49 protein-coding genes and 3 pseudogenes (2 of these 52 cut by a window edge) are annotated in these 56,291 nt (G+C 73.5%); 18 read left to right on the top strand and 34 right to left on the bottom strand.

The window, feature by feature from the left end; genetic code table 11:
• Positions 1-2,230 carry the 3' portion of a pyruvate carboxylase gene (locus AQJ11_RS08640; protein ID WP_059262461.1) on the top strand. Its footprint begins 1,145 nt before the window's first position, so the window shows 2,230 of its 3,375 coding nt (coding positions 1,146-3,375); its start codon lies off the left edge, out of view; the stop codon is at positions 2,228-2,230.
• 232 nt (positions 2,231-2,462) lie between these two features.
• On the opposite strand, the gene AQJ11_RS08635 is transcribed toward AQJ11_RS08640, so the two are convergent.
• The 5 genes from AQJ11_RS08635 to AQJ11_RS08615 all read right to left on the bottom strand — a co-directional run bounded on the left by AQJ11_RS08635 (position 2,463) and on the right by AQJ11_RS08615 (position 6,712).
• Positions 2,463-3,437 carry an SMP-30/gluconolactonase/LRE family protein gene (locus tag AQJ11_RS08635; protein WP_059262460.1) on the bottom strand — a complete coding sequence of 325 codons (975 nt, stop codon included), beginning with the start codon at positions 3,435-3,437 and terminating at the stop codon, positions 2,463-2,465.
• 217 nt (positions 3,438-3,654) lie between these two features.
• On the bottom strand, positions 3,655-4,137 hold the full coding sequence (locus AQJ11_RS08630; protein ID WP_059262459.1) for a hypothetical protein: 483 nt from the start codon (positions 4,135-4,137) through the stop codon (positions 3,655-3,657).
• Between the two features lie 94 nt (positions 4,138-4,231).
• On the bottom strand, positions 4,232-5,014 hold the full coding sequence (locus AQJ11_RS08625) for a polysaccharide lyase family 7 protein (RefSeq protein ID WP_059262458.1): 783 nt from the start codon (positions 5,012-5,014) through the stop codon (positions 4,232-4,234).
• Between the two features lie 175 nt (positions 5,015-5,189).
• Positions 5,190-5,522 carry a hypothetical protein gene (locus tag AQJ11_RS08620; RefSeq protein WP_058083280.1) on the bottom strand — a complete coding sequence of 111 codons (333 nt, stop codon included), beginning with the start codon at positions 5,520-5,522 and terminating at the stop codon, positions 5,190-5,192.
• 185 nt (positions 5,523-5,707) lie between these two features.
• Positions 5,708-6,712: a Ppx/GppA family phosphatase gene (locus AQJ11_RS08615; protein ID WP_208616464.1), complete on the bottom strand. Its 1,005-nt coding sequence runs from the start codon at positions 6,710-6,712 to the stop codon at positions 5,708-5,710.
• A gap of 427 nt (positions 6,713-7,139) precedes the next feature.
• On the opposite strand from AQJ11_RS08615, the pseudogene AQJ11_RS08610 reads away from it, so the two are divergent.
• A pseudogene (locus tag AQJ11_RS08610) lies at positions 7,140-8,305 on the top strand (FAD-dependent oxidoreductase).
• Positions 8,306-8,488: 183 nt separating this feature from the next.
• Positions 8,489-11,029: a discoidin domain-containing protein gene (locus tag AQJ11_RS08605; protein WP_014676791.1), complete on the top strand. Its 2,541-nt coding sequence runs from the start codon at positions 8,489-8,491 to the stop codon at positions 11,027-11,029.
• Positions 11,030-11,048: 19 nt separating this feature from the next.
• Here the strand turns inward: AQJ11_RS08605 and AQJ11_RS08600 are convergent, their stop codons facing one another.
• Positions 11,049-11,993 carry a helix-turn-helix transcriptional regulator gene (locus AQJ11_RS08600; RefSeq protein WP_059262456.1) on the bottom strand — a complete coding sequence of 315 codons (945 nt, stop codon included), beginning with the start codon at positions 11,991-11,993 and terminating at the stop codon, positions 11,049-11,051.
• A gap of 131 nt (positions 11,994-12,124) precedes the next feature.
• Between AQJ11_RS08600 and AQJ11_RS08595 the strand changes: the two genes are divergently transcribed.
• Positions 12,125-12,475: an ANTAR domain-containing protein gene (locus AQJ11_RS08595; protein ID WP_014676793.1), complete on the top strand. Its 351-nt coding sequence runs from the start codon at positions 12,125-12,127 to the stop codon at positions 12,473-12,475.
• Positions 12,476-12,534: 59 nt separating this feature from the next.
• On the opposite strand, the gene AQJ11_RS08590 is transcribed toward AQJ11_RS08595, so the two are convergent.
• Entirely contained in the window at positions 12,535-13,701 is a 1,167-nt protein-coding gene (locus AQJ11_RS08590) for an amidohydrolase (RefSeq protein ID WP_058083285.1), read from the bottom strand.
• Positions 13,702-13,841: 140 nt separating this feature from the next.
• Between AQJ11_RS08590 and AQJ11_RS08585 the strand changes: the two genes are divergently transcribed.
• Together AQJ11_RS08585 and AQJ11_RS08580 are read left to right on the top strand one after the other, a co-directional pair.
• Entirely contained in the window at positions 13,842-15,305 is a 1,464-nt protein-coding gene (locus AQJ11_RS08585) for an aminotransferase class I/II-fold pyridoxal phosphate-dependent enzyme (RefSeq protein WP_014676795.1), read from the top strand.
• A gap of 480 nt (positions 15,306-15,785) precedes the next feature.
• Positions 15,786-18,068 (top strand): catalase, encoded by a 2,283-nt coding sequence (locus AQJ11_RS08580; RefSeq protein WP_059262455.1) that lies wholly within the window; start codon positions 15,786-15,788, stop codon positions 18,066-18,068.
• A gap of 66 nt (positions 18,069-18,134) precedes the next feature.
• Here the strand turns inward: AQJ11_RS08580 and AQJ11_RS08575 are convergent, their stop codons facing one another.
• From AQJ11_RS08575 to AQJ11_RS08550, 6 genes are all read right to left on the bottom strand, one after another.
• Positions 18,135-19,802, bottom strand: a complete 1,668-nt coding sequence (locus AQJ11_RS08575) for a PP2C family protein-serine/threonine phosphatase (protein WP_059262454.1) — start codon at positions 19,800-19,802, stop codon at positions 18,135-18,137.
• Positions 19,786-20,841: an ATP-binding SpoIIE family protein phosphatase gene (locus tag AQJ11_RS08570; protein ID WP_014676798.1), complete on the bottom strand. Its 1,056-nt coding sequence runs from the start codon at positions 20,839-20,841 to the stop codon at positions 19,786-19,788. The genes AQJ11_RS08575 and AQJ11_RS08570 overlap by 17 nt, the downstream gene beginning before the upstream one ends.
• Positions 20,842-20,846: 5 nt before the next feature.
• Positions 20,847-21,293, bottom strand: a complete 447-nt coding sequence (locus tag AQJ11_RS08565; protein ID WP_058083290.1) for an ATP-binding protein — start codon at positions 21,291-21,293, stop codon at positions 20,847-20,849.
• Positions 21,293-21,673 (bottom strand): STAS domain-containing protein, encoded by a 381-nt coding sequence (locus tag AQJ11_RS08560; RefSeq protein ID WP_058083291.1) that lies wholly within the window; start codon positions 21,671-21,673, stop codon positions 21,293-21,295. The genes AQJ11_RS08565 and AQJ11_RS08560 overlap by 1 nt, the downstream gene beginning before the upstream one ends.
• A complete protein-coding gene (locus tag AQJ11_RS08555; RefSeq protein WP_059262453.1) occupies positions 21,670-22,563 on the bottom strand; it encodes an STAS domain-containing protein in 894 nt (297 codons plus the stop codon). Before AQJ11_RS08555 ends, AQJ11_RS08560 begins: the two co-directional genes overlap by 4 nt.
• A gap of 906 nt (positions 22,564-23,469) precedes the next feature.
• Positions 23,470-24,645 (bottom strand): acyltransferase family protein, encoded by a 1,176-nt coding sequence (locus AQJ11_RS08550; RefSeq protein ID WP_059262452.1) that lies wholly within the window; start codon positions 24,643-24,645, stop codon positions 23,470-23,472.
• A gap of 367 nt (positions 24,646-25,012) precedes the next feature.
• On the opposite strand from AQJ11_RS08550, the gene AQJ11_RS08545 reads away from it, so the two are divergent.
• On the top strand, positions 25,013-25,210 hold the full coding sequence (locus tag AQJ11_RS08545) for a hypothetical protein (RefSeq protein WP_059262451.1): 198 nt from the start codon (positions 25,013-25,015) through the stop codon (positions 25,208-25,210).
• Positions 25,207-26,352, top strand: a complete 1,146-nt coding sequence (locus AQJ11_RS08540) for a PP2C family protein-serine/threonine phosphatase (RefSeq protein WP_059262450.1) — start codon at positions 25,207-25,209, stop codon at positions 26,350-26,352. The genes AQJ11_RS08545 and AQJ11_RS08540 overlap by 4 nt, the downstream gene beginning before the upstream one ends.
• Before the next feature lie 34 nt (positions 26,353-26,386).
• Here the strand turns inward: AQJ11_RS08540 and AQJ11_RS08535 are convergent.
• A pseudogene (locus tag AQJ11_RS08535) lies at positions 26,387-26,500 on the bottom strand (xanthine dehydrogenase); the annotation flags it as partial.
• Between the two features lie 79 nt (positions 26,501-26,579).
• Entirely contained in the window at positions 26,580-27,542 is a 963-nt protein-coding gene (locus tag AQJ11_RS08530) for a coiled-coil domain-containing protein (RefSeq protein ID WP_059262448.1), read from the bottom strand.
• 367 nt (positions 27,543-27,909) lie between these two features.
• Between AQJ11_RS08530 and AQJ11_RS08525 the strand changes: the two genes are divergently transcribed.
• Together AQJ11_RS08525 and katG are read left to right on the top strand one after the other, a co-directional pair.
• On the top strand, positions 27,910-28,347 hold the full coding sequence (locus AQJ11_RS08525) for a Fur family transcriptional regulator (RefSeq protein WP_014676807.1): 438 nt from the start codon (positions 27,910-27,912) through the stop codon (positions 28,345-28,347).
• 34 nt (positions 28,348-28,381) lie between these two features.
• Positions 28,382-30,607, top strand: coding sequence for a catalase/peroxidase HPI (gene katG, locus AQJ11_RS08520; RefSeq protein ID WP_014676808.1), 2,226 nt, complete (start codon positions 28,382-28,384; stop codon positions 30,605-30,607).
• A 98-nt stretch (positions 30,608-30,705) separates the two neighbouring features.
• Here katG and AQJ11_RS08515 read toward each other — a convergent pair whose 3' ends face one another.
• Positions 30,706-31,272 (bottom strand): GlcG/HbpS family heme-binding protein, encoded by a 567-nt coding sequence (locus AQJ11_RS08515; RefSeq protein ID WP_014676809.1) that lies wholly within the window; start codon positions 31,270-31,272, stop codon positions 30,706-30,708.
• A gap of 241 nt (positions 31,273-31,513) precedes the next feature.
• On the opposite strand from AQJ11_RS08515, the gene AQJ11_RS08510 reads away from it, so the two are divergent.
• Positions 31,514-32,665 carry a sensor histidine kinase gene (locus AQJ11_RS08510; RefSeq protein WP_244218181.1) on the top strand — a complete coding sequence of 384 codons (1,152 nt, stop codon included), beginning with the start codon at positions 31,514-31,516 and terminating at the stop codon, positions 32,663-32,665.
• Entirely contained in the window at positions 32,662-33,315 is a 654-nt protein-coding gene (locus AQJ11_RS08505) for a response regulator (RefSeq protein WP_014676811.1), read from the top strand. The genes AQJ11_RS08510 and AQJ11_RS08505 overlap by 4 nt, the downstream gene beginning before the upstream one ends.
• A 28-nt stretch (positions 33,316-33,343) precedes the next feature.
• Here AQJ11_RS08505 and AQJ11_RS08500 read toward each other — a convergent pair whose 3' ends face one another.
• Positions 33,344-34,303 carry a serine hydrolase gene (locus tag AQJ11_RS08500; protein ID WP_244218160.1) on the bottom strand — a complete coding sequence of 320 codons (960 nt, stop codon included), beginning with the start codon at positions 34,301-34,303 and terminating at the stop codon, positions 33,344-33,346.
• Positions 34,304-34,541: 238 nt separating this feature from the next.
• Positions 34,542-35,519: a LysR family transcriptional regulator gene (locus AQJ11_RS08495; RefSeq protein ID WP_059262445.1), complete on the bottom strand. Its 978-nt coding sequence runs from the start codon at positions 35,517-35,519 to the stop codon at positions 34,542-34,544.
• Positions 35,520-35,644: 125 nt separating this feature from the next.
• Between AQJ11_RS08495 and bla the strand changes: the two genes are divergently transcribed.
• Complete coding sequence (gene bla, locus AQJ11_RS08490; protein WP_014676814.1) at positions 35,645-36,574, top strand: class A beta-lactamase; 930 nt, start codon at positions 35,645-35,647, stop codon at positions 36,572-36,574.
• Positions 36,575-36,641: 67 nt separating this feature from the next.
• Here bla and AQJ11_RS08485 read toward each other — a convergent pair whose 3' ends face one another.
• From AQJ11_RS08485 to AQJ11_RS08470, 4 genes are all read right to left on the bottom strand, one after another.
• Positions 36,642-37,364, bottom strand: a complete 723-nt coding sequence (locus tag AQJ11_RS08485) for a hypothetical protein (RefSeq protein WP_244218159.1) — start codon at positions 37,362-37,364, stop codon at positions 36,642-36,644.
• A 78-nt stretch (positions 37,365-37,442) separates the two neighbouring features.
• A complete protein-coding gene (locus AQJ11_RS08480) occupies positions 37,443-37,844 on the bottom strand; it encodes a VOC family protein (protein ID WP_041665617.1) in 402 nt (133 codons plus the stop codon).
• Positions 37,845-37,929: 85 nt separating this feature from the next.
• Positions 37,930-39,516, bottom strand: coding sequence for an amidohydrolase (locus tag AQJ11_RS08475; RefSeq protein WP_014676817.1), 1,587 nt, complete (start codon positions 39,514-39,516; stop codon positions 37,930-37,932).
• A 17-nt stretch (positions 39,517-39,533) separates the two neighbouring features.
• On the bottom strand, positions 39,534-41,003 hold the full coding sequence (locus tag AQJ11_RS08470) for an APC family permease (protein WP_059262444.1): 1,470 nt from the start codon (positions 41,001-41,003) through the stop codon (positions 39,534-39,536).
• Positions 41,004-41,271: 268 nt separating this feature from the next.
• Between AQJ11_RS08470 and AQJ11_RS08465 the strand changes: the two genes are divergently transcribed.
• The 3 genes from AQJ11_RS08465 to AQJ11_RS08455 all read left to right on the top strand — a co-directional run bounded on the left by AQJ11_RS08465 (position 41,272) and on the right by AQJ11_RS08455 (position 43,243).
• Complete coding sequence (locus AQJ11_RS08465) at positions 41,272-41,892, top strand: TetR/AcrR family transcriptional regulator (RefSeq protein ID WP_014676819.1); 621 nt, start codon at positions 41,272-41,274, stop codon at positions 41,890-41,892.
• A 198-nt stretch (positions 41,893-42,090) separates the two neighbouring features.
• Positions 42,091-42,273 carry a hypothetical protein gene (locus AQJ11_RS08460; protein ID WP_014676820.1) on the top strand — a complete coding sequence of 61 codons (183 nt, stop codon included), beginning with the start codon at positions 42,091-42,093 and terminating at the stop codon, positions 42,271-42,273.
• A 79-nt stretch (positions 42,274-42,352) separates the two neighbouring features.
• Positions 42,353-43,243: an SDR family oxidoreductase gene (locus tag AQJ11_RS08455; protein WP_059262443.1), complete on the top strand. Its 891-nt coding sequence runs from the start codon at positions 42,353-42,355 to the stop codon at positions 43,241-43,243.
• A 25-nt stretch (positions 43,244-43,268) separates the two neighbouring features.
• On the opposite strand, the gene AQJ11_RS08450 is transcribed toward AQJ11_RS08455, so the two are convergent.
• The 9 genes from AQJ11_RS08450 to AQJ11_RS08410 form a co-directional block, all read right to left on the bottom strand.
• Positions 43,269-44,318, bottom strand: coding sequence for an aminoglycoside phosphotransferase family protein (locus AQJ11_RS08450; RefSeq protein ID WP_208616463.1), 1,050 nt, complete (start codon positions 44,316-44,318; stop codon positions 43,269-43,271).
• Between the two features lie 144 nt (positions 44,319-44,462).
• Positions 44,463-45,062 (bottom strand): 2'-5' RNA ligase family protein, encoded by a 600-nt coding sequence (locus tag AQJ11_RS08445; RefSeq protein ID WP_059262442.1) that lies wholly within the window; start codon positions 45,060-45,062, stop codon positions 44,463-44,465.
• Entirely contained in the window at positions 45,059-46,345 is a 1,287-nt protein-coding gene (locus tag AQJ11_RS08440) for a PP2C family protein-serine/threonine phosphatase (RefSeq protein ID WP_059262441.1), read from the bottom strand. The genes AQJ11_RS08445 and AQJ11_RS08440 overlap by 4 nt, the downstream gene beginning before the upstream one ends.
• A complete protein-coding gene (locus AQJ11_RS08435) occupies positions 46,342-47,145 on the bottom strand; it encodes an alpha/beta fold hydrolase (RefSeq protein WP_014676825.1) in 804 nt (267 codons plus the stop codon). Before AQJ11_RS08435 ends, AQJ11_RS08440 begins: the two co-directional genes overlap by 4 nt.
• A 121-nt stretch (positions 47,146-47,266) precedes the next feature.
• The gene (locus AQJ11_RS08430) at positions 47,267-47,563 is read right to left on the bottom strand and encodes a hypothetical protein (protein WP_014676826.1); all 297 of its coding nucleotides are present in this window, start codon (positions 47,561-47,563) and stop codon (positions 47,267-47,269) included.
• Positions 47,564-47,703: 140 nt separating this feature from the next.
• Entirely contained in the window at positions 47,704-48,552 is an 849-nt protein-coding gene (locus tag AQJ11_RS08425) for a carbohydrate ABC transporter permease (protein WP_059262440.1), read from the bottom strand.
• Entirely contained in the window at positions 48,549-49,490 is a 942-nt protein-coding gene (locus AQJ11_RS08420; RefSeq protein ID WP_059262439.1) for a carbohydrate ABC transporter permease, read from the bottom strand. Before AQJ11_RS08420 ends, AQJ11_RS08425 begins: the two co-directional genes overlap by 4 nt.
• Before the next feature lie 47 nt (positions 49,491-49,537).
• On the bottom strand, positions 49,538-50,836 hold the full coding sequence (locus AQJ11_RS08415) for an extracellular solute-binding protein (RefSeq protein ID WP_059262438.1): 1,299 nt from the start codon (positions 50,834-50,836) through the stop codon (positions 49,538-49,540).
• A 209-nt stretch (positions 50,837-51,045) separates the two neighbouring features.
• Positions 51,046-51,816 carry a polysaccharide deacetylase family protein gene (locus AQJ11_RS08410; protein WP_059262437.1) on the bottom strand — a complete coding sequence of 257 codons (771 nt, stop codon included), beginning with the start codon at positions 51,814-51,816 and terminating at the stop codon, positions 51,046-51,048.
• Positions 51,817-52,043: 227 nt separating this feature from the next.
• On the opposite strand from AQJ11_RS08410, the pseudogene AQJ11_RS45505 reads away from it, so the two are divergent.
• Positions 52,044-52,592 (top strand): annotated as a pseudogene (locus tag AQJ11_RS45505) (alpha/beta hydrolase family protein); the annotation flags it as partial.
• A 142-nt stretch (positions 52,593-52,734) separates the two neighbouring features.
• On the opposite strand, the gene AQJ11_RS49740 reads toward AQJ11_RS45505, so the two are convergent.
• A complete protein-coding gene (locus AQJ11_RS49740) occupies positions 52,735-52,890 on the bottom strand; it encodes a DUF6131 family protein (RefSeq protein WP_014676832.1) in 156 nt (51 codons plus the stop codon).
• 376 nt (positions 52,891-53,266) lie between these two features.
• On the opposite strand from AQJ11_RS49740, the gene AQJ11_RS08405 reads away from it, so the two are divergent.
• Positions 53,267-54,139 (top strand): SGNH/GDSL hydrolase family protein, encoded by an 873-nt coding sequence (locus AQJ11_RS08405; RefSeq protein ID WP_059262436.1) that lies wholly within the window; start codon positions 53,267-53,269, stop codon positions 54,137-54,139.
• A 27-nt stretch (positions 54,140-54,166) separates the two neighbouring features.
• On the opposite strand, the gene AQJ11_RS08400 is transcribed toward AQJ11_RS08405, so the two are convergent.
• Both AQJ11_RS08400 and uppS read right to left on the bottom strand, forming a co-directional pair.
• A complete protein-coding gene (locus tag AQJ11_RS08400; RefSeq protein ID WP_059262435.1) occupies positions 54,167-55,639 on the bottom strand; it encodes an oxygenase MpaB family protein in 1,473 nt (490 codons plus the stop codon).
• Positions 55,636-56,291, bottom strand: the 3' portion of a protein-coding gene (gene uppS, locus AQJ11_RS08395; RefSeq protein WP_279616940.1) for a polyprenyl diphosphate synthase. Its footprint extends 91 nt past the window's final position; the window shows 656 of its 747 coding nt (coding positions 92-747); its start codon lies off the right edge, out of view — the gene reads right to left on this strand; its stop codon occupies positions 55,636-55,638. Before uppS ends, AQJ11_RS08400 begins: the two co-directional genes overlap by 4 nt.

The following is a 56,291-nucleotide window of genomic DNA, read 5'->3' as shown; positions in this document are numbered from 1 at the left end:
CAGCGCGCACTTCGATTCGATGCTGGTCAAGCTCACCTGCCGGGGCCGTGACTTCCAGGCCGCGATCGGCCGGGCCCGGCGCGCGGTCGCCGAGTTCCGCATCCGGGGCGTGGCCACCAACATCCCCTTCCTCCAGGCGGTCCTGGACGACCCCGACTTCCAGGCCGGCCGGGTCACCACCTCCTTCATCGAGCAGCGCCCGCACCTGCTCACCGCCCGCTCGTCCGCCGACCGCGGCACCAAGCTGCTCACCTACCTCGCCGACGTGACGGTCAACCAGCCGCACGGCCGGCGGCCCGACCTGCTCGACCCGCTGACCAAGCTGCCGCCGCTGCCCGCGGGCGAGCCGCCCGCCGGCTCCCGCCGGCTCCTCGTGGACCTCGGCCCCGAGGGCTTCGCCCGGCACCTGCGCGAGTCGCCGACCATCGGCGTCACCGACACCACCTTCCGCGACGCCCACCAGTCCCTGCTCGCCACCCGGGTGCGCACCAAGGACCTCCTCGCCGTCGCCCCGGTCGTCGCCCGCACCCTGCCGCAACTGCTCTCCCTGGAGTGCTGGGGCGGCGCCACCTACGACGTCGCGCTGCGCTTCCTCGCCGAGGACCCCTGGGAGCGGCTGGCCGCCCTGCGCGAGGCCGTCCCCAACATCTGCCTCCAGATGCTGCTGCGCGGCCGCAACACCGTCGGCTACACCCCGTACCCGACCGAGGTGACCGACGCCTTCGTGCAGGAGGCCGCCGCCACCGGCATCGACATCTTCCGCATCTTCGACGCCCTCAACGACGTCGGCCAGATGCGGCCCGCCATCGACGCCGTACGCGAGACGGGCACCGCGATCGCCGAGGTCGCCCTCTGCTACACCGCGGACCTCAACGACCCGTCGGAGCGCCTCTACACCCTCGACTACTACCTGCGCCTCGCCGAGCAGATCGTCGAGGCCGGCGCCCACGTCCTCGCCATCAAGGACATGGCCGGCCTGCTGCGCGCCCCGGCCGCCGCCAGGCTCGTCTCGGCGCTGCGCCGCGAGTTCGACCTGCCCGTGCACCTGCACACTCACGACACCGCCGGCGGCCAGCTCGCCACGTACCTCGCCGCGATCCAGGCCGGGGCCGACGCGGTCGACGGCGCGGTGGCCTCCATGGCCGGTACGACCTCCCAGCCGTCGCTGTCCGCGATCGTCGCCGCCACCGACCACTCCGAGCGGCCCACCGGCCTGGACCTCCAGGCGGTCGGCGACCTGGAGCCGTACTGGGAGGGCGTCCGGAAGGTCTACGCCCCGTTCGAAGCCGGCCTCGCCTCCCCGACCGGGCGCGTCTACCACCACGAGATCCCCGGCGGCCAGCTGTCCAACCTGCGCACCCAGGCCGTCGCCCTCGGTCTCGGCGACCGCTTCGAGGACATCGAGGCGATGTACGCCGCCGCCGACCGCATCCTCGGCCGGCTGGTGAAGGTCACCCCGTCCTCCAAGGTCGTCGGCGACCTGGCCCTGCACCTGGTGGGCGCCGGGGTCTCCCCGGACGCGTTCGAGGCGACCCCCGACAAGTTCGACATCCCGGACTCGGTGATCGGGTTCCTGCGCGGCGAGCTGGGCACCCCGCCCGGGGGCTGGCCTGAGCCGTTCCGCACCAAGGCGCTCCAGGGGAGGGCGGCGCCCAAGCCCGTGCCCGAGCTGTCCGCCGAGGACCGCGAGGGGCTGGCGAAGGACCGCCGGGCCACCCTCAACCGGCTGCTGTTCCCCGGCCCCACCCGCGAGTTCGAGACGCACCGCCAGTCCTTCGGCGACACCAGCGTCCTCGACAGCAAGGCGTTCTTCTACGGCCTGCGCCCGGCCAAGGAGTACGCCGTCGACCTGGAGCCCGGCGTCCGGCTGCTGATCGAGCTCCAGGCGATCGGCGAGGCCGACGAGCGCGGTATGCGAACCGTGATGTCCACGCTCAACGGCCAGCTGCGGCCCATCCAGGTCCGTGACCGGGCGGCGGCCTCCGACATCCCGGTCACGGAGAAGGCCGACCGCTCCGACCCCGGCCATGTCGCGGCACCCTTCGCCGGTGTGGTGACCCTGGCCGTCGCCGAGGGCGACGAGGTGGCGGCGGGCGCGACGATCGCCACCATCGAGGCCATGAAGATGGAAGCCACGATCACGGCCCCCAAGGCGGGCCGCGTCTCCCGCCTCGCCATCAACCGCATCCAGCAGGTGGAGGGCGGCGACCTCCTGGCGGAACTGGCCTGACACTGCTGCCCCCGCCGCCGGGGGGGCGACGCGTGGTCGGACCGGTGCCGGATGCCGGGCACTCGACGGGAGCGCGGTGCCCCACGGGCGCAACCGGCGACAGCAGGCTTCCCGCGTCCGGGCCGGTGCCGCTGATCGCCCGGCGGCGCGCTGTGGCCCGTCGGCCCCGTCCGGCTCGGCCCGGCGCACGTTCGGGGGAGCCGAGCCCCGAGCTGCTGGCCGGCGGGCCTGGTTACCGGCCGATGAGGTGGCGCAGGCGGGCCAGGAGGAGGTTCGGGTCGCGGCGGGTGGTGGACGCGGCACTCGGGACGTACACGGTCCGGCCGCGGACCGCCACGGAGGTCGGGTTGGACAAGCCGTCCTGCGCGGTCAGCACGGTCGTGACGGTGCCGTCCGCGCGGACCAGGACGACCCTGTTGCCGGTGTTCAGCGCGGCGAGCACGCTCCTGCCGTGGCCGGGAAACGCGAAGTCGTCGATGCCGGCGAGTCCGCCGGCCCGGGTCTCGACGGGTCCGGCGGCCCCGTCCGGGCGGACGGGGATGCGCAGCAGCGTGCCCCGGTCGGTGTTGGACACCCACACGGAATCCCGGCGGACCTTGACGCCGTTGGCGCCGAGGCCGCGCGCCGGGGCCGCCGGGAGCGGAGCGAGCGCCGCGCCCTTCGCCCACGCCGTGGCCGTGCCGCCCGCCTGCGGGACGCGCCAGACGGTGCCGCGCACCGAGTCGGCGACGTAGAGCACGCCCCGCCGCTCGTCGAGGGCCAGCCCGTTGGGCAGCCCGTCGGCCGGCAGCGCGGCGATCTGCTCCGGCGCGTCGCCGGGGGAGAGGCGCCAGACGCCGGTCGCGCTGGTGCCGGTGGCGTAGTCGACGTACAGCGTGCCGTCGTGGGCGCGGGCGATGCCGGTGACCACGGCGCTGTGCAGGAGGGGCGTGGCGGCGTGCGCGACGGCGGGCAGGGTGGCGCGGGTCCGGACGCGGCCGTCGTCGGTGACATGGGCGATCTGCCGGGCGAAGGCGAAGGTCACGTCGGCGGAGCCGTCGAGGTCGAGCGCGATGTTCTCGGGCGTCTGCCCGGCGGCAAGGTCGAGGTGGGCGAGCACGCGCGCGTCGGTGACGAGGGGCTCATGGGCGGTGGCGGGCGCGGCGGCGACGAGGCCGAGCGCGAGCGTGGCCGCGGCGGCTCCGGCCGGACGGGGCAGTCGGGGCATGTGACCTCTTCTCGGTCGGCGCGCGGCGGCGCCGGCGTGCGGGGTCACACCACCATGACGGGGAGCGGGCCGCCGGTGGCGGGAGCCGGGGCCGCGGCATCGCCCGCGCGGACCACCGGCACGCGCCGTACGAGGCACGGCCGGGGGGCGTACCGCCCGGCCGCGTGGTCCGCCCAGGTGCGCGGTCCGCCCGGCCGCGCGGTCCGCGCGGGCCCCGTCAGTCCCAGAGCGGATACGTCATGACCTGCTTGTAGCCCTCCGGACGGCCCTCTGAGTAGGTGAGGCTCATCCGGCTGTAGCGCTGCACGTCAGGGTGCTTCTTCCAGGGCTGGGGGCCGTCGAGCCGGACGGTCACCGGGTACGCGTGGAAGGAGCCGGCCGCGCAGTACGGCTTGCAGTCGTTGACCATGTTCGTGCCGACGGCGGTCGCCCCCTCCGGACCCCACTTGGTCCAGTGGAGTCCGGTGAGGCGGCTGTTTCCGTCGCCGCAGGCCAGGATGAAGTCGCCGGGGCGGACGGTGCGGTTCCACAGGCAGTCGACCAGGACCGGCTGCGAGGGACCGGTGTGGGACGGCGACGTGCCGGCGCGGGGCTGTGCCGTGGCGGTGGTCGGCGGACTGGCCGTCGCCGTGGTCATGGCCGCCGTCAGCAGGGCTCCCGCCGCGAGGACGATCGCCGTTCCCGTCACTGGTCCGCGCATGGCCGCTCCCACCCGTCGTGCTGTGTCCGACCGCGTGCACCCGACGCTACGACCGTCCCGCCGTTCGCACCAGTCGCGCAGGTCGGGCCGCGTGTCAGCCGTGCGAGACGGTCAGCCCGTAGAAGGCCACGCGGGCACCGTTGGTGGTGCTGTCCGAAGAGGACTGGTTGTAGGAGCCGGCCTTGAAGTACTGCTTGTACGGCTTGAAGGAGGACGGGATGGCGTAGTGCGTGGTCGTGCCGTTCACGGTCAGGTCGATGGTGTTCCCGCCGGAGACGGCGATGGTGTAGCTCCAGGTCTTGCCGATGGACACGTGCCCGACGGGATGCTGGGTCTGGCCGCCGTCCGGCGAGTCCTCGGTGCCGAGGACGATGTCCCCGTTGGCGCGGTAGTACAGCTCCACCAGCGGTTTGGTGGAGGAACCGCCCGAGCCGAGGTGGATCTGGCCGACGCAGACGTTCTTGGTCACGGACACCACGCGCAGGGTCGCGCTCATCCGGTGGCTGCCGCCGAGCGCCCAGTCGGCGGCGGAGCCGTCGCGGTTCATCTCGCGCAGTTCGGAGCGGGCGTACTTGGAGTTCGGCGTGGTGACGCCCTTCTCGGGCGCCCAGAACGTCATGGCGCCGTCGCGGGTGTCGGTGTAGAAGTACGCGTCCTGGTAGCCGTTCGCGCCCTGGAGCCGGGACGACGGGATGGTGGTGGGCTTGCCGGGGGAGCCGACGGGCTCCTGGAGCTGCCACACGGACAGGTCGAAGTTGCCGCCGGGTGCGACACGCGGGTCGGCCGCCTCCGCGCCGCCGGTGGAGAGGGCGGTGAGGGCGAGGGCGAGGGCGAGGACGGCGGTGGCCGTCGCCGTGGGTATCCGGGATCGGGTCATGTGGGGGTCCCTTCGTCGGACCGGTTGCGGACCGGTACGGGCGGGTGTGAACCCAGGAAGCGTTCAGCATGGTGAACGCTGAACTCATCCTTGTTCTCCGGTGACCCGAGAAGCTAAAGGTCTGAACCAGACACGTCAAGAGGGTGCGGCCGACTTGCACGCCGTCGCCGGTCCCTCACCAAGAGCCCTTCTCCACCGCCCGGCACCCGTGGCCCCTGACCGCGCTGGTGCCGACGTCGTCGATCCGGTCGCAGTGCCAGTCGGTCCGGCCGGCCCGGTCCTCGATGTAGACGCCCTCGCCCCCGGTCGGCTCGGAGACCTTGGCGCACTCCTCGCCCACGAGCGTGCCGGAGCCCTGGTCCTCGGAGGTGCTCGCGCAGTCGTAGTAGTAGGGCGGCGGCGCGGATGCGGCGAGGGCGGCCGGGGCCGACAGGGTCCCGCCGCCTGCTGCCAACAGGCCGGCGCAGAGGGCCGTCACGGTCCGGCGGCGCGTGGTGCGAGCGCGCATGCGGCGTTCCTTCCGGTGCTCGGCCGGGTGAGCGGGCGGGTGCTGATCCGGACCCGGCCTCACGCGGGAGCGTTCCACCCTTCGGACCGCCCTGAAGCACCGCTCACCCGAACGAGGGCAGCGGGTGGTCCCGCTGTGCGCCGCGTACCGTCAGGTGAACCGCGGGACAGCCCGCTGACCGTCCGTCACGGGGTCGGGGTCGCGATGCGGAGCGGTGCCGCGGGGGCCGGAGCGGTGTCGGTCCCGCCGGTGGCGTCCGCCCACCAGTCGGCGCCGTCCTCGGCGTAGCGCAGCAGCACGCCCTCGCGGATCGCCCAGGGGCAGACGACGGCCCGGGGCAGGCCCATCAGCTTCAGCGCCGTGTGCCCGACGACCGCTCCGGCCAGGCTCTGGGCGGCGCGCGGCGCGGAGATCCCGGGCAGTTGGGCGCGTTCGACGGCGGGCAGCCCGGCGAGGGCGTGCACCGCCGCACGCAGGTCCCGGCAGGCCAGCTCCCGGTCCACGAAGGGGCCGAACCGCCCCGGCGCGGCCCCGCACAGCCGGGCCAGCTGCTGGAAGGTACGGGACGTGACGGCGGCGGTGCGCGGACGCTCCCAGCGGATCCGCGAGGCCACGTCCCGCAGTTCATGGCGGATGCGGCGGCGCAGCTCCTTCAACTCGCCCGGACCGGGGGGATCCTGGAGGCCCAGGTACTCCCGGGTCAGCCGGTTCGCGCCGAGCGGCAGGGACGCGGCGAAGTCGGGCAGCCGGCCCCGGCCGAAGGCCACCTCCAGCGAGCCGCCGCCGATGTCGAGCAGGGCCAGGGGCCCCGCCTTCCAGCCCAGCCAGCGGCGCGCCGCCAGGAAGGTCAGCTCGGCCTCCGTCTCACCGGGCAGGGTGCACATGCGGATACCGGTGCCGGACGCCACCCGTTGCAGCACTTCGTGGCGGTTGGGGGCGCCGCGCACCACCGCGGTCGCGAAGGCCAGCGGGCCCGCCGCGTGCCACCGCCGGGCCGTGGCGCCCGCCGCGGCCACCGCCTTCACCAGCCGCTCCACCGCCTCGTCGGCGATGGTGCCGTCCGGGCCGACCTGTTCGGACAGGCGGAGCTTCCACTTGACGGTGTGCACCGGCAGCGGAACGCCACCCTCCACATCTGCGATCACCAATCGGACCGTGTTCGACCCCGCATCCACCACGCTCACCCGCATGGCCGGGGAGTACCCAGTTCACCGGCGACCACCCTTCGCACGGGGGGCGTGCCGGTGCACAGGGCACCCGCCGCGTGCCCCAGGAGCGGCTCGTAGGGCGGTCGGAGGCGGACAACGGCGTGAGGCGCACGGGCCAAAGGCCGGTGGACGCCCTCCGCGCGGCAGCGTGCGCGCACGCCCTCCGCGCACCGCCTCCACGTCGGCTCCGGCCCCGCGCAGCCGCGCCGCGGCCCGGCCGGCCGCCTCGCACCGGGTTCCGTCGACGGCCGGCACGGAGCGGCGGCCGTCACCCGTGCGCTCCGCCGGACGATCGGGCGGGCCGGCCTGTCCGAATCGCGGCCCCAGGGGTTCCGGCGGACCCGCCGCTGCCCTTGGATGGTCATGCCCACGGTCGGCGCGCACTGCGGCAGGTGACGGAGCGGATGCGATGAGGGTACTGGTGATCGGCGGCGGCATCGCGGGGACCGCGACCGCCCTGGGCCTGCACAAGGCCGGTGTCGACGTCACCGTCTTCGAGGCGCACCCGGACACGGCCGAGGACATCGGCGCCTTCCTCACCCTGGCGAGCAACGGCATGCGCGCCCTGGCCGAGCTGGACGCCACGCACGCCGTCACGGCCGTCGGTTTTCCGCTGACTTCGCTGCGGCTGCTGGACAGCCAGGGCACCGAGGTCGCGCACGCACCGCTCGGCGCGGCGGACGACCCCGCCCTGCGCTACCGCTGTCTGCGCCGCGGCGAGCTGAACGCGGCCCTCCAGGGCGAGGCGGTCCGGCGCGGCATCCGGCTGCGCCACGGCGCCCGGCTGGTGGCCGTGACGGACGGCCCGCACTGCGTCACCGCCCACTTCGCCGACGGCTCCACGGCCGGCGGCGACCTGCTCGTCGGCGCCGACGGCCTGAACTCCACCGTGCGCGGGCTGCTCCTGCCCGAGGTCCGGCCCGGGTACGCCGGCCAGCGGGTCTACTACGGCTGCACCGCGACCGCGTCCGGGCCCGGCCCGGACGGCGCCATCACCATGGTGCGGGGCGGCGCGACCGCCTTCGGGTACGCGGTGTCGCCGGCGGGGGAGACGTACTGGTTCGCCCGCGTCGGCGGTGATCCGCTGCCCGCCGGGGCCCTCGCCGCGCCGCCCGCCGTGCTGCGCGCACAGCTGCTGCCGCTGCTGAGGAAGGAGACACCCCGGCCGCCGCACTGGTCGAGGCGTCCGCCGACGCCCTCATGGTCACCAACGCCACGGAGCTGCCGCTCGGCACCGCCTGGCACACCGGGCGGGTCCTGCTGGTGGGGGACGCGGCCCACGCGGCCTCCCCGGCGACCGGCCAGGGTGCCTCGATGGCCCTGGAGGACGCCGTCGTCCTGGCCAAGGCCCTGCGCGACGCGCCCGATCGGCGGGCCGCCTGCGGCGAGTACGAGCGCCACCGGCGCCCGCGGGCGGAGCACAACATCACCGTCAGCGGCGGCCTCACCCGCGGCACCCGTGCGCCGTCCCGCCCCGCACCGGGCACGCCCCCTCCCACCGGGCCGGACGAGCGGCTCATCCGCCAACTCGCCTGGGACACGCCGCTGTCCGCCACCCCGCCCGAGCCGCGCTGATCCGCTCCCGGCCGCGTGCGCGCAGCGGGCGAGCCGACCGCCGTGTGACCGGGGGGCCGGCAGCGGCAGTTGAAGGATCTGGTGTCCGAAGACTTGTGGCCCGGTTGGTTCATCTCTTAAATCAAAGCATGAACTAAGCCGTGGGTCATACGCCTTGGACCCCCACACGTCTGGAGCCGCCGCATGAGACTGAGATCCCTGGGAGCAGCGCTGGCCGCCACGGCCGCGCTGCTCGCCCTGCCCGCCACGCACCCCTCGGCCACCGCCGCCGAAACCCCCTTGTCCCAGGGGAAGTCCGCCACCGCGTCGTCCGAGGAGAGCGGCGGCACCGCCGCCGCCAAGGCCGTCGACGGCGACACCGGCACCCGCTGGTCCTCGGCCGCGAGCGACGACCAGTGGGTCCGGGTCGACCTCGGGAGCACCGCCACCGTCACCCGGGTCGTCCTGAACTGGGAAGCCGCCTACGGCAAGGACTACAAGCTCCAGATATCCGGGGACGGGAGCACCTGGACCGATCTGAAGTCCGTCACCGGCTCCGACGGCGGCACCGACACGCTCGACGTGTCCGGCCGGGGCCGCTACGTACGGATGCTCGGCGTGCACCGGGCCACCGCCTGGGGCTACTCCCTGTGGGAGTTCCAGGTGTTCGGCACGGCGGACGGCGCCCAGGCGGGCTGCGGCACCGCGAACGCGGCCCAGGGCAAGGCCGCCACGGCCTCCTCCACCGAGAACGCCGGCACCCCCGCCTCCGCCGCCGTCGACGGCGACACCGGGACCCGGTGGTCCAGCCAGGCCGCCGACCCGCAGTGGCTCCGCGTCGACCTCGGCTCCGTCCAAGACCTGTGCCGGGTGGACCTGAACTGGGAGGCCGCCTACGGCAAGGACTTCCAGATCCAGGCCTCCGCCGACGGGCAGAGCTGGAACACCCTCAAGACCGTCACCGGGGCGACCGGAGGCACGGCGTCCTACGACGTCAGCGGCTCCGGCCGGTACGTCCGGATCTACGGCACCGCCCGCGGCACCGGCTACGGCTACTCCCTGTGGGAGCTCGCCGTGCACACCGGCACCACCGGCGTCCCGCCCGTCCAGGGCGGCGGCGACCTGGGACCGAACGTCATCGTCGTCGACCCCTCGACCCCGGGCCTCCAGCAGAAGTTCGACGACGTCTTCGCCAAGCAGGAGTCGGCCCAGTTCGGCGCCGGCCGCTACCAGTTCCTGCTCAAGCCCGGCACCTACAACAACATCAACGCCCAACTCGGCTTCTACACCTCGATCTCCGGCCTCGGCCTGAACCCCGACGACACCCAGATCAACGGGGACGTCACGGTCGACGCGGGCTGGTTCAACGGCAACGCCACCCAGAACTTCTGGCGTTCGGCGGAGAACCTCGCCCTCAAGCCGGTCAACGGCACCGACCGCTGGGCCGTCGCCCAGGCCGCGCCCTTCCGCCGCATCCACGTCCAGGGCGGCCTCAACCTCGCCCCCAACGGCTACGGCTGGGCCTCCGGCGGCTACATCGCGGACTCGAAGATCGACGGTACGGTCGGCCCGTACTCCCAGCAGCAGTGGTACACCCGGGACAGCTCGGTCGGCGGCTGGACCAACGGCGTGTGGAACATGACCTTCTCCGGCGTCCAGGGCGCCCCCGCCACCAACTTCGACAGCGGCCCGTACACCACCCTGGACACCACCCCGGTCTCCCGCGAGAAGCCGTTCCTCTACCTCGACGGCTCCGCCTACAAGGTGTTCGTCCCGGCCAAGCGCACGAACGCCCGGGGCGTGTCGTGGCCCGCGAACGCCGGCACCTCGATCCCGCTCGACCAGTTCTACGTCGTCAAGCCCGGCGCGACGGCCGCCACCATCAACCAGGCCCTCGCCCAGGGCCTCAACCTCCTGTTCACCCCCGGCGTCTACCACCTCGACCAGACCATCGACGTCACCCGGCCGAACACCGTCGTCCTCGGACTCGGCCTCGCCACCCTCGTCCCCGACAACGGCATCGACGCGATGCACGTCGCCGACGTCGACGGCGTGCGGCTCGCCGGATTCCTGATCGACGCGGGCCCGGTCAACTCCGACACGCTGCTGCGCATCGGCACCCCCGGCGCCACCGCCGACCACTCCGCCAACCCCACCACCATGCAGGACGTGTTCATCCGCATCGGCGGCGCCGGCCCCGGGCTCGCCACCAACTCCGTGGTGGTCAACAGCGACGACGTCATCATCGACCACACCTGGATCTGGCGCGCCGACCACGGCAGCGGCGTCGGCTGGGACACCAACCGCGCCGACTACGGCCTGCGCGTGAACGGCGACGACGTCCTGGCCACCGGCCTGTTCGTGGAGCACTTCAACAAGTACGACGTCTACTGGAACGGAGAACGCGGCCGGACGATCTTCTTCCAGAACGAGAAGGCCTACGACGCCCCGAACGCCGCCGCCATCACCCACGACGGCATCACCGGCTACGCGGCCTACAAGGTCGCCGACTCCGTCACCACCCACGAGGCGTGGGGCCTGGGCAGCTACTGCAACTACACGGCCGATCCCTCGATCGTCCAGGCGCACGGCTTCCAGGTGCCCGCCACCTCGGGGATCAGGATGCACGACCTGCTGGTGATCTCCCTCGGCGGCAAGGGCCAGTACGCGCACGTCGTCAACAGCACCGGCGCACCCACCTCGGGCACCGACACGGTCCCGTCCAAGGTGACGTCCTTCCCCTAAGGACACCCGCAGCCGCGGGTCAGCCGCCGGCCAGGGTCTCGTGCGGGGCCTTGCGGTAGGTGTCCCGGTACAGGGAGGCGAAGCGGCCCGGATGGTGGAAACCCCACCGGGCCGCGATCTCCGTGACCGTGCGCCCGCTGCCGGGGTCGGCGGCCACCAACTCGTGGTGGGCGTGCGCGAGCCGCACCCGGCGCAGCTGGGCCAGCGGAGTGGTGTCCAGATGACGGCGGAAGGCGTACTGGAGCGCCCGTACCGTCACATGGGCCGCGGCGGCGATGTCCGCGACCGTGACGGGCTGGTCCGCATGGTCGTCGATGTAGGCGAGCGCGCGGCGCAGCACCGCCGGGTGCGCCTCGGTGCCGTGGGCGGCGGGCTCGTCCAGCGCCGTGTTGGGGAACGCGGCCAGGACGCTCGCCGCCAGGTGCTGGGCGGCCGTGCTGGCGATCAGCGGCTGGTCCGCGATCTCGGCGTCGGACAGCACGTCGTCCCGCAGATGGACGATCGTACGGCTGAGGTGGCGCGCCGCGGCGGCCGAGCGCGGCCGGTGCCCGGTCAGCCGTACCGGTCGCGAGCCGTCCCCGGCCACCTGGGCGAGCAGCGCGGGATCCAGCATGGTGATGTTGTAGCGGGCGTTGCAGATGCGGCCCGTGTACGGCAGGTCCGGTGGCGCGAACAGCACCACGTCACCGGGGCCGAAGGAGTCCTCGACGCCCTGGAAGCCGTGGTCCCGCACGGTTCCCTCGTGCACGACGCACAGGCAGATCCGGCCCAGCGGCGACACCGAGTAGGCCATCTCGAAGTCCAGCGCGAGTTCGTCGACGCTCACCGTGGGGATGCCGGCGCGGTGGATCTGGGCACGGTTCGAGCCGGGCGTCCCGCTGGCGATGCGCATCTTGGCGTAGGCCCGGCTGAGGAAATCCTCCGTCACGTCCAGGTCGCGGCTGTCGAAGGTGAGGGTGTCCATGTCACCCCGCTGCCCCCGAAACCCGCTTCCACGACCCGTCGACCTGCGATTTTTCGTTTTCTGTACGGCCTCTTGCCCTGTTGTTCGCCTGGCGGCTGGCGTGGGGCGGCCGGGCTGCGGAGGGTGAGCGCATGATCGGACGCGACGAGCAGACGGACCAGGTGGAAGCACTTCAGGAGGAGGTGGAGCAGCTGCGTCGTGCCCTTGGCTCCCACGCCCTGGTCGATCAGGCGATCGGCGTGGTGATCACCGTGGGCGGGCTGCGTCCGGAGCAGGGCTGGGAGGTCCTGCGGCACATCTCGCAGCACACCAACATCAAACTTCGGGAGGTCGCGCGCTGCCTGGTGGACTGGCCGACGCGCCGACGGCTGCCCGAGGCGGTCCGCGGGGCCCTGCCCGCCGCCCTGGAGTACGCACGCACCCAGGCCGAGGCCGCCGACCGGGGCGACGAACGCGAGGTCCGCTGCGGCCGGCCGGGCTGAACCGCCGCCCGGCGGCCCGGCCGCCGGGCCGAACGGGCGTACGGCGGCCGGTGCGCCCGTCAGTCCGCCGTCAGGAGCAGATCCGCCCACGCGCGGCCGCGCAGGTCCGCGTCCCGCAGGATGTCCACCGCCGTGCAGGCCAGCGCCTCCACCACCGCCGTCAGCACCCCGCGGGCCCGCTGTGAGGCCGCGGCCTCGGCGAACTCCGGCGTGTGGTCGGAGCCGTCGGCGCCCATGATCGCGACGAACGGGTGGATGGCGGGCACCCGGCCGCTGACGTTGCCGATGTCGGAGGAGCCCAGGTAGACGCCGGGCGTGGGCGCGGTGAGCGGGATCCCGGCGCGGTCCAGGTGTCCGGCGAACCGCTCGGACAGCACCGAGCTGTCCCGGAAGTGCTCGTACCGCACGCTCGCGCGTTCCACCGTGACGGCCGTGCCGGTCGCCAGCGCCACCCCCTCCGCGGCGGTGCGCAGCTGTTCCGCCAGCTCGTCCAGGGCCGCCGTCGTGACCGCGCGCAGCCCGAAGCGGCCCTCGGCGTACTCCGGGACGATGTTCGTGGCCGTACCGCCCTGGGTGATGATCCCCTGGACATGGGATCCCTCCGGCAGCCGCCGCCCGAGCGCCGACAGGACGTTGAACAGCTCGATCAGCGCGGCGAGCGCGTCGACGCCCTCCGTCGGATTGCCCGTCGGGTGCGCGGCCCGGCCCCGGAAGCCGACCCGGTACTGCTCCTGCGCGGTCAGCGGTGCCCGGACCCAGTCGTACACCCCGGGGTGGAACATCAGGGCGGCGTCCACCCCGTCGAAGACCCCGGCCTCCACCTCCAGGGCCTTGCCGCCACCGCCCTCCTCGGCGGGCGTGCCCACCGCGAGGACCGTGCCCTCGGCGCCGTCCCGCACGGCCTCCGTGACGAGGGCCGCGCCCAGGCCCGCCGCCGCGATCAGGTTGTGCCCGCAGGCGTGCCCCAGTCCGGGCAGGGCGTCGTACTCCAGGGGGAAGGCCACCACCGGCCGGCCCTCGCCCGCACGGGCCGTGAACGCGGTCGGCAGACCCGCCGCCTCCCGCCGCACCGCGAACCCGGCGCGTTCCAGCTCGTCCGTGAGCAGCTTCGCCGCGCGGTGCTCGGAGAACGCGGTCTCCGGGTCCGCGTGCAGGGCGGTCGCCACGGTCCACAGCGCGTCGGCGCGGCGCTCGGTCTCCTCCCGGATCCGCTGGTACAGCGACACGAGACCTCCTGGGGTTCGGCGGGCGTGTTCCGTGCCGGCCCGGGTTCCACCGAACGGCCCCCTGACACCGGCCGCGTGTTTGGGGAGTCCGGCCGGTGCAACACGGTGGATGCGGCACCGACCAGCTCAGGAGGACAGCCATGGATCACTCACGCGTACCCGTCCTGGAGGCTTTGCAGGAGTTCCGGCGGCGAGGAGACGTGGCGTACGGGCCCCCCGGGCACAAGCAGGGCCGCGGCACCGATCCGCGGGTGGCCGAGATCCTGGGGCTGGACGTCTTCCGCTCCGATGTGCTCAGCCTCAACGGCCTGGACGACCGCCGCCAGTCCCAGGGCGTGCTGGAGCAGGCCCAGGAGCTGATGGCGGACGCGGTCGGCGCCGAGCACGCGTTCTTCTCCACCTGCGGCAGCTCCCTGTCCGTGAAGACCGCGATGTGCTCGGTCGCCGGACCGGGGGAGAAGCTGCTGCTGTCCCGCAACGCCCACAAGTCGGTCATCGCGGCGGTGATCATCAACGGTGTGGAGCCGGTCTGGGTCCACCCCAAGTTCGACGCCGAACGGCACATGGCCCATCCGCCCGAGGCCGACGACGTGCGCAACCGGCTGCGCGAACACCCCGACGCCAAGGGCATGCTGCTGATCACCCCCACCGACTGGGGCACCTGCGCCGACGTGCGCGCGGTGGCCGACGCCTGCCACGCCTCCGACGTCCCGCTCATCGTGGACGAGGCATGGGGCGCCCACCTGCCCTTCCACCCGGAGCTGCCCGTCTGGGGCATGAACGCGGACGCCGACCTGGTCGTCACCAGCGTCCACAAGATGGGCGGCGCGATCGAGCAGAGTTCCGTCTTCCACCTCCAGCACGACCGGGTCTCGCCCACGGTGCTCAAACAGCGCGAGGACCTGCTCGGCACCACCAGCGCCTCCAGCCTGGTCTACGCGGCCCTCGACGGCTGGCGGCGGCAGATGGTGGAACAGGGGCACGACCTCCTGGACGCGGCGCTGCACCGGGCCGAGCGCGTCCGGGCCCTGCTGCGCGAGCTGCCGGGGCTGCGGGTGATGGGCGGTGAGGTGGTTCAGGAGGACCTGGCCGCCGAGTTCGACCCCCTGAAGATCGTCGTCGACGTACGCGACCTCGGCATCAGCGGCATGCAGGCGGCCGAGTGGCTGCGGGCCAACTGCCACGTCGACGTGGGCGGCTCGGACACCTGCCGGATCAGTGCCTCCATCACCCACGCCGACGACGACGCGACCGAGAAACTGCTGGTGGAGTCCGTGCGCTCGCTGGTGGAACGCGCGGACACCATCGAGCGGCGGCCCGCCGTGCACCTGCCCGAGCCCCGCGCCCTGGAACTGGAGCAGGCGGTGCTGCCCCGCGATGCCTTCTTCGGTCCCGCCGAGGACGTGCCCGCCGAGCGGGCCGTGGGCCGGATCGCCGCGGAGACGATCAGCCCGTACCCGCCGGGCGTGCCGGTCGTGGCGCCCGGCGAGGTGATCACCGCGGAGATCGTCGACTACCTGCGCAGCGGTATCGCCCACGGCTTCCTCATTCCGGACGCGGCGGACTCCTCCCTGGAGACCCTGCGGGTCGTGGCGCGCCCGTGACCGGCGGCCGAGGGGCCGTACCCCAGGCCGTACTCCGCTGCCCGTCCCGAACTGCGCCCGACGGGGTCAGCGCCTAGGGTGGCCTGTGCGGGCGGCCACCGGGTGACCGCCCGCCCCGGGTCAAGAAGCCGGCCCTGCTGACCAACACGTCCTCGGCAGGGGGCACTTGGCCCTGCCGGTGGTCCCCGGGCCCGGACCAGCGTCCGGCGGGCCATCCGCCCCGGCAACGCGACAGGAGACGGCCCGACTTCACCCCGACCGGAAATCCCCGTGGTTCCCGGTTTCGGACGCCCCGGCCCGGGGACCTCGGTACGGACCCTGACGTACCCCTTTTGCTTCGACTTTCATTCGACTTTCCATTCGACGTTCGCCCGGTACGTCCCTGGTGCCGGCCATGCCCCGGCGGGCCCGGCCGCGCCTCGGGCACCCGCCTCGCCCCAGCCGGGCCCGCCCCCGTGACCAGCGAAGGAATTGGAACTGATGAGCGAGACGAACCCTCTGAAGCGAGCGGCGGACAAGGTGGCGGACGCCTTGCAGGGCGGGCCGGCGGGCCCCGAGGACGGCATCCCGGGCAAGCCGGGACCCAAGTCGCCGCCGGTCGCCGAGCCGACCGACCCCCATGAGCCGTACCCGCCCAAGCCCGACCAGAGCGGCCCGGCCACCGTCTCGCCGACCGGGCAGCCGACCGGCGCCGACCAGGCGCGGATGGCACAGAGCGGCAGCTACCTGACCAACGCCCAGGGCACCCGGCTCTACGACACCGACCACTCGCTCAAGGCGGGCCCCCGCGGACCGGTGCTCCTCCAGGACCACCACCTGCGCGAGAAGGTCATGCACTTCGACCACGAGCGCATCCCCGAGCGCGTGGTCCACGCCCGCGGCGCCGGCGCGCACGGCGTCTTCCGCAGCTACGGCACCGCCGCCAACGTGACCAAGGCGGCCTTCCTCGCCGAGGACGTCGAGACACCGGTGTTCGTCCGCTTCTCCACCGTGCTCGGCTCCCGTGGCTCCTCCGACACCGTCCGCGACACCCGCGGCTTCGCGACGAAGTTCTACACCAGCGAGGGCGTCTTCGACCTCGTCGGCAACAACATCCCGGTGTTCTTCATCCAGGACGCCATCAAGTTCCCGGACGTCATCCACGCCGGCAAGCCGCACCCGGACCGGGAGATCCCGCAGGCGCAGAGCGCCCACGACACCTTCTGGGACTTCGTCACCCTGCACACCGAGGCCACCCACCACACCCTGTGGAACATGTCCGACCGGGGCATCCCCCGCTCCTACCGCACGATGGAGGGCTTCGGCGTCCACACCTTCCGCCTGGTGAACGCCGAGGGCGGGACCACCCTCGTGAAGTTCCACTGGAAGCCGAAGCTGGGCGTGCACTCCCTGGTGTGGGAGGAGGCCCAGATCATCAACGGCGTCGACCCCGACTTCCACCGCCGCGACCTCTACGACGCCATCGAGGCGGGCGCCTACCCGCAGTGGGAGTTCGGCATCCAGACCTTCCCCGACACCCCCGACCAGACCTTCGAGGGCATCGACCTGCTGGACCCGACGAACATCGTCCCCGAGGAACTGGCCCCCGTGCAGCCGATCGGGCTGCTCACCCTCGACCGCAACCCGTCGAACTTCTTCGCCGAGACCGAGCAGGTCGCCTTCCACGTCGGCCACCTCGTCCCCGGCATCGACATCACCGACGACCCGCTGCTCGCCGGCCGGCTCTTCTCCTACCTGGACACCCAGATCACCCGGCTCGGCGGCCCCAACTTCCCGCAGATCCCGATCAACAGGCCGCACTCACCCGTCAACGACATGCTGCGCGACGGCTTCCACCAGACAGCCGTCCACCGCGGTGTGGCCCCCTACCGCCCCAACTCCCTCGACGGCGGCTGCCCGTTCACCCCCGGGGCGGACCTCGAAGGCGCGTACGTCGAGACCCCCGTCCGCGTCCCCGAGGCGACCAAGGTCCGCGACGCGCCCGAGTCGTTCCAGGACCACTTCAGTCAGCCCCGCAGGTTCTGGCTGAGCATGAGCCCGCCCGAGCGCGAGCACATCATCGGCGCCTACACCTTCGAACTCGCCAAGTGCTACGAACAGGCCATCCGGGAACGGGCCCTGAAGGTCCTGGCCAACATCGACCCGGAGCTGTGCGAGGGCGTCGCCGCCGGCCTCGGCCTGCCCGCCCCCGCGCCGACGGTGCCGCTCGCCGACGTCGAGCCCAGCCCCGCCCTCTCCCAGGTCGGGCAGACCTGGCCCACCGACGGCCGGATCATCGGCATCGTCACCGGCCCCGACGGCGACCTGGACGGCGTACGGGCCGTACGCCAGCAGGTGCTCGACGGCGGCATGGTCCCGCTGATCGTCGCACCGGCCGGCGGCACCCTCGGCGACGGCGCGGACGCCCTGACCGTGCAGCGGACCTACGCCACCGCGCGTTCCGTGGAGTTCGACGCGCTGCTGGTGGCCGGCACCCCCGGCGTGGGCGCCGACGCCTACGGAGCCCGGGACGCCAAGGCGGGTCAGCCCAACGGCCACCAGGCCACCCCCGACCCGCGGGTGGGGCTGCTGCTGGCGGAAGCCTTCCGGCACGGAAAGGCCATCGGCGCCGCCAAGCGCGGGCAGAGCGCCCTGGAGGCGGCCGGCATCCCGCTGGAGGCACCCGGTGTCGTCGCCGACGACACCGCCACCGCCGCGCTCCAGCAGCTCACCCAGCTGCTCGGCACCCACCGGGTCTGGGAACGCTTCCCGTCCGCCGCCTGACGGCCCCGGACATCCGTCCGGACCCGCGCCGGCTCCCCATGACACCGGGAGCCGGCGCGGGGCCGCTCACTCAAGGGTGGTGCGGCACAGCAACAGGCAGATGTCGTCGTCGTGTTCGGAGTCGTGCAGCATCGGCTTGAGCAGCGCGTCGGCCGCCCCGTCCAGATCCGCCAGATCCGACCGGCCGAGCGCCCCCATGGCCTGGGCGAGGCGGTCGATGCCCGCGTCGATCCCGGCCGACCGCCGCTCCACCAGCCCGTCCGTGTACAGCGCGAGCGTCGAGCCCACCGGAAGCTCCAGGGTGTGCTCCTCGTACGAGAACGCCATCGGAACCCCCAGCATGATCCCCGGTCTGGCCTCCAGCACCCGCACCTCGCCGTGCGGGCCGCGCGCGATGGCCGGCGGATGCCCGGCCGCCGCCCACACCACACCGGGCTCCCCGGGCGTGAACCGGGCGATCGCACAGGTCGCGTACAGCTCCGGCTGCTGATGGCGGAGCATCCGGTGCAGCAGGGTGAGGATGCGTGCCGGGCCGTTGCCCTCGACGGCGTAGGCGCGCAGCGCGGTCCGCAGCTGGCCCATGATCACCGCCGCGCGCAGCCCGTGCCCCGTGACGTCCCCTATCACCGCCAGCACACTGCCGTCCGGCTGCGGGAACGCGTCGTACCAGTCGCCGCCGATGTTCAGACCGTGCGTCGCCGGCAGATAGCGCGCGGCCAGGTCGAGGCCCGGGGTGGCGGGCAGCTCGGTCAGCTGGGCCCGTTGCAGGGCCTCGGCCACGTCCCGGTGCTGCTCGTACTGGCGGGCGTTGTCCAGGGCGATGCCCGCCCGCCGGGCCAGTTCCAGCAGCATCACGGTGGTGTCCGGGTCGAAACGCTCGCCGGGCGCCGCCAGGGTCAGCACCCCCTGCACGGTGCGCGCGCCGAGCGGCAGGCACAGCAGCGGCCGGTCCGGGAAGAGCGCGGAGGCCGGCAGGTCGTCCACGCCGGGGAGGTCACCGGGGTGCGGGCCCGCGTGCTGCGGACGCCCGGTGCGCGCCGCCGTCACCGTGGCCGCCGTCCGCTCGGCCGGCGGGATCCGCTCGTCGTCCACGAACCAGACGTCGACGTGCCGCGCGTACTCCGGGACCAGCAGCTCGGGCAGCCGGCGCAGGATGTCCTCGTGATCGAGGGAGGCGTTCAGCACCGCGCTCGCGTTGGCCAGGAAGGTCAGCAGCCGGCGGGCCTTCTCCGCCTCCGCGCGCGCCGCCCGCTCCGCGTCGAGGAGCTCGCGCTGCGCCAGCGCCGCCGCCTCCAGCTCGGCGTGCAGCGCCAGCACGCCCTGGTTGGTCTGGTGCAGCTCCTCCCGGTGGAACCGCAGCAGCTTCTCCCGCTCCGCCAGGTGCGCCAGCAGGGCGGCGGTGTCCTCGTCGGCGCCCAGCACCGCCTCGGCGAGCGGGGCGTCGTCCAGGCCGGGCAGCGGGCCGGCCACGGGGGAGGGGCAGACGAGCGTGTCCTGCCAGGGCTCCGGCCCGTCCAGGGCGACCCGCAGCTTCCCGTCCGCCTCGGCGGCGACCGCGAGGTCCGCGCCGCCGGCGTCGACGGCGCGGCGCAGCCGGGCGCCGAGCGCGCTCAGGAAGCGGGCCCGGTCGAGCGCGGGCACCCCGGCGTCCGTGGTGAGCCGGGCCAGCAGGGCACGGGCGCGGGCCGCGTCGACGGCGGAGGCGATGGTCCAGTTCTCAGAGGCGGCTGTCATGGGCGCTGGTCCGGCGGTCGGGGGCCAGTACGGCCACGCTGGTGTCGTCGCGTGCGGGGCGGGCCGGACTGCCCGCGTCGCGCAGGATGGCCCCGGCCACCACCGACGGGTCGTGGGCCAGCAACCGGGGGTCCTCCGGCGGACGCCACCGGCTGGGCAGTCCGTCACTGTGCACGACGAGCAGGCTGTCCCGGTGCCACGGCACCCGGCGCACGGGCACGTGCGCCGGGAAGTACGCGCCGACGATCCCCGGATGGGAGACGAGGGACGTCCAGGAGTCCCCGGTGCGCACCCGGGCGCCCACGTTGCCGACGCCCGCGAAGCTGAGTTCCCCCCGGTCCGTGTCCACCTGGGCGACCGTGACCGCGGCGCCCCGGGTGGGCCGCAGCGCGATGTGCAGCCGGCGCAGGATGTCGGCCGGCGGCAGATGGGCGGCGTGGCGCAGCTCCGCCACCGCCGCGGTGGAGGCGTGCGCGGCCTTCGGACCGTGCCCCAGGCCGTCCGCGAGCAGCAGCGTCACCAGACTCCCGGAGCGCACCCAGCTCCACGCGTCACCGCTCTGCTCGGCCTGCGCGAGGGCGGTGGTGATCCCGCCCGCCGGCACCGGTGCCGCCGGTGTCCCGCGTCTGCCGGGCTCGGGGTCGATCCGCGCCGCCGCGACCGTCCCCCGGCCCGGCAGGCTGTACAGGTGGAAGGCGTTGGCGCTGCGCTGACAACTGCCCAGACCCGCGCCGAGCGAGCCGGCGGCGGTGGACCAGCCGTCCCGCAGCGCGGCACCGACGTCGGCGATGCCCGGGCCGTGGTCGAGCGTGAAGAGCTGTACCGACACGGCCTCCCCGCCGACGGCCGGCGCCGCCACCAGGTTGACCACCATGTGGCCCCCGCCGGCGTGTTTGAGCAGGTTGGTGGCCAGCTCGGTGGCGACCAGCTCCGCGGCCGACGTGCGCGCGACGGCGAGGCCCGCCTGTCCGCACGCCTCACGGGCCGCGATCCGGGCGTCCCGGACACGCGTGGAGTCGTGCACCGGGATCTCCCACACCCGGCTCATCCCACCCCCGGACGCGACGAGGGCACCTGGGCCACCCAGGCGACGGCGGTGACGGTCGTGCCCCGTCCGGGCTCGGTGTCCACGCTGAACTCGTGCACCAGCCGCTTCGCTCCGCTCAACCCGAGTCCGAGGCCGCCGCCGGTGGTGTAGCCGTCGGTCATGGCCAGTTCCAGGTCGCGGATGCCCGGACCGCTGTCGATGAAACACATGCGCAGCCCCCGGCTGCGGCCGTTGTCCAGCGGCGTGATCTCCGCCCGCCCGCCGCCGCCGTGCACCAGCGTGTTGCGGGCCAGCTCGCTCGCCGCCGTGACCAGTTTGGTCTGCTGCACCAGACCGAAGCCGAGTTGCGCCGCGCACTGCCGCACCTGCTGCCGGACCCAGGCCAGATCCGCGTCCGAGCCGATGGGCAGGCTCGTGGCGGAGACCTGGCCGGACGACCGCATCAGCTCCCCCTCTGCGACAGCAGTTCCATGGCACGGTCGACGTCCAGCGCGGTGACCAGGCCGGGCAGGGTGAGCCCCAGCTCGACGAGGGTGATCGCGACGGCGGGCCGCATACCGGCCAGGACCGTACGGGCGGCCAGCAGGCCGGCCGTGGAGGCGATCTCCGCGAGGACCCGGCCGAGGAACGAGTCGACGATGTCCACGCCGGAGATGTCGAGGACCACACCGGTCACCCGGCTGGTGGCGATGCGGTTGGTGATGTCATGTTGGAGCTGCTCGGCCATGCCGTCGTGCAGCTCGCCCTGCAAGGAGACCAGCAGGACGTCGCCCAGGGCGAGCACCGGGACCTGGGACGGCTGGGCGGGAGTGGGCTGGTTCACCGGGCGCTCGCACCCGCGTCCGCACGGGACACCTCGATGCCCTGCTTGCCCAGCGCGTAGGCCAGCGCGTCGGACAGCGAGGCGCGGGTGAGCACCGAGCCCAGGTCGATGCCGAGCTGCACGATGGTCTGCGCGATGGCCGGGCGGATCCCGGACACGATGCACTCCGCGCCCATCAGACGTGCCGCGGCCACCGTCTTCATCAGGTGCTGCGCGACGAGCGAGTCGACCGTCGGCACGCCGGTGATGTCCAGGATGGCGTAGCGGGCCCGCTGGTCGACGATGGCCTCCAGCAGCGACTCCATCACGACCTGGCTGCGCGCGCTGTCCAGCGTCCCGATCAGGGGTACGGCGACCGTGCCCTCCCACAACTTGATGACGGGGGTGGCCACTTCGAGCAGTTGCTGGCGCTGCCGCTCGATCAGCTCGGCGTTCGCGTCCAGCGCCGTCTCCATCACCACCAGGCGCAGCGTGCCGAGCAGCAGCGTCAGCGCCATCACGCTCTCCTGGGCCTGCGGGGTGGCGGGGTCGGCGAACTCCTCGCGCAGCAGGTCGACCGCGGGCACGCGCAGACCGGCCACCTCGTCGGCGATCTGGGCCGGGGTGGATCCGGCGCGGGTCCGGGTCTGGGTCATCCGCCCCAACTGGTCACGCACCGGCGCGAAGCCGGGCGCCGTGATGTCCTCCAGCCGTCCGCCGACGGCCACGTCGGACAGCGCCTCCACCACGGCCTTGCACGCCTCGACCGCCTCGTCACGGGAGACGGTGAAGACCGAGCGGAACAGGGGGGCGTCGGCCCAGCGCTGGGCGATCTGCTCCTTGCGCCGTTCCAGGAAGGCACTCACCACCTGCGGGGCCGATGCGGCCGCGTCCTGCTCGGGCACTCTCATCCTCTCCTCTCGCACAGCCAGGTCCGCCGGTCGGCCGGCTCCCCGTACCGATCATTGCCGACCGCCCACCGTAGCCTCCGCAGTCTGGCCGCTCCAAACCCGGTCCCGGCAACTTTCCCCAGGTCAGGGTCGTTTGACCAGGGACCCCGTGCGGACCCCGCCGACAGCGGGGGCGCAGCCGGCCGCCGCGTCCTCCGGCGGGCCGGGGCCGCGACCCCGGGCGCCGACACGGCCGGACGGCCACGACGCCGGGTGCCGTCCCGAACGGGGCGGCCGACGCGACCGGGGCACGGGGGTGCCGGGCGGGCGGGGGCGTACGCCGCTGTGCCGTGGCGCGGGTCCGCGGCTCGGCCAGGGGCCGCCGTGCCGTGGTGCGGGGCCGGTGCCGGGCGGTGGCCCGCGGTGTCGCGGTGTGGCGTACGGGCGTGGCCGGGAGCCGCCGTGCCGGTGTGCCGCGTACGGGTCGGGCCGTGGGCCGCCACGCCGTGATCCGGAGCGTGGGCCGTGCCGCAGGACCTCGTGCCGGGGTCCGGAGTGGGGGCCGGGACGTAGGGCTTCGGACCGTGGTCCAGAGTGCCGGCCGTGCCGTAGGACCTGGTGCCGCCGTGCGGAGCGTGGGCCGCGCCGCAGGATTCCGTGCCGCGGTGTGGAGCGTGGGGTTGCGCCATCGTGCGGACCAGTCGGCGGGCAGGGGTGGGCGACGGCCCGGCCGTGCTCGGCCGCCGGCTCGTCCCGGTCTGCTTCCCGCGCACGTCGATTCGGCTCCTTCGGTGCGTTCACGTGGTGCCGGCCCGCCGGTGTGTGCCGCCGGGCCGGTGTCGGTGAGCCGCCTACCCCGAAACCCGCGCGACTCTCCTCGCTGTTGCGGACGTCACCCGTGCGTGCGACCGGCCGCGACCGCGGGGGTCAGTCACGCGCCGGTGCCGGGGCCTCGGAGCGGACCGGTGCGGGGTCCGGCTGCGCAGAAGGGCGGCGACGGCGCAGCAGCAGGCGCCGTGCCGGGCGCTCCACCCCCTCGTACAGGACCCAGGACAGGGCGAGCGACACGGTGAACGCGGCGGCGGTGACCGCCAGCCCCGCCAGGGCGCCGAAGTGCGGCTTCTTGCCCAGGAACTCCGTCGCGGCGCGCAGGACCAGCAGGTGGACCATGTAGAAGGCGAACGACAGCTCCCCCAGCCGTACCATCCGCCGGCGCCGCCACAGGGACGGCAGCCCGTGCAGGTCGGCGACCGCCGCCGCCGGGATGAGCAGGGCGAAGCCGGCGAGGGTGCACACGGTGGCGGAGTAGCCGGGCGTGACCTGCGGGACCATGAAATAGCCGATGACGGCCAGGGCGAGCGAGGCCTCCAGGCCGGGTCCGCGCCAGCGGCCGAGCAGCACCAGCCGCGCGGTGACCGCGCCGAGCACGAACTCGGGCAGCCGCGCGGCGGGGAACGAGTAGACCGAGTAGGTCCACCAGTGGTGGGCGTCCGCCCAGGCCAGCAGCAGGACCGCCGCCACCGACAGTCCGCCCAGCGCGGCCGAGCCGCGCGCCCCGAGCCGGCGCAGCAGCAGGATCAGCAGCGGGAAGGCGGCGTAGAAGAACGCCTCGCAGGCCAGCGACCAGCTCACCGGGTTCAGCGTCTGCCACCACGGCCGCCACCAGGAGTGCAGCAGCAGCGCGTTCCCCAGCGTCTGCTTCGCCGTCGGCCGTGCCTGGTGCGTCAGCGTGCACGCCATGACGAGGGCGACGACGAGGGTGGCCAGGTGCACCGGGTAGATCCGGGCGACGCGCCGCCGCCAGAAGGCGAGCGCCCGGTCGCGGGGCCGCGCCGACCAGGTCAGCACGAATCCGGACAGGACGAAGAAGAACGACACTCCGGTGGCGCCGGCGCCGAAGGCCCAGGACACGAGGCGGCCACCGGTGCCGCCGAACCAGCCGAAGTTGTGCACGTGCAGTCCGAACACCAGCAGCGCCGCCATCCAGCGCAGCCCGGTGAGAGACGGCAGGGAGGGCAGGGCGGCCGGCGCGCCGGACCCGGCGGTCGCCGCGCCGGCCCGGGCGGCTGGCGTCCGGAGCGCGGGAGTCGTCGCCGTGGTCATCACATCACCTGCCGCAGGGGGTTCGCGTGGGGCATGAAGGGGTACGTTGCCCGCCGACCCCCGGTCCCTCACGCCGCACGGGAAACATCACACTGCTGCCGAACGACGGACCGCCGTCCGTGCCACGGACGGCGGGACCCGGTGCACCCGCCCGGGTGAGCACGCTCACCGCGGTGCCCCGGAGAGGTGGAAGGAGCGCGGGCGCAGTAGAGGGCGGAGCTGGGTCCCAAGCTGGTGGTCCGCAGGACGACCGGGCCGCCGCCGGCCTGACCCGGTTCGGGCCGGCGGCGGCCATGAACCCCTCCCGGCGAATCCGGAAATTCGTAAGTATGTTCCGATTAAATAGGCCCTTGGTATCGTTGATAACGTGAGCAATAGATCGCTGATCCTTGAGGGGATCTCGGCGAACACCGGTGTCGCGTTCACCCTGCTGACCCGGCCCGGCGTACGGCCCGGCACCGACCTGTCGGCGCGGCTCGGGGACGTGGTTCCGGCCGGGGGCCCGGCCGCCCCACGCGGATCCCGCGCCGACGGAACCCGCACCACGGACCGGAGCACGACGTGACGGCTGCGACGACGAAGACACGCACCACCGAGGCCCCGCCGGCCTGGAACCGGGGATCACCCCACCCGCTCTGGCTGGCCGTTCCGCTGCTGCTGGTCGTCGCCATCCCGACGGCCGACGCGTTCCTGCCGTCGGACATCCATCTCGCCCACCTCCTGGTCGTCGCCACCGCCTGCACCGCCATGGCCTACGGCCCGCGGGCCACGGCGCTGGTCGGCGTGCTCTCCGTCCTCGCGCTGATCGCCGCCGGCACGGAGCGCAGGACCCTCGCCACCGAGAGCGTCCTCGTCGAACTGTGCACGCTCGCGGTGCTCTGCGCGCTGCTGGTCGCCTCCACCCGCCTGCGGGACCGGCGCGGGCGGGAACTGCTCAGAGCACGTGCCGTCTCCGACACCGCACAACGCGTCGTCCTGCGTCCGCTCCCCACGCGCGCCGGACCGCTGTCCCTCGCCAGCGAGTACCACAGCGCCGAGGCCGACACCTACATCGGCGGCGACCTCTACGCCGCGGCCCGGACCGCCCGCTCCACCCGCCTGGTCATCGGGGACGTCCGCGGCAAGGGACTCGCCTCCATCAGCGACACCGCCATCGTGCTGGGCGCCTTCCGGGCCGCCGCCCACCGCCCGATCCCGCTGCCGGAACTCGTCGCCTACGTGGAGGACGCCGTCCACTGGGGCCTCAACGAGTTCTCGGACGTCGATCCGTACGTCGGGGAACGCTTCGTGACCGCCGTCGTGCTCGACATCCCGGACGACCAGCCGGTGATGCACATGATCAGCTGCGGGCATCCGCCGCCCCTCCTGCTGCGCCGCTCCTCCGGGACCGCGACCGCGCTCCACGTCACCGACCCGGCTCCGCCGCTCGGTCTGGGCGCCCTGTCCCACAGCACCTACACGGCGGCCACCTTCCCCTTCCACGACGGGGACAGGATCCTGCTCTACACCGACGGCGTCACCGAGACCCGCGACGGCGACGGCAGGTTCTACCCGCTCGCCGAACGCCTGGCGAAGTGGTCCCGCCTCGACCCCGGCCCCCTCCTGCGGGAGATCGTCGCCGACCTGCGCGACCACGCGGGCGGACTGGTCCGGGACGACATGGCCATGATGGTCGTCCAACGCGACGGGGCGCCCGCCGCCGGCTGACGGACGCAGCAGCGCGGCCCGATCCGGCCGGACGTCACAGCAGGTCTTCGACGCTGATCGGGACCCGCCGCACCCGGCGGCCGGTCGCGTGGTGCACTGCGTTCGCGATCGCGGCGGCGGCACCGACCTGACCGATCTCCCCGACGCCCAGCGGGTACACCACGCTGTCGTCGGGTGCATGTGGTTGGCCTCCAGCAGCGCCTGGCCGAGACCCGGGGAGCGCTCCGTCAGCCGCGAGGACCCGCACCCGTCGCGGGCCGCTCCAGTCGCGCAACGGCCTTCTCGGCCCGGCGCCGGGCCTCCCGGACGGCGCGGCCGGCCTGCCGCTCCCGGTCCCGCGCGTCCCGCTCGGCGGCCCGGGCCCGCTGCTGCTCCTGCTCGGCGTCCCGCAGCCGCTCCCGCAGCACACGGACCCGCTCCTCCACGTCGGCCAGCCGTGCGCCGGCCGCCTCCACCGCCCGCGCGGCGCTGTCGGCCTCCTCCTCGCGTGCGCGCAGGTCCCGCCCGGCCTCGCGGGCCTCGGCGACGCGTCGTCGTTGTTCCTCAGCCTCCCGGGCCTTGTCCTCGTCCTCTTTCCGGGCCTTCTCCTTCCGGGCCGCCTCCTCCCGAGCCTTGTCCTCCTGCCGGCCCTCGTCCTCCTCTTCCTCGCGGCCCCCGCCCCGGGCGGGGGCCTTCGGTTCGGGAGCGGGTCGGCGGCCGAGCAGGGACTCGTCGGCCGCCGGGAACCCGATCACCGAGCTGAGCGGCTTCACCAGCCGGCCCGCCGCCCACTCCCGCGCGGCCTCCGGATCGGCGAGCGCGGCGTGCAGGGTCCCCTCGACCTCGCGCTGGACGCCCTCGCCCACCGGATGCCCCGCCTGTGCGGCCAGCCGCCGGGCCTGCCGTCCCAGCGCGCCGATCACCTCGTTCTGCCGGCGGGCCAGCCTGCGCAACTGTGATCCGTTCAGCTCGCGGTGCGCGCGGCGCAGCTCCTCGCCGAGGCCGAGCAGCGGCTGGACCTCTTCCGGCTGCCGGCGCACCAGCAGATTGCTGACCCAGGCGGCCAGGCTCGGCCGCCGCAACGCGCCGATCTCCTTGGCGAGGGCCTGGTCACCGGCCTCGCGGGCATCCCGGACCCGGCGGTCGCGGGCGGCCACGAACTCCTCCGGCCGCAGCCCGTACAGCTCGTCGACGACGGCGTCCAGGTCCATGAGCGTCCCTCTCGACGGCCACCTCGATGACGGGCTCCGGGTTTCTCGCTCGGGCGGGTCCATGTGCTCTGCGGGCTCCCGTGCTGTGCGGCCCGCACCGGAGGGTGCGCGGCGCGCGCACCGAGTCACCGGTTCGCAGGACCGTTCGGCTCGCCGCGCGGATCGCGCCCATCCGGGGGACCATGAAGCGGGAACGCCCGGGACCGGCCTTCGGCCGACCGGGGATGTATGCGTGCGTAAACGCCTGGCGAGCGGTGCGGCGGGTGGAAGGTGGGCGGGGAAGTGGACGCGGGGCGACGAGAGACGGCCAAAATTGCACCGTTCGTTTTCTTGAATCCCTCGTGTTTATGAGGATAGGTTCGGCCGCATGACCGCGTCCCCGACCCCGACCACCGCCGAGGAGCTCCGCGGTGCCGGCCTGCGCGTGACGGCAGCCCGCGTCGCGCTGCTGGAGACCGTCCGGGACGGCGACCACCTCGGCGTTGAGGCGATCGCCTCCGGAGTCCGCGATCGCGTAGGCCACATCTCCCTGCAAGCCGTCTACGAGGCTCTTCACGCGCTCACCGCGGCGGGTCTCGTCCGCCGTATCGAGCCGGCCGGCCACCCGGCCCGCTACGAGGGGCGCGTGGGCGACAACCACCACCACGTCGTGTGCCGGTCCTGCGGCGCCGTCGCCGACGTCGACTGTGCCGTCGGCGACGCGCCCTGCCTGACCGCCGCGGACGACCACGGCTTCACCATCGACGAGGCCGAGGTCGTGTACTGGGGCCTGTGCCCCGACTGTTCCACCGGCCGCAGTTCCTGAGCACCGAGTTCCGCACAGTTCGGAAGGATTTTCCATGACTGAGAACCATGACGCGATCGTCACAGACGCGAAGTCGGAGGAGGGGAGCGGCGGTTGCCCCGTCGCGCACGACCGGGCCCTGTACCCGGCCCAGGGTGGTGGCAACCGCCAGTGGTGGCCGGAGCGGCTCAACCTGAAGATCCTGGCGAAGAACCCGGCCGTGGCGAACCCGCTCGACGAGGACTTCGACTACGCCGAGGCCTTCAAGTCGCTTGACCTCGCGGCCGTGAAACGTGACATCGCCGAGGTGCTCACGACGTCGCAGGACTGGTGGCCCGCCGACTTCGGCAACTACGGCCCGCTGATGATCCGTATGGCCTGGCACAGCGCCGGCACCTACCGCATCAGCGACGGCCGCGGTGGCGCCGGGGCCGGCCAGCAGCGCTTCGCCCCGCTCAACAGCTGGCCGGACAACGGCAACCTCGACAAGGCCCGCCGTCTGCTGTGGCCGGTCAAGAAGAAGTACGGGCAGAGCATCTCCTGGGCCGACCTGCTGATCCTCACCGGCAACGTCGCCCTGGAGACCATGGGCTTCAAGACCTTCGGCTTCGGCGGTGGCCGCGCCGACGTCTGGGAGGCGGAGGAGGACGTCTACTGGGGTCCCGAGACCACCTGGCTGGACGACAAGCGCTACACCGGCGACCGCGAGCTGGAGAACCCGCTCGCCGCCGTGCAGATGGGCCTGATCTACGTCAACCCCGAGGGCCCGAACGGCAACCCGGACCCGATCGCCGCGGCCCGCGACATCCGTGAGACGTTCCGCCGCATGGCGATGAACGACGAGGAGACCGTCGCCCTGATCGCCGGCGGTCACACCTTCGGCAAGACCCACGGCGCCGGTCCCGCCGACAACGTCGGCCCCGACCCCGAGGCCGCCTCGCTGGAGGACCAGGGCCTGGGCTGGAAGAGCACCTACGGCACCGGCAAGGGCGGGGACGCCATCACCTCCGGCCTGGAGGTCACCTGGACCAGCACCCCGACCCAGTGGAGCAACGGGTTCTTCAAGAACCTGTTCGAGTTCGAGTACGAGCTGGAGCAGAGCCCGGCCGGCGCCAACCAGTGGGTGGCCAAGAACGCTCCCGAGATCATCCCGGACGCGCACGACCCGTCGAAGAAGCACCGCCCGCGGATGCTGACCACCGACCTGGCGCTGCGCTTCGACCCGATCTACGAGCCGATCTCCCGCCGGTTCTACGAGAACCCGGAGGAGTTCGCGGACGCCTTCGCCCGCGCCTGGTTCAAGCTCACCCACCGCGACATGGGCCCGAAGTCGCTGTACCTCGGCCCGGAGGTCCCGGAGGAGACGCTGCTGTGGCAGGACCCGCTGCCGGAGCGCGAGGGCGAGCTGATCGACGACGCGGACATCGCCACCCTGAAGACCAAGCTGCTCGAATCGGGCCTGTCCGTGTCCCAGCTGGTCACCACCGCATGGGCGTCCGCCTCGACGTTCCGCGCCAGCGACAAGCGCGGCGGCGCCAACGGCGCCCGCATCCGCCTCGCCCCGCAGCGCGGCTGGGAGGTCAACGACCCCGACCAGCTCGCGCAGGTGCTGCGCACCCTGGAGAACGTGCAGCAGGAGTTCAACGCCTCCTCCGGCGCCAAGAAGGTCTCCCTGGCCGACCTCATCGTCCTCGGCGGTGCCGCCGCCGTGGAGAAGGCCGCCAAGGAAGCCGGCCACGAGATCCAGGTGCCGTTCACACCCGGCCGTGTCGACGCGACCGAGGAGCAGACCGACGTCGAGTCCTTCGAGGCGCTGGAGCCGACCGCGGACGGCTTCCGCAACTACCTGGGCAAGGGCAACCGCCTGCCGGCCGAGTACCTGCTCCTCGACAGGGCGAACCTGCTGGGCCTGAGCGCCCCGGAGATGACCGTCCTGGTCGGCGGCCTGCGCGTCCTCGGCGCCAACCACCAGCAGTCGCAGCTCGGCGTCCTCACCACGACGCCCGGCGTCCTCACCAACGACTTTTTCGTCAACCTGCTCGACATGGGTACGGCGTGGAAGGCGACCTCCGAGGACCAGACCACGTTCGAGGGCCGCGACGCCGCCACCGGCGAGGTGAAGTGGGCCGGCAGCCGTGCCGACCTCGTCTTCGGCTCCAACTCCGAGCTGCGCGCGCTCGCCGAGGTCTACGCCAGCGACGACGCGAAGGAGAAGTTCGTCAAGGACTTCGTCGCCGCCTGGAACAAGGTCATGGACGCGGACCGCTTCGACCTCGTCTGACCGACCGGTTCCACCACGCCTGACCCGTTGAACAGCACGTCCGGGTCCGCCCCGCTGGGCGGACCCGGACGTCCTGCTTTCCGGCGGTACCGGGCGTGTCAGTGGCCCAGCGCCGCCGCGCCCGCGCGCGCGTACCGCTCGTCCAGGTCGCCCGACGGGGCGCCCGCGACGCCGATGCCCGCGACCGGGGCGCCCTTGGCGGTCACCGGCGTACCGCCCGCGAGGAACAGCGTGCCCGGGATGTCCTTCAGGGTCGGGGCCTGGGCCAGCCGCCCGGTCAGCTCGGAGGTCGGCGCGTTCCAGGACACCGCGGTGAAGGCCTTGCGCTCGGCGGACACGTACGACTGCGGGCCCGCCCCGTCTCCGCGCAGCGTGACCAGCGTGTTGCCGTTGCGGTCGACGACGGCCACGGACACGTGCCGGCCGTCCTTCTCGGCCGCCTCGATCGCGGCGCGCGCCGCCTTCGTCGCGGCGTCCAGGGTGAGGTGGGTGCTCTGGGTCAGCTCTCCGCCGCGGGCCGCGACGGGAGCGGCGGCGGGCGTGGCGTCCGTGGAGTCGGCGGCGTTGGCGGCCACCGTGCCGACCACACCGGCGCCGGCGACGGCCAGGGCGGCGCCGCCGACGAGAACGCGGGCACGCAGGGACGGCTTCTTGCGGCTGGGCATGCTGAGGAACCTTCCGGTAGGGGCTGGGCCGGGGGCGGAGTCGCTCCCGGAACCGATCCTCGACCCGGTGCGGGCCGGGTTCCGTCGCCGGACCGGATGCCCCGGGTGTCATCCGATCGGATGACCCCGGAGGTCCCGGGCGTGGGCACAATGGAGGGTGTTTGCCCAGTTCAGCGCGGAGAGGGAGGTGCTCGCGGTGGCCGTACCCGAGCGCGACGACACCCGTGCCCTCACCATCGTCATGCACACGGCGTTCTTCGTGCTGCTGTCCGCGTCCGTCGCCCGCTACCTGGCCCGGCACGCCGACGGACCGCACACCCCCTGGGTGATCGCCCTGTCCGCGCTGTTGGCCGCGCTCTACGTCCTCGGCCCCGCCCTCGGCACCCGGCCCACGCCGCGCCGCCTCACCTGGCTCGGCCTGGTCGTCGCCGCCTGGGCGCTCCTCGTCGTCCTCGCCCCGAGCTTCGCCTGGTGCGCGGTCCCGCTCTTCTACACCGGCCTGCGCACCCTCCCGCCGCGCACCGCGATCCCGCTGGTCGCGCTCCTCACCGCGCTCGCGGTGGCCACCCAGCTCGGCCTGGCCGGCTGGCCCGACCCGAACGTGCTCCTGGCACCGCCCGCGGTGGCCGCCGTGGCCACCACCGTGTTCGTTGTCATGCAGCGTCAGGCGGCCCGTCAGGACGCCCTGATCGACGACCTGGTCCGCACCCGGCGCGAACTCGCCGCCACCGAGCGTCGCGAGGGCACCCTTGCCGAACGCGAACGGCTCGCCCGGGAGATCCACGACACCCTCGCCCAGGGCCTGTCGAGCCAGCGCATGCTGCTCCAGGCGGCCGACCGTCTCTGGGACACCGCGCCCGGCACCGCTCGCGACCACGTCCGTACGGCGGCGGCGATCGCCGAGCGCAGCCTCGCCGAGGCCCGCCGCTTCGTCCACGACCTGACCCCGGCCGACCTGGCCGAGGGCGGCGGCCTGCTCCAGGCCCTGCGTGCCGTCGCCGAGCGCGAGACGACACCCGCGCTCACCGTCCGCGTCCACACCGAGGGCAGCCCGCCCGTCCCGCTGCCCGCCCCCGTGGAGTCGGCCCTGCTGCGCATCGCCCAGGGCGCCCTCGCCAACGTCCGCGAACACGCGGCGGCCACCACCGCCACCCTCACCCTGACCTGCCTGGACGACCAGATCGTCCTCGACGTCACGGACGACGGCCGCGGCTTCGACCCGCGCACGCCGCGCACCCCGCCCGCCCCCGAAGCCGCCCCGGCCGACGCGCGCGGCCACGGCCTGCCCGCCATCCGCGCCCGCCTGAGCCAGCTGGGCGGCACCCTCACGATCGAGTCGGCGCCCGGCGAGGGCACCGCGCTGTCGGCGGCGATCCCGTTGGAGCCGAGATGACCCACACCCCCGAGACGGCCGCACCGGCACCGGTGCGCATCCTCGTCTGCGACGACCACGCCGTCGTACGCGCCGGACTGCTGGCGCTCCTGCACAGCGCCCCGGACATCGAGGTCGTCGGCGAGGCCGGCAGCGGTGAGGAGGCACTCGCCCTTGCGCGCAAGACCGCCCCGGACGTCGTCCTCATGGATCTCCAGCTGGGCGAGGGCATCGACGGCGTCGAGACCACCCGCCGACTGCGCGCCGAGCCGTCCGCCCCGCACGTGCTGGTCCTCACCACGTACGACACCGACGCCGACGTCACCCGTGCCGTCGACGCGGGCGCCACCGGCTACCTGCTGAAGGCCGAGCGCGCCGAGGACCTGTTCACGGCGATCCACGCCGCCGCCCAGGGCCGCCCGGCCCTCTCGCCCCCGGTCGCCGACCGTGTCATGTCCCGTCTCCGCAATCCGCGCCCCACCCTGACACCCCGCGAACTGGACATCCTCAGCCACCTCTCGCGAGGCCTCTCCAACCACGCCATCGCCCGCGCCCTCTACATCAGCGAGGCCACGGTGAAGACACACCTGCGGCGCATCTACGACAAGCTCGGCGTGGACACGAGGGCGGGCGCGGTGGCGGTGGCCAAGGAACAACGGCTGCTGCCCTGACCGGTGTCACAGAGCGCCGGCCGGCCCCCTACTTCCGCAACGCCTCGAACGCCTCCCGCCCCGCCACCCCGATCGCGAGGTCGATGTCCGGAGCCAGCCCCGCCCGCCGCCCGGCCCGGGTCAGCGCGGCGATCGCCACCCGCTCCCCGGACTCCGCCTCGACGACCCCGATCTCGTGCCGGAGATGCAGGAACGTGCCCGTCTTCCCGCTCCACCGCAGCGTGTCCGTCCGCAACTCGCTCGCCAGCCGCTGCGTGAACACCTGGAGCCCCATCATCCGGCGCAGCTCCGCCGTCGCCCCGGGACCGGCGATGCCGTCGCACCACACGCGCTCCAGCAGGCCGACGAGCGCCGCGGCCGAGCCGGCGTTGGCATGAGCCGGGTCCAGGGTCTCGATGGTGTGCCGGCCCGCTGCCTCGTCCCGGACGGCCAGCTCCAGCGCCAGGGAGAAGTCGTTGCCGGCGGCACCGGCGGCGCACTCGTACAGGTGGTTCATCCGGTGCCGCATCCGGATCCCGTCGCAGCCCCAGGCGCGCAGCCGCGCGTCGACGTCCGTCACCGGAACCAGGTCCAGCAGCGCGTCGGCGGCGGCGTTGTCGCTCACCGACAGCATGAGCGCGAGCAGGTCGCCGACGGCCACGGTGGCCGGGTACCGGAAGGCGGCGAGCCCGGTGGGGCCCACGCTGCTGGTGCCGGGATCCACCGTGACCGGGTGCGCCGGGTCGAGGTCCCCGTGCGCGATCCGGTCCAGCACGACCAGGGCGAGCGGCACCTTCACCACCGACGCCAGGGGAGTCGACTCCTCGATGTCGAAACCGAGTTGCTCACCGGTGCCGAGGTCACGGGCGAGGAAGGAGCCACGGACGCCGAGCGCCGCCCAGTCCGCGGCGATGCCCTCGGCGACATCGAGCAGGGCCCGGTCGTCGCCGACGTACACCGGCCGGTGCGCCGGTGCCGTGCTGCTCGGTGAGCGGCGTGCGGTACTCATCGGCCAGCCGCCGCCCGCCGTGCCGTCCGGCACGGCGTCTGCCGCGCCCGCCGGGAAACCGCCCCTCGGGCCTCTCCCGGTGAGCTGTTCGCCGAGCTCATCGGCGAGCCGCTTGCTGCGTTCATCCGCGAACCCCTTCCCCCACCCATCCGCGAACCCTTTACCCCGCTCACCCGCGAGCCCTCCCCGCACTCATCCGCAAGCCTCTGCCCCGCTCATCCCGAAGCCCCTGCCCCGTTCACCCGCGAGCCGCCAGTCGCGCGCGGGTGTCCTCGGCGCCGACCCCCGCCCCCGGTCCCCCGTGCCGGCCAGGCGCCGCGTCCACGGCCGACACCAGCAGCGTGGCCAGCCAGCCGGGTACGGTCCCCGCGCTGTCGCGGCCCCGGGCGGCGCTCACGTCGTACCCCCGGTGCAGGGCGGGGTCGGCGAGGGGTCTCCAATGGGCCCCGTGCTGCCGCGCGAACGGCTCGGTGCACAGCAGCAGCGCGCTCCCCGCGAGCGTCTCGGCGAGCGCGGTGGCCGCCGGTCCGGCCGGCCGGATCCGGCTCTCGGGCAGTCCGGCGCGTGCGGCTGCCCGATACAACCGGTCCTCGAAGTACGGCACTTGGTCCTCTGCCAGGAGCAGCAGGGGCGGCGGTGCGGCGGGTCCGGCGGCGCGACCGCGGCGCGGCCGTAGCTCTTCGAGGTGGACCGTACGCCGCGCGGCCCCGCCCCCGTCGCCCTCCGGCACCGGCGCGGACGCCAGGCCCAACGGCACCCGGAACGCGGCCTGTTCCGGAGGTTCGCGCACCAGCGCGTACCCGAGCGAGCCGTCGGCCAGCCCGGAGGCCCGCTCCAGGGGCGGCAGTTCCCGCATGCCGAGGGTGATCCCGTGCTCGGTGCCGGCGCGGAGGGCCCGGGCCAGCGCGGCGGGCGCGCAGTCCGCGGGCACACCGACGGCGCACACCCGGGACCGCCGGGCCGAGCGGGCGACCTGCCGCAGCCGCTGGGCCCGGTCCAGCACGTCCCGGGCGTACGGGAGCAGCAGCAGCCCCAGCTCGGTGGTCACGATCTGCCGCCGCGACCGGTCGAAGAGGGAGCCACCGAAGTGTTCCTCCAGCGTCTTGATGCGACGGCTGAGCAGCGGCTGGGCGATTCCGAGCCGGTCGGCCGCGCGGGAGAAGCTCACCTCGTCGGCCGTCGCCACGTACGCCTCCAGGTGTGCCAGGAGATCCACCCTGCACTCATATCAATACGGTATGGGATCTTCAAAGTTCCCTCTTGGACATGAGTGGCCTCCCGCTGTTTCGCTGTCCCCGCCGACCGACCCCGATGACGGGCCGACTTGGGAGGACCTCACCCATGACCGATCTCGACCGCCCCACCCGGCTGCCGCGCCGCCGCCTGATCAAGGCCGGCCTCGCGCTCACCGGCGCCGCCGTGACCACCACCGCCCTCTCCGCGCCCGCCGCCTCCGCGAGCCCGGACGCCGCGTCGCGCGCCGGACACGCCGAGCTGGCCGAGCTGGAGCGACGCTACGGTGCCCGGCTCGGCGTGTACGCGCGCAACGTCCGTACCGGGCGGACCGTGTCCCACCGGGCGGGGGAGCGGTTCGCTATGTGCTCCACGTTCAAGGCGTTCGCCGCGGCGGCGGTCCTGCGCGACCGGGCCGGGTGCGCGCCGCTGGACCGGGTGGTGCACTACCCGCCGCACGACCTCCTGCCCAACTCCCCGCGCACGGAGGAGAACCTGGCGACCGGCATGACCGTGGCCGACCTCTGTGCGGCGGCGATCCAGTACAGCGACAACGCGGCCGGCAACCTGCTGCTCCGGGAGTTGGGCGGCCCGGCCGGACTCACCCGCTTCTACCGGTCGCTCGGCGACGAGGTGAGCCGGCTCGACCGGTGGGAGCCGGAGCTGAACACCGCGGTCCCCGGGGACCCGCGCGACACGACCACCCCGGAGGCGATCGCCGCGAGTCTGGAGCGCGTCACCCTGGGCCGGGCGCTCGCCCGCGCCGACCGCGAGCGGTTCGTCGGCTGGCTGAAGGGCAACACCACGAGCTCGGCACGGTTCCGCAAGGGGCTGCCGAAGGAGTGGGTCGTGGCGGACAAGACCGGTACCGGCGATTACGCGACCGCCAACGACATCGGCGTGGCCTGGACGACCCGGCGGACCCCGGTCGTGCTGGCGGTGCTGTCCGGCAAGAGCACCCCGGACGCCCCGGTGGACGAGGCGCTGATCGCCGACGCGGCGGCCGTCGTGGCCCGCACCCTCGCCCCTGGCGAGTAACTCCGGGCAGCAGTACGGGGATTCACTCATCTGAATTCCCTGCCGCCGGGAAGGTCCGAAGCGCCGCTCAGCCGACGCGGTCGCCGTCCGACACCGGGTGGGCCTCCAGGTCCGCCGCGGCCAGCAGGTCGGCGATCAGCTCCGGCGAACCGCCGACGTACGTGCTCACCAGATCCACGTCTCCGCCCACGATCCAGGCGCGGTCCTGCGGCCACCACAGGTCGGGAAGCTCGGCGAACTCGTCCAGCGTCACCGGGGAGACGGCGTCGGCCAGCCGGCCGGCCAGCAGGACCTCCTCCCGGCCCGGCGTGCCGAACGTGGCGAACCGGCCCCAGTCCCAGCGGCCGTACCCGGACCACAGCCCGAACCAGCACCGGTCCGGGGTCCCCGTGTGCCGGGCCAGGACGGGCAGCAGCGCCCGTGCCACGTCCGGCGGGGTCGGCCCCTGTCCGGGGTGCTCGTCCCACACACCAGGGAGGCCGTGGTCGGAGCGGTCGACGTGGTCCTGGTCCGTCCCGATCACCTCGTGCCAGCGGGTGACCGGAGTGACGCGGGTGCCGTGGGCGGCGGCCACCGTCGACCAGCGCACCGGCCGCTCGTCCAGCTGGGCCGGGTGCAGGATCCGTGCGTAGGCGGCGAAACCGGGCGCGGCGACGCCCGCCACCGTGCCGAGCGCGCCCAGTTCCGATCGGGTCAGCCAGTCGGCGGGGGAGAGGTCGCCGGCCCGCACCCGCAGCCGGCCGTACCGGTCCGGAGCGGGGTCCTGGTCGACCAGGGGGTAGTCGTTCACCCCCACAGTGTGCCGTGCCACCACCCGCGGCGGCCGACCGGGCGGGCCGGGGTCCTCAGCCCCGGCCCGCCCGCTAGCTCAGGACCCGGACGGCTGCGGGTGGCTGCCGTAGGGGCGGGTGATGATCTCCATGCCGTGTCCGGCCGGATCCATGAAGTACACGCCCCGGCCGCCGTGGTGGTGGTTGATCTCGCCCGGCTGCTTTCCGTGCGGGTCGGCGTAGTAGGTGATGCCGGCCTGCCGGATGCGGGCGAAGGCCGCGTCGAACTCCTCGTCGGAGACGAGGAAGGCGTAGTGCTGCATGACGATCGACTCCGCCGGGATGGTGGCGAAGTCCAGGGTCACCCCGTTGCCCGTGGTGACCGGGACGAACGGGCCCCACTCGGGGCCGGTCTCCAGCCCCAGGATGTGGGCCAGGAACGCGGCGGACTCCCGGTTGTCCCGGGCGTGGACGATGGTGTGGTTCAACTCGACTGACATGAGTGGAATGCCTCCGAGGGCAATCTCACGGGCACCTCCATGCCTCACCCGGCCGGTGACCGACACGCGATGCCGTACGACGATCCTACCGCCCCGGTGCCGACGGGCCCCGGTGCGCCACATACCCCCCGGTCACCGTCAACACCACCGGCGCGTCCGTGAGTTCGTCGGCGGACGCCCGCACGGGGTCCACGGACAGCGCGGTGAGGTCGGCACGGCGGCCGGGCGCGATCCGGCCCGCGACATCGGCCTCGCCGGCGGCGGTGGCCGCATGGCTGGTGCAGCCCTCCAGTGCCTGCACCGCCGTGAGGCCCGGCCGGTGCGCGGCCATGCCCTTGGGCCGGCGGGCCGTCGCCAGTACGGCCCGCACGTCGTAGTGCGCGATGGGCCAGTCCGAGCCGAGGGCCACCGTGGCCCCGGCCTCCCGCAGGTCCCGCAGTCGCCAGGCGCGGGCCGCCCGGTCACCGCCCAGCCGGCGCGACCACTCGTCGGTGGCGTCGTCACGGGTGTAGCCGGTGTGCGGCGGTTGCAGGGAGGCCGCGACCCCCAACTCGGCGAACCTGGGCAGGAGTTCGTCGGGCGCCGTCTCGATGTGCTCGATCCGGTGCGCGCCGTGCCCGCTCGGGCCGAGTGAGGCCACGGTGTCCAGGACGTGCCGGACGGCGGCGTCCCCGATGGCGTGTGTGGCCGTGCGGACACCGGCCGTGTGCAGGGTGCGCACCGCCTCGGCGTACGCGTGCGGGTCCGGCCAGAACGCGTCGGTGCCCTGGCCGTGGCAGTCCGGGTGCTCCAGCCAGGCGGTGCCGCCCTCCACGGTGCCGTCCATGAAGAACTTCACCCCGCCGACCACCCAGTGCCGGCCGCCCCTGCCCTGCGCCTCGATCAGCTCCCGCAGGGCATCGGCGTCCGCGCCGGGCATGCACCAGGGCGCGAACCGCAGCCGCACCGGCAGCACCGTCTCCCGCGCCACCGCCGCCACCAGGTCCAGGTCGCCGCCGTCCATCACATGCGCGCCGGTCAGCCCGGTCGCGGCCATGGCGGACAGCAGCTCCACCAGCCGCGCGCGCCGTTCGGCGTACGAGGGCCGGGGGGCGACGTCCGCCACCAGGTCCATCGCCGCGTGCTCCACCAGATGCCCGGTGGGCCGGCCGGACGCGTCGCACACCACCTGGGCGCGCTGGTCGAAGGCGCGCGGACCGGTCACCCCGGCGGCGGCCAGCGCCGCCTCGTTGGCGAGGGCGGAGTGGCCGTCGTACAGGCGCAGGAAGGCCGGGGTGCCGTCCAGGACGTCCGCCACGAGCTCGTGGTGGACCGGGCGGCCCTCGAACGCGTTGTGGTCCAGGCCGTGGCCCACCACCCAGCCGTCCACCCGTTCGGCCCCGGCGAGCGCCGCGCGCAGTCCGGCCAGGTCCGTCACCCCCGACAGGTCGGTGCCGGTCGCCATGTCGAGCCCCCACACGGGGTGGCTGTGGGCGTCGACGAGGCCCGGTACGAGGTGCGCGCCGTGCAGGTCGACGACCTCCGTGCCGGGGCCGCGCCAGTCCCGTACGTCGTCCGCCGTCCCCACCGCGGTGATCACTCCGTCGTGCAGGGCGACGGCCGTGGCGGTGGGGCGGGCCGGGTCGAGCGTGCGGACCTGGGCACCGGCGAGAATGAGATCGGCAGCGGGCATTCCGGGAACTCCCTTGTTCACGAGGACTGTTCGGTGGTCTCGGTGCCGAACGCCGCGTAGACGTCCGGGCGGCTGCGGCGCAGCCACCACGCGAGCGGCAGGCCGAGGGCGAAGACGGCGGGTGCCACGGCGACGAGCAGCACGTTCACGGCCGGGGACGCGGCGGTGAACAGGTCGATGTGGCTCACCACCAGCGCGATCGCGGTCGCCAGCAGGACGGTGGCGAGGACCGGCGCCACCACCGTGCGCACGACGCCCTCCGTGTGGCGGATCCGCCGGAACCAGCAGGGCACGGCGATCGCGGCGAGCAGTTGGAGCAGCAACAGGCCGATCATCCCCGGGGTGTTCACCCACAGCAGCAGCTGCTGGTACGGGTCGGCTCCGGCGGCCCGGAACGCGAGGACGACCAGCGCGCCGAGAACGGTCTGGGCGATGCCGGCGACGTACGGGGAGCGGTGCCGCGGGTGGATGCGGCCGAGCCGGCGGGGCAGCACGCCCTCCTCGGCCAGGGCGAGGGCGTAGCGGTTGATCGCGTTGTGGAAGGCGAGCAGGGACGCGATGACGCTGGTGACGATGAAGACGTGCATCAGATCGGCGGCCCAGCCGCCCACGTAGGTGGTGATCGCGGTGAAGAAGAGTCCCGCCGGGTCCTTGCCCGCCGCCTGTACGACCTGCTCGTCGCCGAACGCCTGGACGGCGATCCAGACGACGAACGCGTAGAACAGGCCGAGGAATCCGACGGCCGCGTACGTGGCTCGCGGGACCGTGCGCTCGGGGTCGCGGGCCTCACGGCGGTAGATGACCGTCGACTCGAACCCGGTGAACGCCGCGAAGGCGAAGGCGAGGACGGCGGCCGTGCCGGGCACGAACACGTGCGCCGGGGCCAGCGAGGCGAGGGACAGCCCGTGGGCGCCGCCCTTCAGCAGGACCCCGCCGGCGAGCAGGACGAGTATGCCGGTCTCGGCGACGAGCAGCACGCCCAGCACCTTGGCGCCGAAGTCGATCGAACGGAAACCGCCGTAGCCGATCAGCAGCAGGCCGGCCAGCGACACCGGCAGCCAGGGCACGTCGGAGCCGAACAGGGAGTGCAGGGTGTCGCGGGTGGTGGTGGCGAGGAGGCCGTAGACGCCGATCTCCATGCCGTTGTAGCCGACCAGGGCCAGCAGGGCGGCGCCGATGCCGACCGGGCGGCCGAGGCCCCGGGTGATGTAGGCGTAGAAGGCGCCGCCGTCGGTGACATGGCGGCTCATGGTGGTGAAGCCGACGGCGAAGACGGCGAGGGTCAGCCCGGCCAGCAGATAGCCGACGGGCGCGCCGATGCCGCCCAGCAGGATGGCGAGCGGGGCCACCCCGGCCATGACCGTCAGGGGAGCGGCGGCGGAGACGACGAAGAAGGTGATGTCGGCGGTGCCGAGGGAGCCGGACCGGAGGCCGGGCGCGCCGGACGACGCGTCCTCCTCCGGGAGTTCGGCGGTGGTCACGGACATGCGGGCGGGCCCTTCTGGCGGCGGCGGGGGAGGAGACCGGCGGTGGTGCGGCAGCCGGGTGCGCGGGCACCGGCGGGCGGGGCCGGGGGTGGGCCGTCCGGACCGGTGGGTTCCGGGCGCACGAGGAGATGGCGGGCACCCGGACCGGGAGCCCGGAGGGATGGCGGGCGCCCGGAGCCGTAAACCTAAAGGCTTTCGGTTTCGGCAATGTAACCTGCCGTTGGGCATCCGGGAAGACCTCGGCAAGGCATCAGGGGGATCGCTGACCATGGGACGGCCGCGCACACCGCTCCTCGACCGCGAGCGCATCACCACCACGGCGCTCCGGCTGATCGACGAGACCGGTGACTTCAGCGTCCCGGCGATCGCCCGCCGGCTCGGCGCGCAGACCGGATCGGTGTACCACCACGTGGACGGCCGGGACGGCATCGTGGAACTGCTGCGCGAACGCGTCTGCGCGGCGATCGACCCGGCCACGCTGGAGCTGACCCCGTGGGACGCGGCCGTCGAGGCCTGGGCCCGCTCCTACCGGGCCGCGTTCGCCGCCCACCCCCGGGCGATCCCGCTGCTGATGACCTCGCCCGTCCGCGCGCCCCGGGTCCTGGAGCAGTACGAGCGCGCGGTGGGCGTGCTGCTCGCCGCCGGCTTCGAGCAGGCCGAGATCATGCCGCTGGTCATCGCCCTGGAGAACCTGGTGCTGGGCTCGGCCCTCGACCTGGCCGCCCCCGAGACGATGTGGGAGCTGACGGACCGCGTGCCGACGCCCCGCCTCGCGCAGGCGCTCGCGGCGGTCGGCGACGGCCGCGCCGACCGCGCCTTCGAGGTGGGCCTCACCGCGTTCCTGAACCACGCGCGGGCCCTCCGCGCGGAGCGGGGGCGGGGGCGGTAGGGGTGGCTTCGGGCTCCGTCCCCGGCCGCGCGTGCGTGGTGGTTCGCCGGCCCCGGCGCGGCCACCGCCACCGGCGGGACGCGGGCGCCCTCCTCCTGGTTTCCCAGTACCGGCAGTAACATGATCACCTGGTTCCGGGTGTACCAGTCAGTCAACTTGGCGCGCCGTCCCCGCGACGCGCCCTGCCCGGAGAAGTCCATGTCTTCTGTCAACGACGCGTTGGAAGACGCGCGCCTCACCTACGAGCAGCACATGCGGACCTGCCGCCAGTGCCACGCCGACGCCGCGCCCTGTGCCGTGGCGAAGCACCTCCTGCGGATGTACAACCTCGCCCGCAGGGACCGGATGCGCGCCGGCGGCCCGGACACGTCCACGGCCTGACCTGCGCGGGACGCTTTTCACCCGGCGCGAGCAGGGAACCCGGTGGCCTGTCCCGTCCCCCGAGACACAGGAGGCCACCGTGACGGACCAGCAGGGTGATCGTCCGAACCCGGTCACACAGCACGCCCGCCCCGACTTCCCCTCCCAGGACCAGCCGCACCCGGGCTGGACCGGCCCGATGGACCCGCCGCCCGACCACGGCGAGGAGTCCTACCGCGGCGCCGGCCGTCTCGACGGCCGCAAGACCGTGATCACGGGAGGGGACTCCGGTATCGGCCGGGCGGTCGCGATCGCCTTCGCCCGCGAGGGCGCCGACGTGCTCTTCACCTACCTTGCCGACGAGGAGGAGGACGCCCGCGAGACGTCCCGGCTGGTGGAGGAAGCGGGACGCAAGGCGGTCGCCGTGTCCTGCGACATCCGAGACGAGGACAACTGCCGGTCGCTGATCGACCGGGCGGTCGCCGAGTTCGGCCGTATCGACGTCCTTGTGAACAACGCCGCCTACCAGATGTCCCAGCCCGAGGGCATCGAGGCGATCAGCACCGAGCAGTTCGACCGGGTGATGCGGACGAACCTCTACGGGATGTTCTGGCTGACCAAGTTCGCCCTGCCGCACATCCCGGCCGGCGGCTGCGTCATCAACTCCACGTCGGTCCAGGCGTACAAGCCCAGCCCGCACCTGCTGGACTACGCGATGACCAAGGGCGCAATCGTCACCTTCACCCAGGGGCTGGCCCAGATGCTCGCCGAGCGCGGCATCCGCGTCAACGCCGTCGCGCCGGGACCCGTCTGGACCCCGCTCATCCCGGCGACCATGCCCGACACGGCGGAGTTCGGCAAGCAGAGCCCGCTCGGCCGCCCGGCCCAGCCCGCCGAACTGGCCCCCGCCTACGTGTATCTCGCCTCGCCCGAGGCGAGCTTCATCACCGCCGAGATCCTCAACGCGACCGGCGGCACCCCGCTGCCCTGACCCATCCCCCCGCCGCGGAGAGCGGTCAGCCGGCCCGGAACGGCGGCTCGGCCAGGAGCTCCAGCAGCCACGCGGCGCTCTCCGCGGCCCCCGGCTCGGGGCCGCCGGCGGTGCCGGGGAACATGCGGCCCCAGGAGGCGGCCCGGCCCAGCGCGCTCAGCCGCCAGGCGAGTTCCGCCGCGCGCCGCAGTTCCGCCGCCGTGCGGCCGGCGCCCGTCCACTGCTCCAGGTAGGCGTCGAGCAGCCGGGGCAGCACCTGCGGCCCGTAGCGGTCGCAGGCCCGCTCCACGGGGACGCGCAGGCTGCAGAACGGGTGGGAGACGGCGGCGTCGCCCCAGTCGAAGAAGGTGAACCGGCCCGGTGCCTGCCGGAACAGCTGGCCGTCGTGCAGGTCGGCGTGGTCGAGCGTGTCCGCGATGCCGACGGAGACGAGTTCGGCACACCAGTCCGCGACCCGGGGCCGCAGGCGCTCCAGCCGGGCCCGCTCGTCCGGGGCCAGCGCGGAGTTCCCGGCCAGCAGCCGGTCGAACACCTCGGGCAGGCCGGGGGTCCGGGCGGCGGGCACACCGAGCCGCTCGATCGCGGACGCGTGCGGGACCAGGTCGTGCTGCATGCGCGCGTACTGGCGCAACAGGGCTTCCCAGTCGCGCGGCCCGACCGGCTCCCGGTCCAGCACGGTCCGGAACAGATCACCGCCGTCGGGGAGCAGCGCCCAGCCGCGCTCGGCGTCGACGGCCAGCGGGCGCAGCACATGGTCCGGCACCCAGCGGGCCAGCGCGGCGGCCAGCGGCCCCTCGAAGGCGCTGGCCGGCGGACTCGCCTTGAACCAGACGGCGGCCTGACCGGCGCGGGCCGCCGGCCCCCCGGCGTCCCCCGGCCCACCGACCGGCACCCGGACCAGCACCGACCACGGACGCAGCCGTACCCCCAGGGTGCCCTCGGCGCGCAGGCCGTGGGCGGTGAGGTGGCCGGCCACCCAGTCGAGGGCCGCGGCACGCCAGGCCCCCTGCTCCCACGGCGTCACCGCGTCCGGGTAGCGTCCCCGGTCCACCACCGTCGCGTCGTCCCCTCGCATCGCCCCATCCCAGCATCGAGCCGGGCGGTCCGGCCAGCGGATTTCCGCCCTCGCCGGCGCCCTTGGGGTGCTCGGGAAACCGGAGGAGCGAGCGTGATCAGGTCGCCGCCGGCTGGGGCGGCCACCAGGACCTGCCCCGGTCCCTCAGTACTCCTGCGTCCGGTGCACCTCGCCCGTGCCCAGGGTGATCACGGCGCGGGGGCGCATGGGGCCGTCGTCGCGCCGGGAGAGCAGGACCACCTCCTCGACCACCGCCGTCAGCGTGCCGAGTCGCACGGCGCACTCGGCGGCGAGGCGGCGCGGGTCCCGGGTGCGGCCGAGGGACAGGTGCGGGGTGAAACGCTCGCCGCGTCCCTGGCACAGCGGGAACCCCAGCCGCAGTTCCCGGTGCAGACGGGCCCAGGGCGCCGGGTCGACCGCGGCCGGGTCGAGCCACACCGTGGCGTCGTGCCGGTGCCGGAAGGAGCGCACCCCGGCCAGGCGCGCCCTGAACGCCGTACTCCGTGCCGCACCGGCGGACAGCAACGGCAGGGCCCGCTCGAACTCCTCCTCCGGTACGAAGCCGAACAGCAGGTTCACGTGCGGCGGCCACCGCCGCACCTGCGGATCGTGCTCCCAGCGGATCTCCTGGATCGCCGGCCAGAGCTCCGGCGGCGGCAGCCACGCCACCGCGGTCCGCGGCGTCGGCGCCACCCTGAGCGCGTCCGCGGGCTCGGCCCCGCCGGACGCCGCGTACCCGTTCACCTGGCCGGGGTCCCGGACAGGGCGGCGCCGGAGCGGCGCGGGCGCCCGAGGGCGAGGAGGGCCGTGTCGTCGTCCAGTCCGTCGCCGAAGCCGACGAGCAGGCGGATGAGGGCGTCGATCACGGTGCGCGGGTCCGCGGGGGCGAGCTCGGTGGCGAACGACCGAAGCGCGTCGTAGCCGTACAGCCCGCTCTTCTCGCCCGTGCGCGCCTCGGTGAGGCCGTCGGTGTAGAGCAGCAGCGTGTCGCCGTGGTGGAGAGCGGTGCGGACCGTCGTGAAGGAGGCGTCCGGGAAGGCCCCGACCAGCAGTCCGCCGGGCGTCGGCAGGTACTCGGCCCGGCCGTCCGCCCGCAGGAGCAGCGCGGGCGGGTGACCGCCGGAGGCCAGGAGGACGCGGACGCTCCGCCCTGTGGACTCCAGGGTGCCGAAGACGGCGGTGCAGTAGCGGGGGTCCCCGCCGCCGTAGCGTTCGAGCAGTGCCGAGTTGAGGGTGGCCAGGACGGCTTCGGGACCGAGCCCGTGCAAGGCCGCGGTGCGCAGGGTGTAGCGGACGAGGGAGGTCGCCGCCGCGGCCTGGGGGCCCTTTCCGCAGATGTCCCCGAGGAAGAACGCGAAGCGGCCGTCGCCGAGGGGGAACAGGTCGTAGAAGTCGCCGCCCAGCTGTATCGGGGAGGCCGTGTGGTAGTAGGCGGCGGTCTGCACGCCGGGCACCTTCGGAAGACCGGCCGGGAGCAGGCTCTGCTGGAGTACGGTCAGTGCCTCGCGCAGCTGCTCGCGGTCGGCCTCCGCCTGGCGCCGGGCCTCCTCGGCCGCGCGGCGGGCGCGCAGCAGCTCGGTCTCGTAGGCACGCCGGTCGGTGGCGTCGAAGACGGTCGTGCGGATCAGCAGGGGGCGGCCGTCGGTGCCGCGCTTCACGGCCGATGTGATCAGCACCGGAAGCCGGGACCCGTCCGCGACCTTCATCTCCAGCGCTATGCCGCCCGCATGACCCTGCATGCCCAGGAGCGGTGCGTAGTGGGTCTCGTGGTACAGCTTGCCGCCCACGGTCAGCAGGTCGGCGAAGTGCCGGCGGTTCACGACCTCCTCCCGGGAGAGGCCGAGCCAGCCCAGCAGCGTCTTGTTGACCTTGACGATCGTGCCGTCCATCAGGGTCGACAGATAGCCGCAGGGGGCGGACTCGTACAGCTCCTCCGTGCTGTCCTCCAGCAGGGCGGTGACGTCCGTACCGATGCGCGGCCACGCCTCCCCGGGGGGTCGAGGAGCCGGGCCGGAGCCGGACATCACTCCAGCTCTTCCACGAAGGTGGTGATCGCCCGAGTGGTGGCTTCGGGAGCGCTCAGCTGCGGGCAGTGGCCGGTGGCGGCCAGCGTGATCAGGCGGCTGCCGGCAACGGCGGCGTGGACGTACGCTCCGACCTCCCTGGGCGCGATGACGTCCTGCTCGCATTCGAGGACCAGGGTGGGGACGGCCACCGTCTTCAGGTCCTGCCGGCTGTCGGACAGGAACGTGGTGCGGGCGAAGACGCGCGCGATGTCCGGGTCGGTCGCGCAGAAGCTGTGGGCCAGCTCCGCGCCCAGTTCCGGCCGGTCGGGGTTGCCCATGATCACCGGGGCCATGGCGGCGGACCACCCGAGGTAGTTGGCTTCCAGCGAGTCCAGCAGCTCGTGGATGTCCGCCGTGGTGAAGCCGCCGCGGTAGTCCTCCTCGTCGATGTAGGAGGGGGAGGGGCACACCATGACCATGGAGCCGATCCGGTCCGGTACCGCCGCGGCGGCCAGGACGCCGACCATGGCGCTGACCGAGTGGCCCACGAACACGGCGTCCCGCAGGTCCAGCTCCGCGCACACGTCCACCACGTCCTGGGCGTAGCCGTCCAGGGTCGCGTAGCGCTCCTCCTGCCAGGCGGCCAGGTCGGAGCGGCCGGAGCCGACGTAGTCGAACAGCACCAGGCGGAAGTGCCGCGCCAGGCCGGGAGTCACAAGGCGCCACAGGTTCTGGTCGCAGCCGAAGCCGTGCGCGAGGACCATGGTCCGACCGGACTCCTGTCCGATGATCCGGACGTTGTTCCTGCGGAGGATGCCCATGTCCCCATCCTCCCACGTCAGCGGTCGGACGCGGCGCCCGCGACCTGATCGGCGACCCCGTCGTCGCGTGAGCACGCGGAGACAGCGCCGCCCCGCCGGGGCGACGCTGTCGGCGACGCGTTCAGCCGGCCTTCTGCCGTTCGCGGAGCTCGTGCACGTTGTTCGCGGTGAGGGTGCCGTCCTGCTGTTCGTAGTGGGAGAGGGCGAGACCCAGGCCGAAGAAGGTGGGTGCCCATTCGCCGACGAAGATGCCCCAGCGGTCGGCGCGGTCCAGGCCGGTGCCGGGTTCCATCTTCAGAGAGCCTATCCACGCGGCCACCGTGAGGCCGATGGAGGCCACGCCGGCCAGGTAGGCGTGCTCACTGCGGATGCCCATCTCGTGCATCTTCTTGATGATCATGGCGTGCTCCAGGTTCATGCCGGTGGTGCGGATGATTGCCGTGGCTTCGACACCAACCCGATTTCCCGATTCACCGAGAGGCATGTCCATTTAATGGCGTTTTGTGCCACTTCTTGATTGGGGTTTCAACATGCCTACGAGGAAGAGCCCGGGCCGGATCAGTCCTTCACCGCACCGCCCAGCCCGGAGACCAGCCGTCGCTGCACGAGGACGAAGAACACCAGCACCGGAACGGTCATCACCGTGGACGCCGCCATGACCCCGCCCCAGTCCGGCTCGTCGGGCTTGTAGAAGACCAGCAGGGCCATCGGCAGCGTCGACTGCGAGGTGTCGCTGATGATGAACGACTTGGCGAACAGGAAGTCGTTCCAGGCGGAGATGAAGGAGAACACGCTCGTGGCCACCAGGCCCGGCAGGACCAGCGGGAGGAGGATCCGCCACAGGAAGCGCGCGCGGCTCGCCCCGTCGAGGTACGCGGCCTCCTCCAGGGACTCCGGAACGGCCTTGACGAATCCGCGCAGCATCCAGATCGCGAACGGCAGCGAGAAGGCGATGTGCGGCAGGATCAGCGAACCCAGCGTGTTCAGCTGACCGAGGTCCCGCATGAGGAAGAACAAGGGGATGGTGAGCGCCTCCACCGGCACCATCTGGGCCACCAGGAACATGATGAGCAGGGTGGTCCGGAAGCGGAACCGGAACCGCGTCACGGCGGTCGCGGCGAGGAAGGCGATCAGCGCGGAGGCGATCACGACACTGACCGCGACGACCAGGCTGTTGACGAAGTACCGGCCGAATTCCTGCTGTTCGAACACGCGCCGGAAGGAGTCCAGCGAGGGCGAGGCCGTCCAGGGCCTCGGCTCGGTGGACTCGATCTCCCCGGCCGGTTTGAGCGCGCCGAGCAGCATCCAGTAGAGGGGGAAGGCGACGACCGCGGCGACCAGCAGCGCGGTCGCCTCGGCGGCGAGCCGCCAGGGCCGCCGTACCGCCCGAGCGTGTACGGCGCTCACAGCTCCTCCCCTTGGCGGCGCAGCAGCCGCAGGTATCCGAGCGTGATCGCCAGCAGGATCAGCAGCATCACGACGCCGATCGCGGACCCGAGGCCGTACTGCGAGGAAGCGAAGGCCTTCTGGTAGGCGTAGACGTTCAGGACCAGGTTCTGCCCGGCGATGCCGCCGCCGCCCGTCATCACGTAGATCTGGGTGAAGACCTTGAAGTCCCAGATCACCGACTGGACGGTGACGATGACCAGGATCGGTCGCAGGACCGGCGCCAGTACCGAGCGCCAGATCCGCCACTGCGAGGCGCCGTCCAGGGCGGCGGCCTCCAGGATCTCGGCCGGCACCGCGCGGATGCCGGCGTAGACGGTGACCATCACGAACGGGAAGGAGCACCAGACCACTTCGAGCAGGACCAGGAGGAAGGCGCTGTAACGGCCGTAGGTCCAGGAGAAGTCGCCGATGCCCAGGAGGCGGTCGACCGGGCCGAAGTCGGGGTCGAAGAGGAACAGCCAGACCGTCGAGCCGGTGATGGTCGGTGTGGCCCACGCCCCCAGCGCGGCCAGCAGGAGAGCGAGCCTCGGGACCGCGCGGACACGGGTGAGCAGGACGGCGAGCGCGCAGCCCACCGCCAGTGTGCAGACCACACAGGCCGCCGCGAAGCCGACCGTCGCCAGCAGCACCTGCCAGAACTGGTCGTCGGCGAAGAGCTCGGTGTAGTTGGCCAGGCCCCGGAAGCGGGTCGGTTCCCCGCCGCTGACCTGGGCCTGGGTGTACTCCAGGAACGAGATCAGGCCGAGCTGGTAGACGGGGTAGGCCAGCAGGCCGCCGAGAACGAGCAGTGCGGGTGCCAGGTAGAGCCAGGGGGTCCATCCACCCGAGGGGCGCGGGCTCCTGGCCGGTGTGCGGCTGCCGCCGCGCGGGCGTGACGAGCCGTGGACCACCCGCACCCGCCGAGGCTCCGCACGTTCCGCCCCGGAAGGCACCGTCAGCCGGCTCACCTGGCCGCCTCGAACGCGTCGTCCATCTTCTTCGCCGCGTCGGCGGAAGCCGCCGCGACGTCCTTCCGGCCGCTGACGATCTCCTGGAACATGGTCGGCAGCACCAGCGAGGAGTCGATCTGGGCCCAGGCGGGCGAGGCGGGTACGAACCGGGTACCGGCGGCGAGGGTCCGGACGAACGGCTTCACGTACGGCCTCTCGGCCGCGGCCTGCTGCCGTACGTCCGTGAAGGTCGGCAGGAAGCCCATCGCGTCGAAGAGCTCCCCTTGGGTCTTCTTCGAGGCGAGCCGCTTCATCAGGTCCACGGCGAGCGTGCGGTGCGACGTGCTCTTCAGGACGCCGATGTTGTTGCCGCCCGCGAACGCCGGCGCGATCGAACCGGGCGCGACCCCCGGCAGCGGCACGACCGCGTACTTCCCCTTGACCTTCCCGGCCTCCACGGCGGCGTGGCTGAAGTCGCCGCCGATCGCCATGGCCGCCTTCCCGGAGGCGAACGCGGTCACGGTGTCGTTGCCGCCCATGCCCGCGCACTTGGCGGCGGGACAGTTGTCGTCGCCGAAGAGGGAGGTGTACGCCTCGATGCCCTTCCGGGCGGCCGGGCTGTCGATGGCGGAGGCGTACGCACCCCCCTTGTCCGTGGCCAGATCACCGCCGGCGGCCCAGATGAACGGCATCGCGCCGTAGGTGTAGGCGCCGCCGACGGCCAGGCCGTACAGACCGGGTTTCGCGGCCCGGATCCTCTTCGCGGTGGAGATCAGCTCGGCCTGCGACTTCGGTGCGCGGAGGCCGAGTTCACGGAAGACGTCGGTGCGGTAGTACAGCGCGCGGACGCCGACGAAGTACGGCGCCCCGTAGACCTTGCCGTCCACGGTGACCGACTGCCGGGCTGTCGGATCGGTGTCCTTCGCCTCGCTCCAGGCGTCGAACTCCTTTGTGACGTCCGCGAGTCCGCCGTCCCGGACATAACCGGCGGTGTCGGTGTTGCCGTACTCGATCACGTCGGGCGCGGACTTGGGGTCGTTGAAGGCGGCCTTGACGCGCTGGGCGCGGGTCTCCACGGGGATGTACTCGACGGAGACGTCGGTGCCGCGGTGCGCCGCCTCGAAGCCGGCGGTCACCGCGTCGACGACGCGCTGCTTGGGCTGGTTGTCGACCTCCTGGAAGAGCCAGACGCGCACGGTGCCGGTCTTCTCGTCCTTGTCGGAGGCGGAGGTGCCGGAGGTCTGGGGCGCGCAGGCGGCGACGAGGGCGGTGGCGAGCGCGGTGAGCCCGACAAAACGGACGGACAGCTTCATGCAGTGCTCCTCCGATGAGGCGTTGCAACATGCGCAATGGTGGTTTCGCTGTGCACAACACATCGGAGGCTAGGGACTGCGTGAACACGCCACAAGAGGGCTCCACCGCTCTGTGACCGCGGGACACACTCCGTGCAACGCCCGCCGCCCGCCGAGCGGTTCGGCGGGCGGCGCACCGGGAGGAGCGGATCAGCGCATCGGACAGCCGGTCAGCGCACCGGGAAGCCGAAGGCGTACCCCTGCTGCTTCAGCCGGGGCAGCAGGGTGCGCAGGGCCGTCACCGTCTGGGAGCGGTCGCCGCCCGCGTCGTGGAAGAGGATCGTGGGCCCGCCCGGCAGCTCCCGCTCGACGGTCGCGACGATCGCGTCGCTGCCCGGCCGTTCGAAGTCCTTGGAGTCGACGTTCCAGCCCAGTGGCCGCATCCCGTGCGAGGCCGCCAGCTTCCGGCTGTACGGGGTGAACGCGCCGCCCGGGGCCCGGTAGTACATCGGCCGTACCCCGCCCGACGCCTTGGTGATCTGCCGCTCGGCGTCCTCGATCTGCTGCGCCTGGTAGGCCTGGGACTTGGTGTCCATGGTGGTGTCGTGCGACACCGTGTGGTCGCACAGCCGGTGCCCGGCGGCCACCACCTGCCGGACCAGCTCCGGGTGCGCCTCGGCCTGGGTGCCGACCATGCAGAACGTCGCCTTCACGCCGTTGTCGCGCAGCACTTGGAGCACCTGCGGGGTCCAGACCGGGTCCGGGCCGTCGTCGATGGTGATGTTCACCGCGTGCTCGCCCCGGTCGGAGGCGTGGGCGATGGTGACGGACACGGGCTGTGCGCCGGGCGCGGCGGCCCGGGCGGAGGCACGCGGTGCGGCCGACCCGCCGGTCTGGCCGGCCTGCGCCGTCCACACCGACGTGGCGGCGGCCACCGCCGTGACCCCGAGCGCCGCCGCGACCACCCTGCCGTACCATCCCCGTCCACCATGCCGCGCCATGTCCGTCCGCCCCCTGCCGTGCCGATGCCTGTGCCGTGCCGGTGCGTCGCCATGCCGAAGCACCGCGCACCCCGTGCACATGGCAGGACGGCCGGGACCGGGCACGGGATCCGCCTGTTACGGATCACGGACAGTTCCGAGGCGCGGCCGGGACACTCGCGTCGGCGCCGGGACCGGAAACCGCCGGTCGTGGTCCGCGACCCGGGCCCGGACGCCAGGTGGAACCGCAGGCCCGGGGGCTGGGCAGACTGTTCCCGGCGGCCTTCGAGGCCTTCCTGGCAGGTGTGCCTGCCGAGGACCGGGACGGCGACCTCGCCGCGGCCTACGACCGGCTCCTCGCATCCGCCGACCCCGAGGTCCGGGAGCGGGCCGCGCGGGCCTGGACCGACTGGGAGACGGTCACTCCCGGCGCCCCCACGCTCCGTCGACCGGTTCCAGGACCCCGTCTTCCGCCAGGGCTTCGCCCGCACCGTCACGCACTACTGGGGCAACGGCCGCTTCCTCGGCGGCGACGGTGGGAGCGCGGCTGAGCGCGACGGCGTGGTGCTCCGCGATGCCCACCGGCTCAAGGGCATTCCCGGCCCCTGGTCCAGGGCAGCCTCGGCTTCGGCAATCTTCTCGGCACCGTCTGGCGGCTGCGCCGCGCCTGGCCGGGCAGGGAGCCGGTGATCGTGGACGACGCCGGCCACACCGTCGGTGTCCCGGGTATGGCGGTAGCGCTGGTCGCGCCGGCGGACGCGTACGCGCCCCGCCGGTGGCCGGCGGGGCGCTCCTGACGGCCGTGACATCCGGCGGGGCGTCGTCGAGTCGTGCGGGGCCTGGTCGCCCGGGGCGCCGAGGACCGCACGCGCCGCCCGGCGGGCGCTGAGCGTGCCCGCCGGGAGGGTTCATTGGTGGCCGCTCGTCCGGAGCGGCCGCTCACCAGTAGTGACGGCGGCCGGCGACCGCGTGTCCCATGGACCCCATGATCCACAGGATGGCTCCCACCACCAGCAGGATGACGCCGATGGTCCACAGGATCGAGATGCCGGTGATGAAGCCGATGATGAGCAGGATGATGCCGAGGGCGATCATGGCGTGCCTCCAGCCGGTGACGGGGCTCCTGTCCTCCGAGTGCCCCCGAAACGCCCGCCCTATCAGTTCGCTCCGACTTTCAAGAAGTTCTGTCGGCCATGTTGACTCGGCGATGCGGCGGCCTCACATTACCTAGCGGTAGTACCCCGCGGTAACTCCGCTGCCACCCCACGGCCCGTACCTCGCGGTCGCCCCGGCACGCCCGTTGCGCGGTCCCGCACGCCCAGCCCTCCGGTCGCCCCCGCACGCCCTCGGCTCGACCGAGCCGCCCCGTTCTCGTGCTCCACCAGGCCCCGCACACCCCGCACCCCACCACGCCGACGGCACCGCCATGCCCGTCCGCCCCGTGTCCTGTCCAGAGAGGGGAGAGCACCGCATGCCCATACCCACCCCGCGCCGTGTCCTCACCGCGGCCTGCGCGGCCGTCGGCGCACTGGTCCTCGGCCTCAGCACGGCCCCCGCCCAGGCCACCACCTCCCTGAACTACGTGGCGCTCGGGGACAGTTACAGCGCCGCCTCCGGTGTCCTCCCCGCCGACCTCACCAGTCCGCTCTGCCTGCGCTCCACGGCCAACTACCCCCACGTCATCGCCGCCCGGACCGCGGCCCGGCTGACGGACGTGACCTGTGGCGCCGCCCAGACCAAGGACTTCACCGAGGCCCAGTACCCCGGCGTCGCCCCCCAGGCCGACGCGGTCACCGCCGGCACCGACCTGGTGACCCTCACCATCGGCGGCAACGACAACGGCACCTTCATCAACGCCATCACCGCCTGCGGCACCGCCGGCATCCTCAGCGGCGGCCAGGGCAGTCCCTGCGAGGACCGCTACGGCACGTCCTTCGACGACGAGATCGACGCCCGCACCTATCCCGCGCTGAAGTCCGCCCTGCGCGGCGTCCGGGCCAAGGCTCCCCAGGCACGGGTGGCGGTGCTCGGCTACCCGTGGATCACGCCCGCCACCGCCGACCCGTCCTGCTTCGTCAGGCTGCCGGTCGCCACCGGCGACGTGCCCTATCTGCATGCCCTCCAGGCGCACCTCAACGCCGTGGTCCGGCGCGCCGCCGAGGAGACGGGGGCCGTCTACGTGGACTTCGCCGAGGTCTCGGCCGGGCACGACGCCTGTCAGGCCGTCGGCACCCGGTGGATCGAGCCGCTGCTGTTCGGACAGAACGTCGTGCCCGTCCACCCCAACGCCCTCGGCGAGCGGCGCATGGCCGAGCACACCCTGAGCGTCCTCGGCCTCGGCTGACGGACGCCGCCGCACCGGGGCCGCCGGTCAGGCGTCGGCGAGCAGCGGGTCGTACGGCGTGGAGCGCTCCCGGCCCGACATGAAGGCCAGGAAGTCCCGTACGAAGGCGCCCCGCGTGTACGTGCCGTCCGCGCCGGCCGTGTCCCGCCTGAACCCGGTGCGGAACAGCGCCCGGTACTCGTCCGCGTCGACGCGCTGGTCGCCGTCCGCGTCGGTGACGTCGAAGAGGACCTCGGCGACCCTGATCAGGGCGGGACCGGCGAGCGAGGGCACGGCCGCCGCGTACTCCCGGGCGCTGACGCGGCCGTCGCCGTCGGTGTCGAGTGCCGCCTGGAGCTCCCGCCACCAGCCGGCGAAGGCGTCGTAGAGCCGTGTCTCCTCCGGCTCGTCAAGATCGAGGCGGCCGGCGAGTTCCCGGGCCATGGCGGCGAGGTCGGGCCAGTCGAGATAGCCGTCCCCGGTCTGGTCCAGCACCGCCGCGAAGAACTCCTCCGCGCTGCGCCGCGCCGCGCTTCCCGCGTCGGGGTCCGGCTCCTCCGACGGCAGGGGTGTGATCAGCCGGACCAGGGCCCCGGCCCGCTTCATCCGGTCCCGCAGCGCGCTGATCGTCCGGGCCCGGGGGTCGTCGCTGCCGGGGGAGAGGGAGAGCAGGTCGACGACGGCGTCGGTCCGGAGCAGGCCGTCGGGGAGGAACCGCGCGAGGCCGACGGCCAGGTAGGCGCTCTGCATCAGGGTCTGGGCGCCGGGCAGTTCGGGAAGACCCGCCCGCCTGCGGAAGGGCTCCGGCAGGGACGCCACGGTGATCACACCGATGAGCGGGCCGACGAGCGCGCGGCCGGCCGCCCACAGCGTGGGCAGACCGTGCAGCAGCGGCGGCGCGGGCAGATGGTCGAAGAGCCGGTAGAGGATGACGCGCATCGCCTCCGTGTTCTCCAGTCGCTCCTCGACCACCCGGTCGTAGTAGGGCCAGAACTCCTGGACGGTGGGCGGAAGATGACGGGCGTCACCGTCCAGCACGGCGAGGTAGGCCCGGAACTCGGCGTACAGCCGCTCGATGGCGTCCTGCTCCAGGGGCTGCCCGCTGAGGCGGCACATCGTGACGCTGCTCTCGAAGAGCGTCGCGACCACCCAGGCCCGCACCTCGGGATCCATCGCGTCGTACGGCCGGTCGTGCGCGTCCGTCCCGCGCAGCCGGGCGTGCAGCCGGTTGAGCCGGGCCGCCTCCCTGCGCCGTACCTCCTCGTCGGGCCCGAACATGCGCTGGAGACTCACGACCGTGTTGCGCAGCCGTCGCCACGGGTGCGTCACGAACGTGGAGTTGTCGATCAGGGCTCCGCCGATCTGCGGGTGCGCCGCCTCCAGCACGGTCCCCCGGATGATGGCCAGCGCCCAGCGCGGGTCGTTGAAGAACGCGTGGAACTGACCGCCCGCGTCGAAGAGTTGGCCGACCCCGGCCTCGGTGCCCGCGTTCCCGGGCTCGTTGCTGCGCGTGTCCGTCACGGTCGTCGTTCTCCGTTCGCGTCGGGCGCCACGCCGCCGAAGCGGCGGTCGCGCTGCTGGTAGGCGCGCAGGCACTCCACGAAGTGCGGCGCGCGGAAGTCGGGCCAGAGCACCGGCGGGAACATCCATTCCGCGTAGGCGACCTGCCAGAGCATGAAGTTGGAGATGCGCTGTTCCCCGGAGGTCCGGATGACGAGGTCCACATCGGGCGTGTCGGGAAAGGGCAGATGAGCGGCGAAGCTCCGCTCGTCCACGGCTTCGGCCGGCATCCCGCTGCGGATCAGGGACCGTGCCGCCGCCACGATGTCCCGGCGCCCGCCGTGGTCGAAGGCGACGGTCAGCGTCATGCCCCGGTTCTCCCCGGTCAGCGTCATCAGATCGGCGAAGTCCCGGGCCAGCGCCGGGGGGATACGGGGATCCGCCACCCCGAGGAACCGGCAGCGGATCCCGCGCGCGTGCAGCAGCGCCGCGTGTTTGCGCACCACGCGGCGGACCAGCCGCATCAGGAAGTCGACCTCGGTGCTCGGGCGCTGCCAGTTCTCGGTGGAGAAGGCGTACAGGCTCAGCCACTGGACGCCGGCCGTCCGCGCCGCCTCGATGACGTCGATCACCGTCGTCTCCGCCGCCAGGTGACCCGACGTACGCGGCAGTG

This window comes from Streptomyces corchorusii (assembly GCF_001514055.1).
Lineage (GTDB): Bacteria > Actinomycetota > Actinomycetes > Streptomycetales > Streptomycetaceae > Streptomyces > Streptomyces olivaceoviridis.
This window is presented reverse-complemented; position numbering and strand designations above follow the sequence as displayed.

Excerpts from the sequence above, each read along its gene's own strand:
- AQJ11_RS08595 (WP_014676793.1), top strand. The coding sequence starts at position 12,125 with ATGATCGGACGCGACGAGCAGACGGACCAGGTGGAAGCACTTCAGGAG.
- AQJ11_RS08625 (WP_059262458.1), bottom strand. The coding sequence starts at position 5,014 with ATGACCCGATCCCGGATACCCACGGCGACGGCCACCGCCGTCCTCGCC.
- AQJ11_RS08475 (WP_014676817.1), bottom strand. The coding sequence starts at position 39,516 with ATGCCCGCTGCCGATCTCATTCTCGCCGGTGCCCAGGTCCGCACGCTC.
- AQJ11_RS08480 (WP_041665617.1), bottom strand. The coding sequence starts at position 37,844 with ATGTCAGTCGAGTTGAACCACACCATCGTCCACGCCCGGGACAACCGG.
- AQJ11_RS08415 (WP_059262438.1), bottom strand. The coding sequence starts at position 50,836 with ATGAAGCTGTCCGTCCGTTTTGTCGGGCTCACCGCGCTCGCCACCGCC.
- AQJ11_RS08450 (WP_208616463.1), bottom strand. The coding sequence starts at position 44,318 with ATGCGAGGGGACGACGCGACGGTGGTGGACCGGGGACGCTACCCGGAC.
- AQJ11_RS08615 (WP_208616464.1), bottom strand. The coding sequence starts at position 6,712 with ATGCGGGTGAGCGTGGTGGATGCGGGGTCGAACACGGTCCGATTGGTG.
- AQJ11_RS08575 (WP_059262454.1), bottom strand. The coding sequence starts at position 19,802 with ATGACAGCCGCCTCTGAGAACTGGACCATCGCCTCCGCCGTCGACGCG.
- bla (WP_014676814.1), top strand. The coding sequence starts at position 35,645 with ATGACCGATCTCGACCGCCCCACCCGGCTGCCGCGCCGCCGCCTGATC.
- AQJ11_RS08430 (WP_014676826.1), bottom strand. The coding sequence starts at position 47,563 with ATGAACCTGGAGCACGCCATGATCATCAAGAAGATGCACGAGATGGGC.
- katG (WP_014676808.1), top strand. The coding sequence starts at position 28,382 with ATGACTGAGAACCATGACGCGATCGTCACAGACGCGAAGTCGGAGGAG.
- AQJ11_RS08515 (WP_014676809.1), bottom strand. The coding sequence starts at position 31,272 with ATGCCCAGCCGCAAGAAGCCGTCCCTGCGTGCCCGCGTTCTCGTCGGC.
- AQJ11_RS08580 (WP_059262455.1), top strand. The coding sequence starts at position 15,786 with ATGAGCGAGACGAACCCTCTGAAGCGAGCGGCGGACAAGGTGGCGGAC.
- AQJ11_RS08460 (WP_014676820.1), top strand. The coding sequence starts at position 42,091 with ATGTCTTCTGTCAACGACGCGTTGGAAGACGCGCGCCTCACCTACGAG.
- AQJ11_RS08410 (WP_059262437.1), bottom strand. The coding sequence starts at position 51,816 with ATGGCGCGGCATGGTGGACGGGGATGGTACGGCAGGGTGGTCGCGGCG.
- AQJ11_RS08605 (WP_014676791.1), top strand. The coding sequence starts at position 8,489 with ATGAGACTGAGATCCCTGGGAGCAGCGCTGGCCGCCACGGCCGCGCTG.
- AQJ11_RS08525 (WP_014676807.1), top strand. The coding sequence starts at position 27,910 with ATGACCGCGTCCCCGACCCCGACCACCGCCGAGGAGCTCCGCGGTGCC.
- AQJ11_RS08555 (WP_059262453.1), bottom strand. The coding sequence starts at position 22,563 with ATGAGAGTGCCCGAGCAGGACGCGGCCGCATCGGCCCCGCAGGTGGTG.
- AQJ11_RS08470 (WP_059262444.1), bottom strand. The coding sequence starts at position 41,003 with ATGTCCGTGACCACCGCCGAACTCCCGGAGGAGGACGCGTCGTCCGGC.
- AQJ11_RS08405 (WP_059262436.1), top strand. The coding sequence starts at position 53,267 with ATGCCCATACCCACCCCGCGCCGTGTCCTCACCGCGGCCTGCGCGGCC.
- AQJ11_RS08510 (WP_244218181.1), top strand. The coding sequence starts at position 31,514 with ATGCACACGGCGTTCTTCGTGCTGCTGTCCGCGTCCGTCGCCCGCTAC.
- AQJ11_RS08600 (WP_059262456.1), bottom strand. The coding sequence starts at position 11,993 with ATGGACACCCTCACCTTCGACAGCCGCGACCTGGACGTGACGGAGGAT.
- AQJ11_RS08630 (WP_059262459.1), bottom strand. The coding sequence starts at position 4,137 with ATGCGCGGACCAGTGACGGGAACGGCGATCGTCCTCGCGGCGGGAGCC.
- AQJ11_RS08435 (WP_014676825.1), bottom strand. The coding sequence starts at position 47,145 with ATGGGCATCCTCCGCAGGAACAACGTCCGGATCATCGGACAGGAGTCC.
- AQJ11_RS08585 (WP_014676795.1), top strand. The coding sequence starts at position 13,842 with ATGGATCACTCACGCGTACCCGTCCTGGAGGCTTTGCAGGAGTTCCGG.
- AQJ11_RS49740 (WP_014676832.1), bottom strand. The coding sequence starts at position 52,890 with ATGATCGCCCTCGGCATCATCCTGCTCATCATCGGCTTCATCACCGGC.
- AQJ11_RS08620 (WP_058083280.1), bottom strand. The coding sequence starts at position 5,522 with ATGCGCGCTCGCACCACGCGCCGCCGGACCGTGACGGCCCTCTGCGCC.
- AQJ11_RS08465 (WP_014676819.1), top strand. The coding sequence starts at position 41,272 with ATGGGACGGCCGCGCACACCGCTCCTCGACCGCGAGCGCATCACCACC.
- AQJ11_RS08505 (WP_014676811.1), top strand. The coding sequence starts at position 32,662 with ATGACCCACACCCCCGAGACGGCCGCACCGGCACCGGTGCGCATCCTC.
- AQJ11_RS08530 (WP_059262448.1), bottom strand. The coding sequence starts at position 27,542 with ATGGACCTGGACGCCGTCGTCGACGAGCTGTACGGGCTGCGGCCGGAG.
- AQJ11_RS08635 (WP_059262460.1), bottom strand. The coding sequence starts at position 3,437 with ATGCCCCGACTGCCCCGTCCGGCCGGAGCCGCCGCGGCCACGCTCGCG.
- AQJ11_RS08500 (WP_244218160.1), bottom strand. The coding sequence starts at position 34,303 with ATGAGTACCGCACGCCGCTCACCGAGCAGCACGGCACCGGCGCACCGG.
- AQJ11_RS08550 (WP_059262452.1), bottom strand. The coding sequence starts at position 24,645 with ATGACCACGGCGACGACTCCCGCGCTCCGGACGCCAGCCGCCCGGGCC.
- AQJ11_RS08565 (WP_058083290.1), bottom strand. The coding sequence starts at position 21,293 with ATGCGGTCGTCCGGCCAGGTCTCCGCCACGAGCCTGCCCATCGGCTCG.